This window comes from Priestia sp. USM5 (assembly GCF_058323215.1).
Genome location: NZ_JBSGKN010000001.1, coordinates 1370044 through 1425747 on the forward strand (window position 1 = coordinate 1370044; position 55704 = coordinate 1425747).

General features: G+C 38.4%; 67 protein-coding genes and 1 other RNA gene (2 of these 68 cut by a window edge). 47 read left to right on the top strand and 21 right to left on the bottom strand.

From position 1 onward, the window contains the following. The 8 genes from ACWATA_RS07375 to ACWATA_RS07410 form a co-directional block, all read left to right on the top strand. A protein-coding gene (locus tag ACWATA_RS07375; RefSeq protein ID WP_098113521.1) for an SDR family NAD(P)-dependent oxidoreductase crosses the window boundary here: on the top strand, positions 1–64 show its final stretch. The gene continues 713 nt to the left of window position 1, outside the view; only the last 64 of its 777 coding nucleotides appear in the window; the start codon falls outside the window, past its left edge; its stop codon occupies positions 62–64. Between the two features lie 198 nt (positions 65–262). Continuing rightward, entirely contained in the window at positions 263–943 is a 681-nt protein-coding gene (locus ACWATA_RS07380; RefSeq protein ID WP_473049719.1) for a FadR/GntR family transcriptional regulator, read from the top strand. Between the two features lie 63 nt (positions 944–1006). Next, positions 1007–2194, top strand: a complete 1188-nt coding sequence (locus ACWATA_RS07385; RefSeq protein WP_430077826.1) for an MFS transporter — start codon at positions 1007–1009, stop codon at positions 2192–2194. A gap of 20 nt (positions 2195–2214) precedes the next feature. Continuing rightward, the gene (locus ACWATA_RS07390) at positions 2215–2862 is read left to right on the top strand and encodes an MOSC domain-containing protein (protein ID WP_430077824.1); all 648 of its coding nucleotides are present in this window, start codon (positions 2215–2217) and stop codon (positions 2860–2862) included. A 363-nt stretch (positions 2863–3225) separates the two neighbouring features. Beyond that, positions 3226–4440, top strand: coding sequence for a threonine synthase (locus tag ACWATA_RS07395; RefSeq protein ID WP_430077822.1), 1215 nt, complete (start codon positions 3226–3228; stop codon positions 4438–4440). 811 nt (positions 4441–5251) lie between these two features. Beyond that, entirely contained in the window at positions 5252–6655 is a 1404-nt protein-coding gene (locus ACWATA_RS07400) for an MFS transporter (RefSeq protein ID WP_165636421.1), read from the top strand. Positions 6656–6950: 295 nt separating this feature from the next. Further along, positions 6951–7154 (top strand): cold-shock protein, encoded by a 204-nt coding sequence (locus tag ACWATA_RS07405; protein WP_014459099.1) that lies wholly within the window; start codon positions 6951–6953, stop codon positions 7152–7154. A 207-nt stretch (positions 7155–7361) separates the two neighbouring features. Beyond that, positions 7362–7535, top strand: coding sequence for a hypothetical protein (locus ACWATA_RS07410; protein ID WP_165636422.1), 174 nt, complete (start codon positions 7362–7364; stop codon positions 7533–7535). Between the two features lie 197 nt (positions 7536–7732). Here the strand turns inward: ACWATA_RS07410 and ACWATA_RS07415 are convergent, their stop codons facing one another. After that, the gene (locus ACWATA_RS07415; protein WP_029714163.1) at positions 7733–7933 is read right to left on the bottom strand and encodes a cold-shock protein; all 201 of its coding nucleotides are present in this window, start codon (positions 7931–7933) and stop codon (positions 7733–7735) included. 289 nt (positions 7934–8222) lie between these two features. Between ACWATA_RS07415 and ACWATA_RS07420 the strand changes: the two genes are divergently transcribed. Together ACWATA_RS07420 and fbp are read left to right on the top strand one after the other, a co-directional pair. Beyond that, positions 8223–9098: a YitT family protein gene (locus tag ACWATA_RS07420; protein ID WP_013058095.1), complete on the top strand. Its 876-nt coding sequence runs from the start codon at positions 8223–8225 to the stop codon at positions 9096–9098. 866 nt (positions 9099–9964) lie between these two features. Beyond that, a complete protein-coding gene (gene fbp, locus ACWATA_RS07425; RefSeq protein ID WP_028414618.1) occupies positions 9965–11893 on the top strand; it encodes a fructose-1,6-bisphosphatase in 1929 nt (642 codons plus the stop codon). A 53-nt stretch (positions 11894–11946) separates the two neighbouring features. Here the strand turns inward: fbp and ACWATA_RS07430 are convergent, their stop codons facing one another. Both ACWATA_RS07430 and ACWATA_RS07435 read right to left on the bottom strand, forming a co-directional pair. Beyond that, positions 11947–12654: a M48 family metallopeptidase gene (locus ACWATA_RS07430; protein ID WP_098112422.1), complete on the bottom strand. Its 708-nt coding sequence runs from the start codon at positions 12652–12654 to the stop codon at positions 11947–11949. A gap of 1 nt (position 12655) precedes the next feature. Continuing rightward, positions 12656–13159, bottom strand: coding sequence for a YehS family protein (locus ACWATA_RS07435; protein WP_028414616.1), 504 nt, complete (start codon positions 13157–13159; stop codon positions 12656–12658). Between the two features lie 421 nt (positions 13160–13580). Here ACWATA_RS07435 and ACWATA_RS07440 point away from each other — a divergent pair, with 421 nt between their 5' ends. The 3 genes from ACWATA_RS07440 to phaZ all read left to right on the top strand — a co-directional run bounded on the left by ACWATA_RS07440 (position 13581) and on the right by phaZ (position 15496). Then, positions 13581–14111: an ECF transporter S component gene (locus tag ACWATA_RS07440; RefSeq protein ID WP_328172515.1), complete on the top strand. Its 531-nt coding sequence runs from the start codon at positions 13581–13583 to the stop codon at positions 14109–14111. An 89-nt stretch (positions 14112–14200) separates the two neighbouring features. Beyond that, complete coding sequence (locus tag ACWATA_RS07445; protein WP_013058089.1) at positions 14201–14392, top strand: hypothetical protein; 192 nt, start codon at positions 14201–14203, stop codon at positions 14390–14392. Between the two features lie 207 nt (positions 14393–14599). Then, the gene (gene phaZ, locus ACWATA_RS07450; protein WP_473049720.1) at positions 14600–15496 is read left to right on the top strand and encodes an intracellular short-chain-length polyhydroxyalkanoate depolymerase; all 897 of its coding nucleotides are present in this window, start codon (positions 14600–14602) and stop codon (positions 15494–15496) included. Between the two features lie 220 nt (positions 15497–15716). Here phaZ and ACWATA_RS07455 read toward each other — a convergent pair whose 3' ends face one another. Then, the gene (locus ACWATA_RS07455) at positions 15717–16283 is read right to left on the bottom strand and encodes a CBO0543 family protein (RefSeq protein ID WP_049165673.1); all 567 of its coding nucleotides are present in this window, start codon (positions 16281–16283) and stop codon (positions 15717–15719) included. Positions 16284–16449: 166 nt separating this feature from the next. Between ACWATA_RS07455 and ACWATA_RS07460 the strand changes: the two genes are divergently transcribed. The 5 genes from ACWATA_RS07460 to ACWATA_RS07480 all read left to right on the top strand — a co-directional run bounded on the left by ACWATA_RS07460 (position 16450) and on the right by ACWATA_RS07480 (position 19482). Continuing rightward, on the top strand, positions 16450–16719 hold the full coding sequence (locus ACWATA_RS07460; protein ID WP_115654454.1) for a hypothetical protein: 270 nt from the start codon (positions 16450–16452) through the stop codon (positions 16717–16719). A 103-nt stretch (positions 16720–16822) separates the two neighbouring features. After that, positions 16823–16996: a glycine zipper domain-containing protein gene (locus ACWATA_RS07465; RefSeq protein WP_430155476.1), complete on the top strand. Its 174-nt coding sequence runs from the start codon at positions 16823–16825 to the stop codon at positions 16994–16996. Between the two features lie 23 nt (positions 16997–17019). Beyond that, on the top strand, positions 17020–17397 hold the full coding sequence (locus ACWATA_RS07470) for a hypothetical protein (protein ID WP_473049721.1): 378 nt from the start codon (positions 17020–17022) through the stop codon (positions 17395–17397). Between the two features lie 273 nt (positions 17398–17670). Continuing rightward, positions 17671–18294, top strand: coding sequence for an FMN-binding negative transcriptional regulator (locus tag ACWATA_RS07475; protein ID WP_473049722.1), 624 nt, complete (start codon positions 17671–17673; stop codon positions 18292–18294). A gap of 210 nt (positions 18295–18504) precedes the next feature. Beyond that, entirely contained in the window at positions 18505–19482 is a 978-nt protein-coding gene (locus tag ACWATA_RS07480) for a ring-cleaving dioxygenase (RefSeq protein ID WP_473049723.1), read from the top strand. A 57-nt stretch (positions 19483–19539) separates the two neighbouring features. Here the strand turns inward: ACWATA_RS07480 and ACWATA_RS07485 are convergent, their stop codons facing one another. The 4 genes from ACWATA_RS07485 to ACWATA_RS07500 all read right to left on the bottom strand — a co-directional run bounded on the left by ACWATA_RS07485 (position 19540) and on the right by ACWATA_RS07500 (position 21906). Then, on the bottom strand, positions 19540–19743 hold the full coding sequence (locus ACWATA_RS07485; RefSeq protein ID WP_375164330.1) for a YjcZ family sporulation protein: 204 nt from the start codon (positions 19741–19743) through the stop codon (positions 19540–19542). Positions 19744–20035: 292 nt separating this feature from the next. Then, on the bottom strand, positions 20036–20929 hold the full coding sequence (locus ACWATA_RS07490; RefSeq protein WP_028414608.1) for a tyrosinase family protein: 894 nt from the start codon (positions 20927–20929) through the stop codon (positions 20036–20038). A 238-nt stretch (positions 20930–21167) separates the two neighbouring features. Then, positions 21168–21692, bottom strand: coding sequence for a hypothetical protein (locus ACWATA_RS07495; RefSeq protein WP_325077616.1), 525 nt, complete (start codon positions 21690–21692; stop codon positions 21168–21170). A 4-nt stretch (positions 21693–21696) separates the two neighbouring features. Then, positions 21697–21906, bottom strand: coding sequence for a hypothetical protein (locus ACWATA_RS07500; RefSeq protein WP_028414606.1), 210 nt, complete (start codon positions 21904–21906; stop codon positions 21697–21699). Positions 21907–22104: 198 nt separating this feature from the next. Between ACWATA_RS07500 and ACWATA_RS07505 the strand changes: the two genes are divergently transcribed. Then, on the top strand, positions 22105–22644 hold the full coding sequence (locus tag ACWATA_RS07505) for a GNAT family N-acetyltransferase (RefSeq protein ID WP_473049724.1): 540 nt from the start codon (positions 22105–22107) through the stop codon (positions 22642–22644). Between the two features lie 60 nt (positions 22645–22704). Here ACWATA_RS07505 and ACWATA_RS07510 read toward each other — a convergent pair whose 3' ends face one another. The 3 genes from ACWATA_RS07510 to ACWATA_RS07520 form a co-directional block, all read right to left on the bottom strand. Continuing rightward, the gene (locus tag ACWATA_RS07510) at positions 22705–23340 is read right to left on the bottom strand and encodes an FMN-dependent NADH-azoreductase (RefSeq protein WP_473049725.1); all 636 of its coding nucleotides are present in this window, start codon (positions 23338–23340) and stop codon (positions 22705–22707) included. A gap of 492 nt (positions 23341–23832) precedes the next feature. After that, complete coding sequence (locus ACWATA_RS07515) at positions 23833–24468, bottom strand: FMN-dependent NADH-azoreductase (RefSeq protein ID WP_028414603.1); 636 nt, start codon at positions 24466–24468, stop codon at positions 23833–23835. Positions 24469–24498: 30 nt separating this feature from the next. Then, positions 24499–24816: a winged helix-turn-helix transcriptional regulator gene (locus tag ACWATA_RS07520; protein WP_013058076.1), complete on the bottom strand. Its 318-nt coding sequence runs from the start codon at positions 24814–24816 to the stop codon at positions 24499–24501. A 220-nt stretch (positions 24817–25036) separates the two neighbouring features. Between ACWATA_RS07520 and ACWATA_RS07525 the strand changes: the two genes are divergently transcribed. The 6 genes from ACWATA_RS07525 to ACWATA_RS07550 all read left to right on the top strand — a co-directional run bounded on the left by ACWATA_RS07525 (position 25037) and on the right by ACWATA_RS07550 (position 30984). Beyond that, the gene (locus ACWATA_RS07525) at positions 25037–25279 is read left to right on the top strand and encodes a spore germination protein (protein WP_013084095.1); all 243 of its coding nucleotides are present in this window, start codon (positions 25037–25039) and stop codon (positions 25277–25279) included. Positions 25280–25678: 399 nt separating this feature from the next. Next, entirely contained in the window at positions 25679–26842 is a 1164-nt protein-coding gene (locus tag ACWATA_RS07530; RefSeq protein ID WP_430077811.1) for a glycosyltransferase family 2 protein, read from the top strand. Positions 26843–26969: 127 nt separating this feature from the next. Next, complete coding sequence (locus ACWATA_RS07535; protein ID WP_473049726.1) at positions 26970–27590, top strand: polysaccharide deacetylase family protein; 621 nt, start codon at positions 26970–26972, stop codon at positions 27588–27590. A 282-nt stretch (positions 27591–27872) separates the two neighbouring features. Then, a complete protein-coding gene (locus ACWATA_RS07540) occupies positions 27873–28442 on the top strand; it encodes a LemA family protein (protein WP_080754488.1) in 570 nt (189 codons plus the stop codon). Next, a complete protein-coding gene (locus ACWATA_RS07545; RefSeq protein ID WP_033580251.1) occupies positions 28442–29215 on the top strand; it encodes a TPM domain-containing protein in 774 nt (257 codons plus the stop codon). Before ACWATA_RS07540 ends, ACWATA_RS07545 begins: the two co-directional genes overlap by 1 nt. A 398-nt stretch (positions 29216–29613) precedes the next feature. After that, entirely contained in the window at positions 29614–30984 is a 1371-nt protein-coding gene (locus ACWATA_RS07550) for a DUF2254 domain-containing protein (protein WP_034268530.1), read from the top strand. Between the two features lie 37 nt (positions 30985–31021). On the opposite strand, the gene ACWATA_RS07555 is transcribed toward ACWATA_RS07550, so the two are convergent. Together ACWATA_RS07555 and ACWATA_RS07560 are read right to left on the bottom strand one after the other, a co-directional pair. Then, complete coding sequence (locus tag ACWATA_RS07555) at positions 31022–32326, bottom strand: aldehyde dehydrogenase (protein WP_155007863.1); 1305 nt, start codon at positions 32324–32326, stop codon at positions 31022–31024. Between the two features lie 60 nt (positions 32327–32386). Continuing rightward, positions 32387–33013: a nitroreductase family protein gene (locus ACWATA_RS07560; RefSeq protein ID WP_473049727.1), complete on the bottom strand. Its 627-nt coding sequence runs from the start codon at positions 33011–33013 to the stop codon at positions 32387–32389. A 450-nt stretch (positions 33014–33463) separates the two neighbouring features. Between ACWATA_RS07560 and gdh the strand changes: the two genes are divergently transcribed. Both gdh and ACWATA_RS07570 read left to right on the top strand, forming a co-directional pair. Continuing rightward, a complete protein-coding gene (gene gdh, locus ACWATA_RS07565) occupies positions 33464–34249 on the top strand; it encodes a glucose 1-dehydrogenase (protein ID WP_034650269.1) in 786 nt (261 codons plus the stop codon). 144 nt (positions 34250–34393) lie between these two features. Further along, the gene (locus tag ACWATA_RS07570; protein ID WP_473049728.1) at positions 34394–35383 is read left to right on the top strand and encodes a DUF4003 family protein; all 990 of its coding nucleotides are present in this window, start codon (positions 34394–34396) and stop codon (positions 35381–35383) included. A 297-nt stretch (positions 35384–35680) separates the two neighbouring features. On the opposite strand, the gene ACWATA_RS07575 is transcribed toward ACWATA_RS07570, so the two are convergent. The 3 genes from ACWATA_RS07575 to ACWATA_RS07585 form a co-directional block, all read right to left on the bottom strand. Then, entirely contained in the window at positions 35681–36442 is a 762-nt protein-coding gene (locus ACWATA_RS07575; RefSeq protein WP_460113033.1) for an MBL fold metallo-hydrolase, read from the bottom strand. Positions 36443–36586: 144 nt separating this feature from the next. Next, a complete protein-coding gene (locus ACWATA_RS07580; RefSeq protein WP_473049729.1) occupies positions 36587–38167 on the bottom strand; it encodes a sensor domain-containing diguanylate cyclase in 1581 nt (526 codons plus the stop codon). Positions 38168–38468: 301 nt separating this feature from the next. Next, positions 38469–39287, bottom strand: coding sequence for a histidinol-phosphatase (locus tag ACWATA_RS07585; RefSeq protein WP_165636437.1), 819 nt, complete (start codon positions 39285–39287; stop codon positions 38469–38471). A 248-nt stretch (positions 39288–39535) separates the two neighbouring features. Between ACWATA_RS07585 and rnpB the strand changes: the two genes are divergently transcribed. From rnpB to ACWATA_RS07600, 3 genes are all read left to right on the top strand, one after another. Then, positions 39536–39924, top strand: an RNA gene (rnpB, locus tag ACWATA_RS07590) — RNase P RNA component class B. Between the two features lie 180 nt (positions 39925–40104). Then, positions 40105–40494: a VOC family protein gene (locus ACWATA_RS07595; protein ID WP_165636438.1), complete on the top strand. Its 390-nt coding sequence runs from the start codon at positions 40105–40107 to the stop codon at positions 40492–40494. 357 nt (positions 40495–40851) lie between these two features. Then, positions 40852–41736, top strand: a complete 885-nt coding sequence (locus tag ACWATA_RS07600; RefSeq protein ID WP_473049730.1) for a LysR family transcriptional regulator — start codon at positions 40852–40854, stop codon at positions 41734–41736. Between the two features lie 32 nt (positions 41737–41768). Here the strand turns inward: ACWATA_RS07600 and ACWATA_RS07605 are convergent, their stop codons facing one another. Beyond that, positions 41769–42311 carry a MerR family transcriptional regulator gene (locus ACWATA_RS07605; protein ID WP_325077631.1) on the bottom strand — a complete coding sequence of 181 codons (543 nt, stop codon included), beginning with the start codon at positions 42309–42311 and terminating at the stop codon, positions 41769–41771. Positions 42312–42656: 345 nt separating this feature from the next. On the opposite strand from ACWATA_RS07605, the gene ACWATA_RS07610 reads away from it, so the two are divergent. Beyond that, entirely contained in the window at positions 42657–42971 is a 315-nt protein-coding gene (locus ACWATA_RS07610) for an MGMT family protein (RefSeq protein ID WP_033580267.1), read from the top strand. Between the two features lie 34 nt (positions 42972–43005). Here the strand turns inward: ACWATA_RS07610 and ACWATA_RS07615 are convergent, their stop codons facing one another. Both ACWATA_RS07615 and ACWATA_RS07620 read right to left on the bottom strand, forming a co-directional pair. Beyond that, on the bottom strand, positions 43006–43140 hold the full coding sequence (locus ACWATA_RS07615) for a hypothetical protein (protein ID WP_268990040.1): 135 nt from the start codon (positions 43138–43140) through the stop codon (positions 43006–43008). A 108-nt stretch (positions 43141–43248) separates the two neighbouring features. After that, positions 43249–43866, bottom strand: coding sequence for a LysE family translocator (locus ACWATA_RS07620; protein WP_473049731.1), 618 nt, complete (start codon positions 43864–43866; stop codon positions 43249–43251). 137 nt (positions 43867–44003) lie between these two features. Here ACWATA_RS07620 and ACWATA_RS07625 point away from each other — a divergent pair, with 137 nt between their 5' ends. The 5 genes from ACWATA_RS07625 to ACWATA_RS07645 all read left to right on the top strand — a co-directional run bounded on the left by ACWATA_RS07625 (position 44004) and on the right by ACWATA_RS07645 (position 48005). Then, a complete protein-coding gene (locus ACWATA_RS07625) occupies positions 44004–44549 on the top strand; it encodes a cupin domain-containing protein (protein WP_473049732.1) in 546 nt (181 codons plus the stop codon). 171 nt (positions 44550–44720) lie between these two features. Then, positions 44721–45653, top strand: coding sequence for a class A beta-lactamase (gene bla / locus ACWATA_RS07630; RefSeq protein WP_473049733.1), 933 nt, complete (start codon positions 44721–44723; stop codon positions 45651–45653). Positions 45654–45754: 101 nt separating this feature from the next. After that, the gene (locus ACWATA_RS07635) at positions 45755–46018 is read left to right on the top strand and encodes an excalibur calcium-binding domain-containing protein (RefSeq protein WP_033580271.1); all 264 of its coding nucleotides are present in this window, start codon (positions 45755–45757) and stop codon (positions 46016–46018) included. Between the two features lie 239 nt (positions 46019–46257). Next, complete coding sequence (locus ACWATA_RS07640) at positions 46258–47655, top strand: NCS1 family transporter (protein ID WP_034263876.1); 1398 nt, start codon at positions 46258–46260, stop codon at positions 47653–47655. A 200-nt stretch (positions 47656–47855) separates the two neighbouring features. After that, positions 47856–48005 carry a hypothetical protein gene (locus ACWATA_RS07645; protein WP_013058052.1) on the top strand — a complete coding sequence of 50 codons (150 nt, stop codon included), beginning with the start codon at positions 47856–47858 and terminating at the stop codon, positions 48003–48005. A gap of 80 nt (positions 48006–48085) precedes the next feature. On the opposite strand, the gene bglA is transcribed toward ACWATA_RS07645, so the two are convergent. Further along, positions 48086–49525 (bottom strand): 6-phospho-beta-glucosidase BglA, encoded by a 1440-nt coding sequence (gene bglA, locus ACWATA_RS07650; RefSeq protein WP_289578093.1) that lies wholly within the window; start codon positions 49523–49525, stop codon positions 48086–48088. Between the two features lie 285 nt (positions 49526–49810). On the opposite strand from bglA, the gene ACWATA_RS07655 reads away from it, so the two are divergent. The 3 genes from ACWATA_RS07655 to ACWATA_RS07665 all read left to right on the top strand — a co-directional run bounded on the left by ACWATA_RS07655 (position 49811) and on the right by ACWATA_RS07665 (position 52309). Further along, positions 49811–50521, top strand: a complete 711-nt coding sequence (locus ACWATA_RS07655) for a GntR family transcriptional regulator (RefSeq protein ID WP_033580274.1) — start codon at positions 49811–49813, stop codon at positions 50519–50521. A 322-nt stretch (positions 50522–50843) separates the two neighbouring features. Next, the gene (fabI, locus tag ACWATA_RS07660; protein ID WP_013084067.1) at positions 50844–51623 is read left to right on the top strand and encodes an enoyl-ACP reductase FabI; all 780 of its coding nucleotides are present in this window, start codon (positions 50844–50846) and stop codon (positions 51621–51623) included. A gap of 149 nt (positions 51624–51772) precedes the next feature. Continuing rightward, positions 51773–52309: a complement C1q domain-containing protein gene (locus ACWATA_RS07665; RefSeq protein ID WP_473049734.1), complete on the top strand. Its 537-nt coding sequence runs from the start codon at positions 51773–51775 to the stop codon at positions 52307–52309. Positions 52310–52416: 107 nt separating this feature from the next. On the opposite strand, the gene ACWATA_RS07670 is transcribed toward ACWATA_RS07665, so the two are convergent. Next, positions 52417–52635, bottom strand: coding sequence for a hypothetical protein (locus ACWATA_RS07670; protein ID WP_028414570.1), 219 nt, complete (start codon positions 52633–52635; stop codon positions 52417–52419). 156 nt (positions 52636–52791) lie between these two features. Between ACWATA_RS07670 and ACWATA_RS07675 the strand changes: the two genes are divergently transcribed. The 8 genes from ACWATA_RS07675 to ACWATA_RS07710 all read left to right on the top strand — a co-directional run. Next, positions 52792–53109, top strand: coding sequence for a hypothetical protein (locus ACWATA_RS07675; protein WP_045290693.1), 318 nt, complete (start codon positions 52792–52794; stop codon positions 53107–53109). A gap of 344 nt (positions 53110–53453) precedes the next feature. Beyond that, a complete protein-coding gene (locus ACWATA_RS07680; protein WP_224980320.1) occupies positions 53454–53813 on the top strand; it encodes a sulfurtransferase in 360 nt (119 codons plus the stop codon). Next, positions 53803–54063 carry a metal-sensitive transcriptional regulator gene (locus ACWATA_RS07685; protein ID WP_028414567.1) on the top strand — a complete coding sequence of 87 codons (261 nt, stop codon included), beginning with the start codon at positions 53803–53805 and terminating at the stop codon, positions 54061–54063. The genes ACWATA_RS07680 and ACWATA_RS07685 overlap by 11 nt, the downstream gene beginning before the upstream one ends. 91 nt (positions 54064–54154) lie before the next feature. Beyond that, positions 54155–54382 (top strand): sulfurtransferase TusA family protein, encoded by a 228-nt coding sequence (locus ACWATA_RS07690; protein WP_028414566.1) that lies wholly within the window; start codon positions 54155–54157, stop codon positions 54380–54382. Positions 54383–54428: 46 nt separating this feature from the next. After that, positions 54429–54911, top strand: coding sequence for a DsrE/DsrF/DrsH-like family protein (locus tag ACWATA_RS07695; protein ID WP_013058040.1), 483 nt, complete (start codon positions 54429–54431; stop codon positions 54909–54911). A 27-nt stretch (positions 54912–54938) separates the two neighbouring features. Further along, positions 54939–55295 carry a rhodanese-like domain-containing protein gene (locus ACWATA_RS07700; RefSeq protein WP_033580280.1) on the top strand — a complete coding sequence of 119 codons (357 nt, stop codon included), beginning with the start codon at positions 54939–54941 and terminating at the stop codon, positions 55293–55295. Positions 55296–55317: 22 nt separating this feature from the next. Beyond that, positions 55318–55614: a rhodanese-like domain-containing protein gene (locus tag ACWATA_RS07705; protein ID WP_098627577.1), complete on the top strand. Its 297-nt coding sequence runs from the start codon at positions 55318–55320 to the stop codon at positions 55612–55614. Positions 55615–55669: 55 nt separating this feature from the next. Continuing rightward, positions 55670–55704 carry the beginning of a sulfurtransferase TusA family protein gene (locus ACWATA_RS07710; protein WP_275036047.1) on the top strand. Its footprint extends 517 nt past the window's final position, so only the first 35 of its 552 coding nucleotides appear in the window; its start codon is at positions 55670–55672; its stop codon lies beyond the right edge, outside the window.

Below are 55704 nucleotides of genomic sequence, written 5' to 3' on the forward strand. Positions count from 1 at the left end.
CGCATCGTTTGTTACGGGTCAAAACATTATTGTAGACGGCGGGATTGGGTTTAGGTTTGAGTAGGCAGGCTTTTAAGTTTAACGGAGCCTTTTTTTACTACTGATAAAGACTTATTAAAATCTAGAAGTAAGGGGCGGTGATTCTCCTTGTTTAATTATTAGTGTAACGAGCACTCCACGCGCTGCTCCTTAATCTATAGCACTCTTGCCAAACAACATAAAATTGTTTATCATAAAGGTGATATAAACAGGAGATGAGCAGATGAATATACATAATAAACAATCGTTTTCAAAAGTACCGCGTCGAAAGCTAGTGGATGAGGTGCTAGAGCAGCTTCAAACGAAAATTTTTTCAGGTCAATATCAGGTAGGAGATCAGCTTCCAACGGAGCCTCAGCTAATGGAAGAGCTGGGGGTAGGGCGATCTACCTTGCGAGAAGCGGTTAAAATTCTTGTTCATACAAATGTACTGGAAGTGAAACAAGGAAAAGGAACGAGAATTAAGTCTCTTAGCTTCACACAGGATTCGTTTGAAACAAGACTTCAAACGGCAGATATCAATCATATTTATGAAGCGCGTGAAATGCTTGATTTGCAAGTGGCGATGTTAGCGGCGCAGCGTCGAACGGATGAAGACTTGTTAAAGATGAAAGGGCATTTAGATAAACGAAAAAAAGAGCTTGAAAAAGGCAATTATGCTGAATATATAGAGGCTGACATTCAGTTTCATCTTTCGATTGCAGAAGCTAGTAAAAATAATGTTTTAATGGATTTATATCAATCGTTTGTGCCTGTACTGCGACATACGCTGAGTCAGCTCATTTTAAAAACGGTTGATTATAAAGATAATTCCACCATTCATGAAAACTTATTTACCGCTATTTTGAATGGAGATACAGAACAAGCAAAAAAATATGCCGGTCAAAATTTGGAGCTTACCTAAGTTCCTTTTTTAAAAAACTAAACATCAGATGATATACTGAATCAACGAGGGAGGAATAACAACATGAAGTCAAAAGAGAGAATATATGTGTATGTGATTGCTTTATTTTTAGTTTCAATTAATTTACGAATCGGTATTACATCCGTATCGCCTGTGCTTGAAACCATACGTAATCAGCTGGGATTGAGCAATGTTACAGTTAGTTTTCTAACAGCTATTCCTGTGTTATGTATGGGGTTGTTTGCATTGTTTACAGGAAAACTTGAAGGGCTGTGGGAAGCTGAAAAAGTGATTTCTTTTTGCTTAGTGGTGATTGGAATCGCGACGTGTATGAGAGTGGCCGCACACTCAATATCTGTTCTTTTAAGCAGTGCTTTTCTTTTAGGTGTAGGTATTGCCATCGCTGGACCGCTGTTATCGGGATTTATCAAAAAGAAATTTCCGAATAGAATAGGCCTCATGATCGGAATTTACTCCGTGGGCATGGGAACGGGCGCTTCGTTAAGCGCGGGGCTGACGGTACCTTTGCAGCATGTACTGCACGATTCGTGGAATGTAGCTCTTGCTAGCTGGAGCGTGCTGGCCGTGATTGCTCTCATTGTTTGGTCTCCGATTGCGCGTAAATCTCAGCAAGCGTTTGGCTCCAGAAAAAACAAGCTGCCGTTAAAAAATAAAAAAGCCTGGGTATTTACGCTTTTCTTTGGGCTGCAAGCCGGCATTTTTTACTCTGTGACCACATGGCTAGCGCCAGCCGCACACGATTTGGGCATGAGCAATCAAGAAGCGGGTACGCTTATTACCGTTTTTACGTTCGTTCAAATGGCGTTTAGCTTTTTAATTCCAACGCTAGCCGATTATTATAAAAACCAAACCTTTTGGCTTGTAAGCAGTACATTATTTGCATCAGCGGGTTTAGTTTTCATTCTCTATCCTTTAACCAGTCTTTGGTTTTCTTCGATACTATTAGGAATAGGGCTTGGAGGACTTTTTCCTTTAGCTCTTATGCTGCCGTTAAACGAGACAAGTTCGTCTCAAGAAGCAAGCTCATGGACAGCTATGATGCAATCAGGGGGATATATTGTAGGAGGATGCGCTCCGGTTTTATCTGGTTTTGTGCGCGATCTCTTTCATACAAATACGCCGTTATTTCTTATCTTACTTGTGTTAACAGCTTGTTTGCTAGTGCTTACTGCATTCATGCACAAGCGCTCAGAGGTGAAAGAATTATCACATGATGAAAAAATCTATTGATTTAAAAAAGGAGAGAGCATATGGCAAATCACTATCAAGTTCAGTCGCTTAACTACGGAAAAATTGAAACACTTACGTATGGAAAACGAACGTTTCAATCAGCTATTAGAAAAACAGCAGCAGATGAACCCGTCTTTTTAAGTAAGTTGGGGCTAGAAGGTGACGAGCAGGCGTACAAAGATCATGGAGGAGTGGACAAAGCGCTATGTCTGTATCCTTATGATTATTATGAATACTGGAATAACATCATCCAAAACCCTGTTAAAATCGCGTTGTTTGGAGAAAACATCACAACCGTTGGATTAACAGAAAGAAACGCGCACGTCGGGGATATATTTGCATTTGGTGAGGCTATTATTCAAATATCTGAACCTAGAAATCCTTGTTACAAGCTTGCTGCAAAATACGAAGTGCCGGATATCGTCGTGAAAATGAGAGACACGGGCTATACAGGGTTTTTATTTCGCGTTTTGAAAGAAGGCATCGTCTCCGTGAGAGATGAGTTGATCCTGCTTGAAAAAGATCCGAACAAAGTGTCTATAGCAGCAGTTAATGATGTAAAATTCAAAGACCGGTTTAATAAAGAGAAGCTGGATAGAGTTCTGCAAGCAGACGCATTGTCAAATAGTTTAAGACAGGTCTTTTTGAAACAGTTTCGTTCTGAATAATAGTGAAGGTGGAGTTTTATATAAGTGTACATTCTATTATTACGTTTGTTCAGCATCGAAAGTGCACTCACTGCCCTTCGTTACCTCCTTCAAGTCGCTTTTTAACACACTAAAATAATTATTCCTATATTTAAAGTGTGAAGTGCGTTTCTTTTTCGCGTTTTTATTTAAATTTACTGAGGTTAATTCTAAAAAAGTAATATAAACAACGTAGGAAAAAGCATAAAATCTTAATTTAATAGGGTTTTATGCTTTTTAAAATATTCAAAAAATGATGGGTAAATCATACCTTACAATTCTGATAAAAATAATATAAATTATAATGTATATAGTACGTTTACAGAATTTAAAGGAGTGTGTATGATGCCGTTTAGTTATGTTTCTCACTTATATTGTCCTAAATGCAAAAAAGAATATAGTCCAAAAGAAAAACATCAATTATGTGAATGTGGCTCACCGCTATTGGTAGCGTATGATTTAGAGAGATTGAAAGCTAACTTGACTCCAGAAGCTGTTCAAAGCAGGGAACCAAATTTATGGAGATATCATGAGCTCCTTCCAGTAGAAGATCCTAAAAACGTTGTTTCCTTAGGTGAAGGGATGACGCCGCTTATAAAAATGCCTAAGCTAGGTAAAGAAATGAACATTCCAAACTTATATATGAAAGATGAAGGCATTATTCCAACGGGATCATTTAAAGCTAGAGGTGCCGCTGTAGGTGTGTCAAAAGCAAAAGAACTTGGCGTTGAACAGTTAGCGATGCCTACAAATGGAAATGCCGGAGCTGCTTGGTCGCTGTATTCGTCACGCGCTGACATAAAAGCAACCGTTGTGATGCCAAAAGATGCGCCTCTTATTACACGAAATGAGTGTGCTGTCGCTGGAGCTGACCTTTACTTAGTCGATGGACTCATCAGCGATGCGGGTAAAATTGTCGGTGAGGCTATTAAAGCCTGGGATCTTTATGATGCTTCTACGCTTAAAGAGCCGTACCGAATCGAAGGTAAAAAAACAATGGGCCTAGAAATTGCTGAACAGTTTTCTTGGAATCTTCCTGATGTGATTTTATATCCAACAGGAGGAGGCGTTGGCTTAATTGGAATCTATAAAGCGTTAAATGAGTTAAAAGAGCTCGGCTGGATTAAAGGTGATCTTCCTCGTTTAGTTGCGGTACAAGCTGAAAACTGCGCACCTATTGTAAAAGCATGGAATGAACGAAAACAAGAATCTGAATTTTGGCCGGATTCTTCAACCATTGCCTTTGGTATCAACGTACCAAAAGCAATCGGGGACTTTCTTGTTTTAGAAGCCGTATACAATACAAATGGATGTGCAATTGCGGTCGATGAAGATAAGATTGTGGAAGAACAAAAAAAGGTTGCGCAGCTTGAAGGATCGTTTATTTGTCCGGAAGGTGCGGCTACATTTTTAGCTGCACGCCGTTTGCGAGAAGAAGGCTGGATTAAAGAAAACGAAACGGTTGTTGCTTTAAATACAGGGCTTGGAGTTAAATATCCAAATACGGTAGATATTGAAGTACCAATTTTAGAGCGAAATGGCAGCCTTACTAAAAAATAAAGCAAGTGAAAAAATAGATCTCCGTCTAAGTGGAGGTCTATTTTTTATGTCATCGCACACTCACGCTTATTTAATGTAAATAATTGTAATTATCGTGAATCTTTATGTTCAAAACTATATGAGTGAATGTAGGTTTAAAGTTTGTCTTAGAGGGTATTTAAGAGAAGAAAGAGGATACCTTTCAATTTGGAAAAACAGCTTGGTGAGGAGGTTGAGCGAGCATATTACAAAGCTTGAAGAATATGACAAAAGCAGGGCTGTAAACCAGTTTGCTTTTACGGTAGAAAACTTCCATGAAGCCACGAACCACGATAGGGAGAAAGGAGTTGAATTTTTATCCCCCGAACCCAGCCAACTCCAACTCTTGAAATTTTGTTCTAAGGGCAGAATCATACACTGTTACAATTATTAGAACGAGTATTAGAACGAGCTTTATAATTTATTACTAAGTTTACATAATTTTTGTAATGAAAACCGTGTATTCATTGCAAAAATGAAGCTTGTATCTAATGGGTTGTGACAATAATTGTCAGGTGATCTGAGTGGAAATTATGATCCGTGAATTGTACGTTGAAATGAAAAATTATTTTATTTTTAATTAATTTCTTTATCAACGATTATTCTTTAGCATTTTTTTCTCTAACCCCTTTAGCAGCAACCTTTTTTATATTTACCGCCAGATGAATATTTTTTGTTTTTTACTTAAAAATAAGTAGTGTTCCAAGACAGTTACGTATGAATTACAGTAAGTCAAATTTGACTTTACTACTCAGTCTTGTATAATCGTATACCGCGGAGGTGACGTGATGAAATGAAGTTTAACAAGAAAAAAATTAACGTCGTAGATATTGACAAAGCTAAAAAAAGCGTCTTTGCTACAGGAGTAGGAAACGCGATGGAATGGTTTGATTTTGGCTTGTATTCATATTTAGCCGTGATTATTAGTCAAAACTTTTTTAGTGCAGTTGAAAATGATCAGCTCAAATTAGTATTCACATTTGCCACATTTGCGATTGCCTTTTTAATGCGTCCATTGGGCGGTGTTATATTCGGTAAAATTGGAGACAAGTTAGGAAGAAAAGTCGTTTTAACCACCACCATTATTTTAATGGCCTTCTCCACATTGCTCATTGGTTTATTACCTACATATGACCAAATCGGTATATGGGCACCCATTCTTTTATTAATTGCACGAATCATTCAAGGTTTTTCAACTGGTGGTGAATATGCTGGTGCGATGGTGTATATTGCAGAGTCGTCTCCAGATAATAAGCGTAATATGCTTGGAAGTGGACTAGAAATCGGTACACTTGTTGGTTATATTCTTGCTTCACTGCTAGCTAGCTTGCTGTTTATTCTTCTGTCGGATAAACAGATGGCCTCATGGGGCTGGAGAATTCCCTTCTTATTAGGATTGCCTTTAGGACTTATTGGTTTTTATTTACGAAGAAGTTTAGGGGAAACACCTATTTTTGAAAATGAACTTTCTAACGAAGACGAAGTGGAAGAAGAAGGCTTCCTCTCTATTTTAAAAAATCACAAAAAAGACGTGTTTGTTTGTTTCGTAGCCGTGGCTTTCTTTAACATTACAAACTACATGCTATTATCTTATATGCCTTCTTATTTAAATGAAATTATTGGTTTATCAAACACAGTTGGTACGGTATTAATTACGGCAGTTATGATTTTAATGGTGCCGCTTGCCCTTATGTTTGGAAAACTGAGCGATAAAATCGGAAACAAGAAAGTTTTCTTAATCGGTTTAGGCGGATTGAGCTTACTGTCAGCCTTTTCGTTCTATTTAATCAACTTAAATGGTTTAGTCTTTGTTTCAATCGGTATTCTTATTCTAGGTATCTTCCTTGCCACGTATGAAGGAACAATGCCTGGAACGCTGCCAACGATGTTCTACACAGATATTCGCTACCGAACATTAGCGATTACGTTTAATGTTTCAGTTTCTATCTTTGGTGGAACGACGCCATTAGTTGCGACATGGTTAGTTCACGCAACGGGCAATCACTTAGCTCCAGCGTTCTATTTAACCATCGTGAGCATCATCGGATTTTTCGTAATCTTGTTCCTGTTCGCGAACACGGCAGGAAAATCACTGAAAGGTTCATACCCTACAGTTGCTTCTAAGTCTGAGTACAATGAAGCGGTTGAAAATCCAAAAGATTCATTATGGTGGCACACAGAGCAAACAGAAAAATAAAGTAAATAATAAGCAGCTGCTACATTCACTGCTGCGTAAAATAGGAACACTCAAAAAGAGCCTTCTCTTTGTATAGAGCTACAAAGAGAAGGCTCTTTTTATCGTTCGATGATTTATTCCATTTCCTGTATTTGCTATCTGCGGTTCCGTATGTTACGATTAAATTAATTATTTTTGTTCGGTATAGGATTGAGAGAAGAGAAATCTCTTCAATAGAATTTTTTATCTTAAGATAGTATGGTTGGACAAGGGTAGTAATACAAGTGTGGAGTATTCCACACCAGGAGGCACTATTATGGAACAAGGTACAGTGAAATGGTTTAATGCAGACAAAGGCTTCGGCTTTATTGAAGTTGAAGGCGGAGACGATGTATTCGTACATTTCAGCTCTATTCAAGGTGAAGGCTTTAAATCGTTAGAAGAAGGTCAAAAAGTAACGTTTGACATTGAACAAGGTCAACGCGGAGCACAAGCTGCTAACGTTCATAAAGTAGCATAATTCATCCAACGTAAAAAGACTCCACATAGGGGTCTTTTTGCTTTGGATTCTAATAATTAAAAAAGAAATCTTCATTGGACTAGCCGTTGGAAAAGGTTGCTGACTATCAGAATGCTGCTAACGTCTCAAATATAAGCTGCACATTATATTTCCCGATAAATAAAGTTAAAAATTTAATTGTTTTTGATATAAGAGAGGATGAAGGATATGACTATAAGCTTATTTGCTAATGGAGAAACAGTAAGTATAAAAGCATCTAATGAAATAGTGATCATTGTAAAAAGTCAGTATGTGAAAAATATGAAAAGATATTCTTATACAGTTGATAAATATCCAAGTACATTTTTCTTTGAAGAAGAGTTAATGAAACACGAATCATAATTATTTATGAAGAAATATTGATTTATAGTTTGGATTACGCCAATACTATGCTATACTGAGTTTACCATTTGTATTACCGATTACTATTTTTGTATTAATAAGCCCTATTCCTCAGTGGATAGGGTTTTATTATTACATTTTCAAAGTAATGAAAAAGACAGACTCCATGGAGTCTGTCTTTTTCTATTTATGATGGATTACGCTTTTTGAACGTTAGTAGCTTGAGGGCCGCGTTGACCTTGTTCTACTTCAAATGTAACTTCTTGACCTTCGTCTAAAGATTTGAAGCCTTCGCTTTGGATTGCTGAGAAATGTACAAATACATCGTCTCCGTTTTCGCGTTCGATGAATCCAAAACCTTTTTCTGCGTTAAACCATTTTACTTTACCTTGTTCCATAATTGTTGCCTCCTAGTGTGACACGCACACATTGTGTTACTATCCTTGCTCAAATCTATAGACGAAAGTTATGTAACTTATCAATCTTTGCCGAACAAAAATAATTCTTCTTAAACTTAACAGAAATGATGACGTATTGCAAGGATAGAGTCTGTATAACTAGAAGTTCGCCTTTGTCTATTTTGCACTATGTGAGCTAAAAACCGATACGTAAGCCTCCTCAGTTCAAATAAAGAGAATGTTTGTGGTACACTTAAATAGTAAAAAACATTTAAAAGCGAGGAATTATATGAACACAACTAAAAAACACCACAGGCCTAAGCGGCTAAAAATTGCTTTCCGAGCACTAATGGTCATTATCGGAGGGATTATTGCAGCTTACGGCTTAGAAACTGTCCTAATTCCAAACCACGTCTCAGATGGAGGAGTAACAGGCATTAGTATCGTTGCGTCAAACCTATTTGGCTTACCACTAGGAGTTCTCATTGCCGTTATTAATATTCCTTTTGTATGGTTAGGATATCAACAAATCGGGAAAAGTTTTGCTATATTTTCCATCCTCGGAATCGTCTCACTAGCTGTCGGTACAAGCCTCATGCATCATACTCCAGCGATTATTGAAGGAGATACACTACTCGTAACCGTTGTCGGCGGTATTATCCTTGGTTTTGGAATGGGAATTGCACTGCGTAATGGCGGCGCGCTAGATGGCATCGATATGCTAGCTGTACTGCTTTCTCGAAAATTGCCGTTTGGAACAAGTGATCTTATTTTGTTCTTAAATGCGTTTGTCTTTATTTTTGTTTCATTAGTATTTGGTCTGCAAGGCGCGATTCTTTCTGCAATTGCATACTTTATTGCATCCAAAGTTATTCACATCGTAGAAGTAGGTCTAAGCGGATCGAAAACCTTCCAGATTATCACTTCTCAGCCTGCGTTAATGGTAGAGACAATACGTGATCGTTTAGGTCGAAGCGCTACATATAAAGAAGCTTACGGCGGATACTCCCATGAGAAATTCAAGGAAATCACATGTGTAATCAACCGCTTGGAAGAAAGCAAAATGAAAGAAATTATCAATGAAATTGACCCGACGGCTTTTGTTACGGTATATGACGTAGCCGAAGTTAAAGGCGGTAATTTCCGAAAGAATAATATTCACTAACATCATCAATACATTGTAAGAACACTCTACCACATCCTTTTTTACTTAGGCGTGTAGAGATAAGAAAAAGCAGCGTGATGTTTTACATCCGCTGCTTTTTTATATCGTAAAATCCACTTGCTGAGCGGAGGGTTTTAAAATCGGATATGCTGAAAAAATGAGACGGTCAGAGTTAAAGTAGATAGGATACCTGTATACATTCACGTAATGATTTTTCCTTTGTATTTCTTCCTTGGAAATTTGACAACAGCGTTCCATATTATAATAGAAGCAATTGTTACTCGGAAAAGCCACATGCAACTTCTTCCGCCGTCAAACAGCAGACTCAGATAGCCTACGTGTACTATATGTATTTGTATTCACTTTCCTCTCGTGCTGTATTTAACAAAGCCAACAGAAAAAATCTCTGAACGTAGAAGAACAGAGATTCAACAGAATGATGATTCTTATATCATACAAAGGATGACTTTTCCTGTCTCAGAAAGGTCATCTTTATCGTACCACCACCAAGGACTTGGCGATGTGCGTTTTCTCACAGCGAGGGAAGAAAAACTCTGCTATTGTATAGAGGTCGGAGTAAACTTTCTTAATTATGTGCGCTTCTTTCATATGTATCGAACCTGCTGACTAAGATCAGCAGGTTTTTTTGTTACCAGCTAGCTATCATCTTCAAGGGGGCAAGACCGCTTAATCTTTATAGACAAATAGACTTTATACCATTTTACCCATACGTAAAATAGGTTAAAATAAAGGGGTGAGGCGTGGAGAGAAAAGAGAAGAGTTAAATAAAAGGTATTTAACATCATAATCACAAGCTTGATGAGTGATTGTACTAAATGGTGAACGTTGAAAGGGGATACATAGTTTTGAACACAAAATATCTAGATTTACTTGCACAAAAGTATGATACGGAAGAAAAAGTGGTAACCGAAATTATTAACCTTGAAGCTATTCTTCATCTGCCAAAGGGGACTGAACATTTTGTCAGTGATTTACACGGCGAGTATCAAGCTTTTCAGCACGTGCTGCGAAATGGTTCAGGAAATGTAAAAGAGAAAATCAAAGACCTTTTTAAAAATGTATTATCTGACAAAGAAATCAATGAATTTGCGACATTAGTGTATTATCCTGAAGAAAAATTACCGTTGATTAAAGCGCAGTTTCGAAACAAACGAGAACTATATGAATGGTATAAAGAAATCATCGATCGTATGCTTAATCTCATCTCGTACGCTTCTTCTAAATACACGCGCTCTAAACTGCGTAAAGCGTTGCCGGATCAATTTGTGTACATTATTGAAGAGCTGCTATATAAAACGGATGAATTTACAAATAAAGAACAGTACTATACAAAGATTGTTCAGCAGATTATTTCTTTAGGGCAAGCCGATAAGCTTATTATAGGGCTAGCTTATACGACGCAAAGATTGGTTGTGGACCATCTGCACGTAGTAGGGGATATTTATGATCGTGGACCTGAACCGGATAAAATTATGGATACGCTGATTAACTATCACTCCGTTGATATTCAGTGGGGAAACCACGATGTGCTATGGCTAGGCGCTTTTGCGGGCTCGAAAGTGTGTCTTGCCAATATTATTCGGATCTGCGCGAGATACGACAATCTAGATATTATTGAAGACGTATATGGCATTAACCTGAGACCGCTGCTTAACTTGGCGGAGAAATACTATGATGATAATCCTGCTTTTAGACCAAAAGTAAGCTCGAGTGACAAGCTATCCGATCACGAGCGACTACAAATCACGAAAATTCATCAGGCCATTGCGATGATTCAGTTCAAGCTTGAAAGTCCGATTATAAAAAGACGTCCTTTCTTTAATATGTCAGAAAGGCTGCTGCTTGAAAAAATTGATTATGATAAAAATGAAATTACGATATACGGAAACACATATCCGCTAGAAAACAGCTGCTTTGCAACGGTGGATCCGGCGCAGCCTGATCAGCTATTAGAAGAAGAAGAGCAGGTAATGGAAAGACTGCTGCTTTCCGTGCAGCATTCGGAAAAGCTGGCGAGACATATGAAGTTTCTGATGAAAAAAGGCAGCCTTTATTTGAAATACAACGGAAACTTATTAATACACGGCTGCATTCCTTTAGATGAAGAAGGAAACATGGAAAAAATGACGATAGAAGATAAAACGTATGCAGGCCGTAACTTGCTTGATGTGTTTGAACATTATTTACAGGAGGCTTTTGCGCACCCTGAAGAAACGGATGATTTGGCAACAGATATGGTCTGGTACCTATGGACAGGAGAATATTCATCACTCTTTGGGAAACGCGCCATGACGACGTTTGAACGATATTTTATCAGTGATAAAGCAACGCATAAAGAGAAGAAAAATCCATACTACTATTTACGGGAAAATGAGGAAGTCTGCCAAAACATCCTCGCAGAATTTAATCTGAATCCTGATCACGGTCATATTATTAATGGTCATACGCCTGTCAAAGAAATCGAAGGAGAAAACCCGGTCAAAGCAAATGGAAAGATGATTGTTATTGACGGCGGTTTTTCAAAAGCGTATCAATCCACAACAGGTATCGCTGGATATACATTATTATATAATTCTTACGGCATGCAGCTAGTTGCTCACAAACACTTTAATTCAAAAGAAGATATTTTATTAGAAGGAACGGACGTCTTATCCGTAAAGCGATTGGTCGATAAAGAACTAGAAAGAAAAATGGTTTTAGAAACAAATGTCGGAGAAGAATTGTTAAAAGAAATTTCGATTTTAAAAGATTTAAGAAAATATCGCTATAGTTAAAGATAAAAAAAGAGCAGTATGCCCCGGGGCTTCTGCTCTTTTTTATGTAGCCACTACACCGTCATTTCCCAGCTCGACATTTCCAGCCAGTGCTCTTGTTCACGATAATCGGGCATAATTTTCCCGACAAGACGCCAAAAGGACCGATCATGATTCATGTGAACCATGTGGCACATTTCATGAACGACTACGTAATCAATGACGTGCTGCGGTGCCATTGCCAGCCGCCAGTTGAAGGTTAGCTGACGCTTAGAATCACACGTGCCCCACGCTTTTTTGCTATCGGAAATCGAGATGGATCGCGGCTTTGTTTTAAAATGTTTTTGATAGGAGGAGATACTTTTGGTTACGAGCGCTTTACATTGTTGATAGTAAAAACGTTTGAGCGCTTGTTTTATCGCTTCATCGTCGTGCTGATTGACATAAATCTGAAGCGTGTTCGCTTCAAACACTACAGAATCCTTTGTAATAGTCGAATCGTGATGAATCTGTATCGGATAGTTTTTTCCTACATACAAAAAGCTTTCTCCGTGTTCATAGACTTTTTTCTTTGGTCCATGCGTTCTATCTTTCATTTCATTTATTTTTTGCTGAATCAATGCCCAGTTGTTCTCTAGTACCGAAAGTACTTGTTCAGTAGACGTCCCTCTAGGAGCAAGGACTTCGACCGTTCCGTATCCGTCTACTTTAATTGCAAAAGAACTTCGGTTTTTATATCGTATTTCATAATGGATACTCTGATTTGAAAAAGTGTGTATCATGTTATCCTCTATATTGTACGGTTAAGCCTCTTAGGAATTTTCGAGCAAAATTCTCTTTGCACGGTTTGTAATTTTTATGGCCTTTTTTTCGTAATAAAGCACCTAATTCTGCTTTAGATACACGTATTCCACCGTCATCAAATACTTCTAACATCTCTTCACTTGTTAGGGATAAAGCGATTTTCACTTTCTTTAATAAGACGTTATACATATTTTGATTGCTCTGAACCGGCGCTGGAGGTGCTTGCCCTGATTTAGGATCTTGTTTTCCTCTTTTAAAGGTAATAAAACCGTTTAAAAAAGAATCTAACATACTGTTCGTGCACGGTATATGATCGTCCGCATGAACTGCATCCTCGTCTTCTTCATCCGGTGTTCTCGTAAGGATTTTTAATACGTCTTCTTTTGTTACGTCTACTCCGCCAAGAGTAAAGATCTCTACCATTTCTGTATTTTTTAAATCTAAGGCATATCGTAATCTAATTAAAATATCGTTATTATCCATTCTTGCTCCTCCTATAACTTGCTTGCTGTATGTAAAAATTATGACTGCCACAATCTGAACGGACTTGGTCAATATCAGTACAATGATAGTAACAGGTTCCGCTGGAATTCTAAGTTATTCCATTCATTTCTACAAACATATAACTTCTCATATTTATCAGCCTTCGTCAACTCTTGAAAAAGAACGATTTGCTCATATTATGTCCGAACAGACACTTTGCCATAACAAAAATTAGGAGGTGCAGTCTGCTAAAGGAAGGAGAGGCAGCTTTATTTTTTAAGAAGAGATAGGACAATTTTTGAAGTTAGCGGATCTCTGTGTGCTGCTAGAATGATATACCCTACTAAATAAATAGTTTTACATATTTATTTAGTATCCAAATAGGAGTATGATAGTAGTAAAAAAAGAAAGAGGTCAACAGATGAATTCAACATACTCACCAAGAGAATCAACCAAAATCAAAGCTTTATCCATGCATGCGCTTTTTATCGCACTGACGTTTGTAGCGACAATGTTTATCAACATAAAGCTTCCAATCATGAGTAACGGAGGTCTCATCCATTTAGGCAACGTTCCTCTTTTTATAGCGGCCTTTATTTACGGTAAAAAAACAGGAGCCATCGCCGGCGCTTTTGGAATGGGGTTATTCGATCTGATCTCGGGCTGGACAGCATGGGCACCGTTTACGTTTATTATTGTAGGGGCTATGGGCTTTTTAGCAGGTCTTATCTCTGAAAAAGCACCTGGTAAAAGAGCACTTGTCAACACACTGGCAGTTGTTGCTGCGCTGATTGTGAAAATCGTGGGCTACTATTTTGCCGAAGTGATTCTTTACGGTAACTGGATCCTTCCGCTTGGCTCTATACCAGGCAATGTGATGCAAGTTGTTATCGCCGGTATCATTGTCGTTCCGCTTGTAGGGCGCTTAAAGAACAGAGCGGTACAAATTTAATCCGTCAATCGTAAGTCGTTTTACCATTATCCTATCCTTAAGTGATATACTTGATAGATATTCATCAAGTGAAAGGAGCGGAAAACACCATGAAATATCTAAAATCACAGATGAAGCAGCTCATTAAAGACAATCAGGAACTGCAAGGTAAGCTGAATGGACTGATGAAAGAGCACAGCCTTGAAAAAAACTTTGCTCTTAAAGCTCTCTACCATGCAGAAGTGGCTGAAGGCGGGAAATATCAGCTTGCTTATCAAGCATTAGACGCACCGAAAAAGTAATGGCCTTGTTGCTCATTCGTATATTTCTTCATAATAAAAAGGCAGCCGAATCGCGTATTTGGCTGCTTTTTTTAGCAAATAGAATGACGCACAATCATCTTGGTGTTTGTACAACTTCTTTTGAACTGCTTAACTCTAGATAAATAGGGTATGTAAAAATTAAAGATAGCTATCGTTCTAATCATATAAGAAAAGAGGAAAATAGCGATGACCGTATCTGCTTTAGAACAAGCAAAAGTAGAATTACCGAATGGAGAAACAGTAAATTACCGAATGAAAAAAGGCGGAAAAGAGGTGCTTTTGTTAATTCACGGAAACATGAATTCTTCCCTTAACTGGGATGTGTTAATGAACGAACTGCCAGAACATATCACAGCTTATGCCATCGACCTAAGAGGGTTTGGAGACTCCACTTATCATACACCTATCCACACAATCAAAGACTTATCAGATGATGTCAAACTGTTTGCAGATGCTTTAAAGTTGTCTGCTTTTACAATAAGCGGGTGGTCATTAGGAGGAGCAGTTGCTATGCAATATGTGATTGATCATCCGAATGATGCCAAAAATTTAATCCTATTAAGCTCCGTCAACATCAAAGGCTATCCCATTCCAAGAAGAACGTTTCTAGAACTGCCTATTCCTAACAATTTTATACAAACCAAAGAAGAAGTAAAAGAAGCATTTAGAATGGTAGAAAACGCGAAAGAAACAAAAAACACATGGTTTTTAAAAATGATGCTGCGTCAATTTTTATATACAAAAAATAAGCCGTCTGCTGATCAATTTGAAAAGTATTTAGAAGGAACGATCAAGCAGCGCAACTTAATTGATATCAATTACGCACTCATGAGATTTAACATTTCAAACGATTTTAACGGGGTTGTTCAAGGAACAGGAGAGGTGGAAAAAATCACGATTCCTACTATGGTTATTCAAGGAGATGAAGATAAGATGGTTTCAACAAGAGATGCATCTGACATCGCAAAAGGCATAGGGGGAAATGCAACGTTAAAAATCATGAAAGGTGTAGGCCACTGCCCGTTGTTAGATGATTTAAGCAGTTTAATGGACTTATACAACGCTAAGTTAAGCAGGGCTTAGGAAAAGCGCGATTTTCTTTCCTAACAAAAGTTTTATAGTTGCTAGATGCAGCATGTTCTAAATCCACACAAGAAAAATGGGCTGCCTGAAAAAGAGATACTGTGTGATGAAAAAAGCGTGCTATCTTTTGAGGAAGCTGACAGGGAGTAAATAAAGCCACTACAAAAAACGTAAGGTCTTTGCAAAGAGGCTTACGTTTTTTTACATGCACTCAACATATTCAATTCTGCTTTTCAAAATAAAGAAACAGATTGGTAATCCATTTTGATAGCAGTATTACACCGAGATAAAATACAAATAAATAACCGTAAGTAGCCCATTCATGCAGCTGGAAAAAGCCGATTCCTGTTAATAATGGTTTAAAAATAAAAGCAAAAAATAAACAAAGAGCCGTTGCGTATAAATAATAATTTTTATGACGGTTGGTCGTCCATTGGTAAAGCAACATAAAAGAGACAGGAATAAGCGAAGCATCTAGGCTAAAGCTTACGGGTATGATTGTGTTGATTTGGTAAGGATACGTCCACAGCCCGTTATAAACGCCAGCGGTATCACTATAGTGAAACCAAACGTGCACGTTAAATCCATAAAACCCTAAGTGAAAGGCTTTTTTTCGATCAATAAAAAAATAGAGAATGACTAAAGGCAAAATAAAAGCGCCCAAGGTCACCCAAAACTGCCAAGAGCTTGGACTCGAGTAGTGATGCCAATATTCAGCCCACGTTTTGGAGAGATCTTCCTGTATGCTATGTATTTTTTCAAGATATTCCTTTTGATTGGTTGTCAACGTGATCCATCCTTTTTAAGTAAGAAAAGTTTTTTATTTTTAAACTGCCCTTTTCTTAAGGTTTGGATACCTTTCCCTGTTGAGTTGTTTGTATTTTTCTGCACGTACATTTTAACTGGCCTTTATGCTAAAATAGGAGGTATAAAAAGGAAAAAGAAGGGAACGTATGGATAGTTCTATTTTAAACATAGTGATAGCGGTTTTTTCTATGATGGCCGGGTTAATCATCCTTTCTTTATCTCGATCATTATCCGATGAATCAATGAAGCGGGTTCGAATTAGAGGGCTTCTTATCCCCATGTACTGGATAGCTAAAGGATGCTTTGGCGTATCGTTTGAGCGATTTGCACGTAAAACGATGTATGTATTCGGTTTTATCTGCATGCTTACGTCGATTTTGTTGCTCGGAGAGGCCGTTTATCAGCTAATTATCTAAAAAGCAGTTAAAGTAACTGCTTTTTTCCATTTTTATGAAACTTTTAGCGCGTTTTTTACGTATAAAAGGTATCAATAAAATAGTAGCAACAAGGAGTGATTTTTTGTCTGAAGAAAAGAAAAAGACAGATTATCTAGGAATGGGATTAGGTCTGGGCATTGCGATGGGGGCTTCTCTTGGAATGTTGATGGATAATATCGGGTTTGGTATTGCGATTGGGACATCATTAGGCGTTGTTTTTGGAACGACGATGAATCAAAGAAACAAAAAAGAATAAAGTTCTCAAGAAAGGAGTAGAGAATGAAATATTTTGACGAAGCAAAAGAACTATGGGTAAACTATGTTCCGAGAAATGGGCAGTCAGATATCGTAGAAGGCGAGGTCATCCGAGCCATTGAAAAGCTTCGCTGTGAAGCTCAAGGCAACGGAAATGCCAATTGGGACGGCGGATTTGAGATGCTAGTGCTATATATACTAGACGTATTAAATGACCCGGACGTATTCAGCGCAGCTATGCTAGCCGAAATAAAAGCCGATGTTCACATCTTGTTCACTTCGGCAGAAGATCCGTACTTAGAAGACGACGTATACGATCGTTTAACCGACCGCGTCATTGAGTGGCATATAGCCAAAGGCGGACCTATCAAACGAGAAAGAAATCCTCAATTGTATAGATAAACGTGAGAAATGAGCTGTTTTAAACAAGCTCTTCTTTTTTGAGTTCCGGGAGCTTTATTTAGCCAACAGCTATCTAATTGCATCATGTGCTAAATAAATACATATTAAAAATCAGCGGTTTACATCACAGCAGTGTAGCATAAGCTTCTTAAAAAATCGATTCATAAACGATTAAATGTTTGCTGACCTCCATAAAAAGTTTATAACTGACGCTGTTGCAAACACCTGTATTATTATATTCTTTACTAAATAAAAGATAAAGGAGAAGTCCCGATGTATATTCCAAAGTATTTTAAAGTAAATGATGAACAAATCATGTATGATTTTATTGAAGACAATGGATTCGCCACTTTGTTTTCATATCATAATGAAAAGCCTTATGCTACTCATTTGCCTCTGATGTTAGATCGGAAAGAAAAAGCTTTATACGGGCATTTTGCTCGTTCGAATCAGCAGTGGAAAGATGCTGAAAATCAAGAAATTTTGGTTGTGTTTCAAGGGCCTCACTGCTATATTTCACCGTCTTGGTATGAAACGAATCAAGCTGTACCAACATGGAATTATGAAGCTGTTCACGTGTATGGAACCATGAAAATGATTGAAGAACCAACAGAACTGCTTGGGCTGCTGAGTAAGATGGTAGAAAAATATGAAAGCCCGAGTAGTACATATACACTAAATGACGTTGACCCTGCTTATATGAATGGTTTAAGCAAAGGAATCGTTGGATTTAAAATTGATATCAGCAAAATGGAAGGCAAACAAAAGATAAGTCAAAATCATTCAGCAGAGAGACAGCAGCTAGTTATAGAAAAATTAGAGCAGACGTCGCGTGAAAATGAAAAGAAAATTGCAGCCCTGATGAAACAAAATGTGCAGCGCGCGCTTAAAAAGTAAGGGCTAGTTGAAAGAATGATTTATTCGTTAGCTTAAATCCAAAAAGAAACTGAATATGTTTTTAGTTTCTTTTTTATGTTCACAACATTTTCTTGTTATTGACAAACAGGCTGTATATCCTTTAAAATTATCTTTAATTAAAGATAATTAAATTAAAGATAATTTTAGCGTAAGTTAAAAATTTATACATTATGAAAAGAGGCGGAGCAGATGGAATTGTTAGGGTTGCATCATGTATCTATTCTGACGGGGAAAGCTGAGAAAAACTATCAGTTTTTCACTAAAGTTTTAGGCATGCGATTAGTAAAAAAAACGGTGAATCAAGATAACACTCAGTCTTACCACTTATTTTATGCAGATGGAGAAGGGACCCCAGGAACGGAAGTAACGTTTTTTGATATTCCAGGGCTTGCAAGAACACATGAAGGTGCATCTGACATTTCGACTGTGTCGCTTCGCGTTAAAAGTACGGATTCTCTACACTTTTGGAAAGAACGCTTCGAGCAGCACGGAGTGGAATATGAAGAAATAGCTAAACGAGCTAATCGTGATACATTAGCATTTAAAGATTACGAAGGTACACGTTTGCTTCTTGTCGCGGACAACGGTGAAAAAGGTGTAAGAGCAGGCGTGCCGTGGAAGCGCGAAGACATTCCGTTAGAACATGCGATCATCGGCTTAGGACCGGTCATGCTAACGGTGGGCACGGCAGAACCAACAGTCGATGTACTAACAAACATTATGGGATTTCGCTACGTGGGTTCTTATCCATCTCGTGCAGGAGATCATAGAGATATTTTGGTTTATGCAACAGGTGAAGGCGGAAGCGGAGCCGAAGTTCATATTGAAACGAGACCCGATTTGCCGAAAGTTCGCTTAGGGCGCGGTGGCGTTCATCACGTTGCCTTCCGTGTTCCAAATGAAGAAGAATACAATAAGTGGGCAAGTCGATTAGATGAAAACAGTCTGCCGAATTCTGGTAAAGTAGAACGATACTATTTCAAAGCACTTTACTTCAGAGAACCAAACGGCATTTTATTTGAATTATCAACGGACACACCTGGATTTGCGACCGATGAACCGCTTGAAACGATGGGCCAAACATTAGCGCTGCCGCCATTTTTAGAGCCAAAGCGCAAAGAAATCGAAGAGAAGCTGAGACCTCTAGATTTGGACGAAACGCTATAGGGTTTGCAGCGATTAAGACATGAAAAAACTCCAGTATTTATACTGGAGTTTTTTAGGTTAACAATCATCGTGATGGAAACCGAAACCACATGCACCAATAATAATGAGTAAAATAAACAGTACGATGATAATGGCAAAACCATTACCTCTGTGGCAAGGAACGCTATATCCACATTCCATATATCCATAGTCCGGCATTGTATATCCGCAGTGTGGAATCATATGGTCATAAGCAGGAGCAGCATAGCCGTGGTGAGCCATAGCAGGTGAGAACGGCATATTTTCATTAGAACTAAAAGGTGCGTTTACGTTATTATGCATTTTAATATCTTCCCTTCATTTATAAAACTTTTATAAAGCTTTGATAACTTATTCATATGTTCGAAGGTCCTCATATGAAGCTTATTCACAGCCCAATTATGGTTGATTAACTATATTTTATGGTGAATGGAAATGTTGAACTTAGTTTTACAATGCTTGTGGCCTTATAAGTTATGTCAGAAGGGAAGGGGGTTACCTGTTCTAAATTTTATACCGCTGTTTCTAGAACGGGTTATGAGGAACGTTTTGATTTTCTTAATTCTATATCGTATACGTACCCAAGCTTTCGATGGTTGATAACATCTTCAGGGGTTGTATTCCAAGGATACATCGGATCTCTAAAGTTTTGACCAAACGGCCCGTTTTTCATCGGCAGATAGTTTTGATTGCGGTGAACAATTTGCCATACAGCCCAAATACGATCCACATTTGCGTGGTGTAAAAAGAAGACAGGATCATTCGGAGCAGTAGGGACAACGCCCATCTGTCCGCCAACCCAACGGTGTACACGATTGTGAAGCTGCGGCCCGTTAATAAATCCTTCAAGCTGATTACGAAAGCTGTTTTGGCTGGTCATATCCCAAGGCGGCGTATCATATTGAGTTATTTTTAAAGCTTTGAGAACATCATCTCGAGTAGGGAGTGTAGGTGCCTCTTTCGTTGCGCCCAAATTACGTTTTAACCCTCCGGAAGGATTTCCTTGTTCATCGATTGTCGTCCAGCGCCCAGCTGCAAATGGCCCGGTATCGACGATAAAATCCTTTTTGGGATTTCCGTTTCCGCCCATAAAATCTGCGTTCCAAATTGCTGATTGTGATGGATCCTGCAGCTGTGCATCCGTTTCCCATTCCCAATAAGGAAGGGTTACTTCTGGATTGATCGACTGGAGGTCACGTTCGAATCGCAAAAGGTATTCACGATGCCACGGCAAAAAAGCAGAACTCATATGTGCTGCATTTCGATCGCTGCCCGGAGGAGTATGAAATTTACCTGCTGCACCATGCCAGGCTACATAGCGGTCATATATTCCTTTTTCCTTTAGTATTAGCACGGCACGAATAAAATCTCTTTTTTCGGTGTCTGTAAGATGTAATACGTTTTTTCTGACTTTATATTTGTTACTCATTTTTAAACCTCTTTCTTAAAAAAGAAGCAAAGGGCTGTTTCTTTTTTATATTTAGAATATGTCCAAGAGGTAAAAGTGCTACTGTCATATCTCCAAAATTTAACAGTCTAAAGTTGGGTTTTTTACATATCAAATAGACTTTAAATCAATTATTAACTTTCTAGAGCTGTAGATAATGAGAAGAGGTATAATGAAAAAAAGCAGGCGTGGGCCTGCTTTTTCATTGTATATATTAGGGTTAATGACCTATTGGATACATGGTCGTTACACTGTAGTCGTAGTCTTTGCCTCTGTAGTCGGTATACACAACTCTAACTTCTTGGTTTAAAGAACTAATATATTTTTCTTTAACGTAATTGCCAGATTTATTATTGGTGCCGTCTTCACCTTCGTTAATGACTTTTTCGGCAATAGACATGGCTTGTTTTTCATTTAAATACTTGCTGAATTGGCTTTTACCATGGTAATTGTCCGCTCCTGGTTTTTGCATATGCGCGACAATGTGGCAATATCCGTATTTATCATTTCCTTCTTGTAAGACAAGCTCTTTGCCGGTAAATAACCTGTCGCTTTGAGTCTCTGCAGAGCATTCGTTGCTTGATGTAGTGTCCGATGTACTCCCCGATGTACTGCTGGATGTGCTGCTTGAATTTTCATGCTGCTGAATGAGGGAAATAGGCGAATTGTTGGTAAATACAGCGATGAGAGCAATCACAAGTGCTACAATGGTGTATAGTATTTTGCTGTTTTTAAAAAAATCCATTCCTTTATGCGTCTCCTTTTTGAATCAACGTTAAAATCAAATCAACTTTCTTTTCTAGCTGATCGATTAAGTTTTGTTTTACTTGTTCTGATTGTAATAAAGCGCTTCTTAGTTCGTCCATATCTTTTTGCATATACGCACGGTTTTCTTTTTCTTGCTGCAGCTCTTTTTGAAGAGCGTGTATCGTGGACAGCAATTCTTTATCTTGGCTCATTTCTGCGTTCACCGCCTCTGTATTGATAAAAAGCAACGTATGCCCACTATATAAAATACCACTATCTCTGCTGTAAATCGACTATTTGGATAGGAAATGAACCCTCCCGGGTGAGGTTTTAGCAGGATATTGCTAGTTGAGAGGAGAATAGTATGGTTTACCGTAGATAGATAAGCTGCGCAGAAAAGAGGGAAGAAAATGTTTCCGGAATTAGAGACAAAACGGCTGATATTAAGAAAAATTGTAGAAAATGATGCGGGTGAGATTTTAGAATGCTTTTCTGATGAAGACGTGCTGCGCTATTACGGGCAAAAATCTTTAGAATCGATTGACCAAGTGAAAGGGATCATTGAGAATTTTTCCAAAGGCTACGAAGAAAAGCAGTTGATTAAATGGGGGATTCAGCTAAAAGGAAACGAAAAGCTGCTTGGCACAATAGGGTTTCAAGAGTGGTCTTCAGAGCATAAAAAAGCAAATATAAGCTATGCTCTTTTTCCAGAGCACTGGAACAAAGGATACGCAACGGAAGCCGTTCATGAAGCGATTTCTTATGGCTTCCACGAACTTCAATACAATCGCATAGGAGCGATTGTATTTACGCAAAATAGCGGATCTATCGCTTTGTTAAGCAAAGTAGGATTTAAAAAAGAAGGGACGTTAAGAGAGTACCTATATCAAAACAATATCCCGTTTGATACATATGTTTATTCGCTGCTGCGCGGGGAAGCAAAGATATAATTGTAAGCACAAAAAAAGGAACATGGGGAGATGTTCCTTTTTTTGTGCTTATATTTGTTATTAGAACGTACGTGCAGCTTCTTTAGCGCGAGCAATACCGTCTTCTTTAATTTCTTGTGCTTTATCTGGCATTGCAGCCTGTCCTTCTACAAATAGGCTTCCGATAGAAGGAACCCCAAAGAAGTTCATCATAATGCGCATATAGCGGTGACCCATTTCTAGTTCACCAGCAGGGCCGCGAGAGTAGATACCGCCGTTTGCTTGAATATGATACGCTTTTTTATCTGTTAATAGACCTACAGAACCTTCTGCTGTATATTTAAATGATTTTCCAGCTACTGCTACAGCATCTAAGTATGCTTTCATCACTGGAGGGAATGAGAAGTTCCACATTGGTGTAACAAATACATATTTGTCCGCTTGAGCAAATTGGTCACTTAACTCGTTTAGGCGAGCAACTTTGCGCTGTTCTTCAGAAGTAAGTGTATCAAATTCTGCGTCGCTTCCAAGTTTGCCCCATCCGCTGAATACATCGCCGTCGATGTGAGGGATATGCTCTTGATATAAGTTAACGTGAACAATCTCATCCGCTGGGTTTACTTCTTTATACTCATTAATAAATGCATCTCCCGCAGCCATACTGAATGATTGCGTAGCATCGTTAGGGTTTGCTGTAATATATAATACTTTTGCCATAATTCTTTTCACCTTTCTGTTTTCAATATATAAATGTTGTTTTATGAATTAAAGATAATATGTTCGAAAACATCTACTACGTTATTAATAGTAACTTACGTAACAAATTTAGTCAAAGGTTTTTTATTAGGTTTTATCATGCTCAAAAACATTTTTAAGAGTATTACGCTTTTGGGTTTTATGGATGAATCCTTTAAAAATAAGGGTTTTTTCAGTTTGGAGTGTGATTTTAAACGTTATTTATCTAGAGGAACTATCTTTTTTTGAAGATGGATAATTAAAAAAAAGAAAAAGAAAAATTATATATTTTTGTTTCATGCGTTATTAATAGTAACAAAAAATAACAGCGTTTAACCGTTTGTTTAACATATATTTTTAGCGCAAAACGAGACAGAAAGAGAGGAATATTTCAAGGGAAATATAATGTAGCGAAGAGGAAAGAAAAGAAAAAGACCCCGGTCAGCTTCGAGGTCTTTTTGATTCTTATTGAATTTAAAACGTTTTGGCCATTGAATGTGCTTTTTGGAGTGCTTTTTCTTTAATTTGCGGAATTTGATCCGGGAATTTTACTTGCCCTTCAATAATAATGCTTTCAAACGCTTCAATACCAAAGAAGTCCATCATGATTTCTAAATAGCGGTGGCCCATTTCTCTTGCCATTTCTGGGCCTTCTGAATACACGTCTCCGCGGGACTGAATGTGAATTGCTTTTTTTCCTTTAAGCAATCCCTGAGCGCCTTCTTTTGTATATGTAAAGGTTTTACCTGACACGGTAATCGCATCGATGTACGTTTTCATGATCGCAGGAACGGAAAAATTCCACATTGGCGTGACAAAAATATATTTGTCAGCAAGTACGAACTGTCCGCCTAGTTCGGCTAACCGTCCCACTTTTAATCGTTCATCCGTTGATAAATCCTGGATGGAGGAGTGAGAACGAAGCTTTTTCCATCCGTTAAATACGTCTGCATCTAAGTATGGAATATCTGCTTGATATAAATCTAAATGAACCACATCATCTTCTGGATGTGTTTGCTTATACACGTCAATAAATTCTTTCCCTACAGCCATGCTAAGCGATTCGTCTTCAGCTAAAGGGTGTGCAGTAATATAGAGAACATTTGCCATGATGCTCATCCTTTCTATGGAGTAGTTTTATTAATCTTGGACCCAGCTTTCTGCCCACTGGCTAATCGGTCCTAGTATTTTACCTAACTCTGTTCCTTTTTGAGTCAGCGAATATTCAGAACGAATAGGGCGGTCGGGAATGACATTTCGGACAACGATTCCGTGGTCTTCAAGCTCTTTAATCCGTTCTGTCAACAGCCTTCTGCTTAAAGCTGGTATACTTTCATTTAATTCACTAAAGCGTTTAGGACCGCTCATAAGCACATAGATGATTAATCCTGTCCACTTCTTGCCAATCAGTTCGAAACTTTTTTCTACTTTAGGTTGAATATCTTTTGGTTCGTCCATATTACGTATCCTCCTTCAAACAATATGGATGAAAAATAACTTATGCATTTATTGTAACAGAAAAAGCATAAAAACATGTGGAAACTTTGGGTGAAGCAGGGTGAAATGAATAAATTCACTAATGTTTGTACCTTGCCTTTTGTTTTATAAAAACTTTTCACACATAGGCTTGTCACAACATACGATGTACGAATTCATTTTAAGAAAAGGTGGTATGGTCATGGCAGGAGTTATTAACATCTGTAACACGAGAATTAATGGTATGGCAAGAAACGGATCGATGAATTTTGGAGAAGTTCTTCACAACGGACACACAGCGGATGTTAAATCTGTTGGAATCAACTCAACCTATGGAGACATTTCAGCTGCTTGTGCGCGAATGAAAAATACAAATATGGATGCAGATATATTTGATCAAACGGCTGTTGCGAATATTGATGGGGTATATGGAAATCAGCTATAAAAGAGAGCTGCTTATAACACATGAAGTTGTAAGCAGCTTTTTTATACTGAGAAGTAGAACACTTATTTATGATAAGAGAATGTGTTTCTAATTCAATAGAACGATCTACCAAAGTTCCCCAATCTATTATATACGCCTTTTCTAAAAAAATTATATATTGTACAAGCACCCGGTCATTTATTGAATAGTATATAGAGAAAAAACAAAGAAAGGATGATTAAAATAGAATTATATGATTCCTATTACAACCGTTCCGATGGAAAATACTATATTAAAAAGAAAAAAAAGAGTCCGAATCCCTTAAAAGAGACCAAAAATAAAATAAATAAAGCAGACCATTCATTATATAGTATGAGTATAAAAAATAATCATAAACAACCTATTAAAGTGAGTATTATTATGCCTACTTATAATAAATACCACCAAACCTCTCTTTCGCTTTACGGTTTATCTAAACAAACGTTTCCCCACGCTCAGTATGAAGTCATTCTAGTGGATGACGCTTCTTCTGACAACACACCTAACATTTTAAAAGAAGCTGATGTCCCGTTTAAATTTAAATATATTCGCATGAAAAAAAATAAAGGGCGTTCCTCAGTACGTAATATAGGAATTAATCATGCTGAAGGAGATCTTTTAATCTTTTTAGATGGAGAAATGCTGGCTCCTCCTGCTTTTATTGAAAATCACTATAAACATCATGTGCATGAATCCAACCTTGTGGTTACCGGAGCTATGCATTATGAAGGAGTCTACACGTTTATTATGCCAGACTATAATGAAGATCAAATGGCCCACTTAAAAGAACTAGTCGGTAGGGATCCTGAGTATAGAAGATCGTATGAAAACTATGAACAGACGAAGTGGCATTCAAACGTTCCTTATCCTCTTGTAACAAAAGAAGACATTGATACAAACCGTTTTCAACGTTTATCATTTCCTAATCGCTATTTCCTTAACAGCGGGCTAAAACATTTCGGTGAGCGACTTGAAGGGTTTACACTACCTTATATTGCATTTTTAAGTGGAAATGTATCAGTAAGAAAAGAGAACTTAAAAAAATCCGGTCTTTTTGATGAAACGTTTGTTGGCTATGGGGCAGAAGACTGGGAGCTTGGATATCGTTTGTATAAAAATGGTGCACAATTTGTTTTAGATCCCTCAACAGTTGCTTATCATCAGGAACATGGGATATCGAAGCGAAAAGTGAAAGAACAGTGGGGAAATCACTATCGCTTCGTTAAAAAACATCCCAATATAGACGTTCTTATCCTCTCTCTTGAATGGAAAGAGCTTCCGTTTATGCATATGCATAGAACATTAGTTGAATATAAAGCGCTGGAGCAGCGTTTTCCTGATGAATATAAGGAATTTAAACATGCTTTTCGCGTCATGCTGTATAGAATCATTGAATATTTAAATAGTGGACAGCCCGTGACGAAACTTTACGATCTCCCAGGAGGATCAGAGGAAAGAATAAAAATTATTCAGCAGTTCGAAACACTGCGTCCTCGCGGATTTGACTACTTGGCAAGTTCTTTTGAACAAATCTATTACCTATAGCGCTATTACATGCAGAAAAAGATATAACATCATCTCTTAAAAATTGTCTCGTCGTAAAAGCCCCTCAGCTTACACCCACAAATTGAGGGGTTTATTTCTATATCTATTTTATATAAGGGGAGAAAACATGAATCAAAATTCACCAAAGTACGTTGCGTTAACGTTTGATGATGGCCCCTCAGCTTACACGGCTGCTATTTTAAAAATTTTAAAAAGATATAATGTACGTGCGACCTTTTTTGTCGTAGGTTCAGAAGCAGAAAAATTCCCAAAGCTGATTCGGCGTATTCATAGAGCAAATCACGTAATTGGAAACCATACGTGGAATCATCCTGATATCACAACGCTTTCTAAGCGTGAACTGTGGAAAGAAATTACTTCGACGAATGCTCAAATAGAAAAAATTATCGGCTATTCTCCAAAGCTATTTCGTCCACCTTACAGTTCGATAAATGATACAGCTCTTGCTGCCATTAAGGAATTGGGAATGACGTCTGTTCTATGGAATATAGATAGCCAGGATTGGCGTGAAGAAGATCCACTGGCCATATGCAAACATACGATTAAAAATCTACAAGAAAAGAATCTTATCGTCATGCACGACGGGGATCGGTACGGCAGCGGAGCGCGGGACCAAATTGTTGCTTCATTGCCGAAACTCATTAAGTATTTAATAAAGAACGACTATCAACTTGTAACGGTTCCTGAATTTCACCGAGTCGCATACAAGATTGAAGGTTGGTCTTAAGTAGAAAAAGGAATGGTTCTTAGTCATTCCTTTTTTAGATGTATGAAATAAGATAAAATGGATAAGGATTACATGTACTAGGTTATAGAAAGACTAGATAGAGAAACGTGTTTGAGAAATGAGGAGTTTGCGGTGAGAGTAGTATAAAAGTATTTTATAGAGAGAGTGATCGTTAAAGCATGTGGTCATCATAAATAAAATTGGAAAAAAATGAATCTTTTTAGGGTATGATTCGTACTAGTAAATAGATACATAATTTTGATGAAGAAAAGAGGTAATACATTGAGAAACAAAGGTTTGATCGCTACGATTGTTGTGTTAGTGCTTATTGTAATTTACGGAATAAGCTCTTACAATGGCCTCGTTAGCGCAGAGGAAGATGTAGATAATAAATTTTCCCAAGTGGATAACCAACTAAAAAGACGATCTGATTTAATTCCTAACTTAGTGGAAACGGTAAAAGGCTACGCTAAGCATGAACAGGAAGCAATTGATTCAGTCACTCAGGCAAGAGCGCAGCTAGCGGGAGCGAAAACGCCTGAAGATAAAGCTGATGCAGATCAGCAATTAAGCGGCGCGTTAAATCGCCTGCTTGTAGTGGTTGAAAAGTATCCGGATTTAAAAGCAAATGAAAACTTCAGAAGCTTGATGGATAGCTTAGAAGGAACGGAAAATCGACTCGCTGTAGCGCGTAAAGACTATAATGATGAAGTTGCAAAATATAATAAATCCGTTAAGGGATTTCCTAAAAACATGTTTGCGCGCACGTTTGGGTTTGATGAAAAATCATATTTTGAAGTAACAAATGAAGAAAAACAAGCGCCGAAAGTTGATTTTGGGAGCGATAAGTGATGAAATTTCTTGCTTCGTTTGCTTTATTATTATCTCTTTTATGTAATACGGTAAGCGTTGCTTTTGCTGCACCTGATATCCCAAATCCGGTAGGCGATATTTACGTTCAAGATTTTGCTCATCTGTTAAATGACCAGGAAAAAGCGGATATCAATCAAATGGGCAGAAAGTTAGATGATGAAACGAAAGCTCAAGTAGCGATTCTTACGGTGAATTCATTAGGTGATTCGGATGTAGAAGAGTACGCAAATGAAGCGTTTCGAAAGTACAAACTCGGTGATAAAAAGCTGAACAATGGCGTTCTTATTTTGCTCGCTAAAAAAGAACAAAAAATCCGAATCGAAGTAGGGTATGGATTAGAAGGAGCTATCACCGATATCAAATCTGGAGAAATCATTGACTCTTATGCTATTCCTAACTTAAAAAACGGCAAATACGATACGGCGCTAGAAAGCACATATAAAGCTGTTTATAACCAAGTCGTAAAAGAGTATGATTTAGGAACAGATTTTGAACAAAAAGTGCCAAAAGCAGCTCCTCCTTCTGATAGCGGTGTTCATTTCACACCCCTTCAAACGCTGCTGATTGCAGCTGTTATTGTGGGCTTGCTTATCCTTGACTTTGTCTTTTTTAAAGGAGCCATCACTCAATTTCTGCTAAACTTCCTTGTGATGTTTGGAGGAAGAGGCGGCGGAGGTGGCGGCAGTGGAAGCGGTCCTCGCGGAGGGGGAGGCGGCAGCTCCGGAGGCGGCGGAGCGAGCCGAGGCTGGTAAAAAGATAAGAGTTAAAAGAGGCTGAGATAAAATGAGGTTAGTTGAAAGAAAATCCGAACGTGATGGATTCTTGATTGAGAATCCAACGCGTTCGGATTTTTTGTTTGGATGGTGAACCTAGCTTTCATATCTTCATTCAGTTCCTTCTAGCAGTTGATTGGAGGGCGAGGCGAAGACTCCTGGGGGGAAAGGCTCACCGGCCGCGTCATGAGGGGTTCAGCTCATGTATTCTATTTGTCCTCATTTAGATGAAATAATTAGGGGTATCTCAACCTCTTTTTTGCTTTGTGTGCCTATATCTTAAAAAATAGATTTTTTCCATTGTATAAGCATAATCAAAAAAAATTAGGGAACTAAGAAAAAAGTTAGAGATTTACAAATAAAAAGGAAGGTTTTATATGAATACATTTAGATGGATAGCGGCAAGGAAACAGCTTTCTCCTCGCGCGTTTAAAGATGAGTTAACTAGTCAAATCTGGTTTAGTCCCTTAATTTATGCTTTCTTTTCTGTTCTTTTAGCTGCACTGACGCTGTTTCTTGACTATTATTGCAAAGTAGGAGAGAAGGTCCCTTCATTTTTTTCAATCAACATGGATTTAACGAATACGTTAGTGAGTACGATTATGCCCGGGATTTTATCGATTACCACATTTACCTTTAACTTAATGCTCGTTGTGTTTACATCATTTGCAGCTCAGTTTTCTCCTCGCGTGTTAAAAAACTTTGCTTCTTCTAAGTCTACTCAGCGAATTTTAGGTATTTTTATAGGGAGTTTTTTGTATACACTTTTTGTCTTTCTTTTTTTAAACAGCTCTCAAGTAGACGGATATTTTGCGATTCCGTTTGTGACGACAGCCCTTTCTGTTTTTAGTGCGGGCACGTTTGTCTACTTCATTAATCATTCTGTTAAGTGGCTGCAAGTAAATCATATGACTCAATCGATGAAAACAGCGTCCATAAAAGCGATTAAGACAACGATTCGCGAGGAACTGGAGATTCATCGAACGCAGTCTAGTCATAGCGAACAATTTTCCTTTCCAGAAGGAGAGAAAAAGCCGGTATGTATTCAAACATCTGGCTATATTCAAACGTTGAACTACAGCCAATTGATTCACTGTGCCAAAGAGCATAATTTAGTGATAAAAATGGAGCGTGAAGTAGGGGATTATGTGCTCAGCGGAACCGTATTGTTTTATTATTGGCATAGAGATTCGACGGAGCAAGATGAAATGGATTGCACCGTCTTTCACCAATATATCCATGTAGGGAAATCTCAGACTGATATTCAAGACACGACGTATATTATTACCAAGTTTGTGGAGATGGCGATTAAATCACTAGGAAATGATGACTTCAAAACGGCGGTTAACTCCATTCACCAAATTAGCGATATTCTTCGGGAAATTTGTGCTGCGAGTCAATTTTCTTCTTACTTAGTTGATGATAAAGGCGTGATACGAATGGTGATCCCTGACAAAAAGTTTGAGGACTTTTTATATGATGGATTTGCTAATATCCGGCACTATGCGAGACGGAATATTATCATTACGATGGAGCTGCTCAAAACGCTTGGAAATCTCGCTGAGGCCATTGGGCCAGCTTATTATGACGACATCTGGGAGTTTGCCGTATACATTTCTAAAGGCTTTGAAGAAGAGTATTTATTTGTTCAAGATAAAAAATATTTTTTACATATTCTTTGCGATTTAGCGGTTTCCACAAAAAAAGAAGAGCAGTATGAACAAATCGCCAAACAAATGAAAGAATAAAAAAAGCCGAAGTCAGACGCTGACTTCGGCTTTTTCTTTATTTATTCGAACGTTTTAAGATGCTTTTAGCATGTGAAAATGTATCAAAGCTTGCTTTTCCGTGATACGCACCCATTCCGCTGTCACCAACGCCGCCAAAAGGAAGGTAGTGAGATGTCATGTGGTTAATTGTATCGTTAATAGAACCCCCGCCGAATGACACGCTGTTTAAGATGTGATCTTGGACTGCTTCATCTTCAGAGAAAAGATAAAGTGCTAATGGTTTTGGACGTTTTACGATTGCTTGGATTACTTCTGAGATTTCATCGTATACGATGACTGGAAGAATTGGTCCAAAGATTTCATCTTGCATCACATTGTCTTCCCATGAGATGTTGTCAAGAACAGTTGGTTCAATAAACAGACGAGAACGGTCCGTTTTGCCTCCAAAAACGATATCTCCGTTTGTTAAGAAGCTGTTAAGACGATCAAAATGCTTTTCGCTCACTACGTGAGGGAAGTCTAGATTTTGTGAAACATCTTCGCCGTACGTGTTTGTTACGACTTGTTTTAGGTTAGCTAGCAGCTCGTCTTTTACATTTCGCTGAACAAGAATGTAGTCTGGCGCTACGCACGTTTGGCCAGCATTTGCAAATTTACCGCGCGCAATACGTTTAGCTGCTTCTTCAATATTAGCATCTTCGTGTACAATTGTAGGACTTTTTCCGCCTAGTTCTAGCGTAACAGGCGTTAAATGTTTAGCTGCAGCTTCTGCTACAATTTTGCCGACCATTGTACTTCCTGTAAAGAAGATGTAATCAAAGTTTTCTTTTAGTAAAGCCGTGCTTGTTTCCACTTCACCTTCGACTACAGTCAAGTATTCTTCAGGGAAGTTTTCATTAAACATCTTAGCAAGAAGGCTTGACGTATGAGGTGTTAATTCAGAAGGCTTTAACACCACGCAGTTACCTGCAGCAATCGCGCCTACTACTGGTGATACAGCAAGTTGGAACGGATAGTTCCAAGGTGCAATCACTAGAGCTAAACCGTATGGATCTTGATAAATGTAGCTTTTTGCTCCAGCGTGAGTAGATGGTGTTTCTACTTCTTTTGGCGCTGCCCATTCTGCAAGATTCTCAACTGCAAAGTCGATTTCGCTTAGTACAAGACCAACTTCTGCACGTTTTGCTTCCATTTCTGGTTTGTTAAGATCAGCTTTTACTGCTTTTAAAATGTCGTCTTCATGACCCACAACAAGTTCTCTTAATTTTTTTAGCGTTTCGATACGGAACGCAACGTCTTTTGTTTTACCGCTGTTGAAGAATGAAAGCTGTTTTTTTGTAAGTTCTTGATAGTTATTCATCAGAAAGTCTCCTTTTACTTCACATTTTTAGCTCTTTACTTATTGAATAGAACTAGCTGCTTATTTCCAAGTCGTAACCGTATTGACCGGTAGACGGTAAGAAGCATGACCTTCGCTTGCTGCTTTTCCGATTGAGATAAGCATAATTGGAAGATAACGTTCTTTATCTAGACCGAATGCTTCTGCGATTAAGTGTTTTTCGTATCCGCCGATTGGATTTGTATCATACCCGTGAGCACGAGCCACAAGCATAAGCTGCATAGACACAAGACCTGAATCGATCAGCACGATGTCTTTCATATCTGCTTTTGGCATGTTTTCGTAAATTGGCTTAAAGAAATTTAGCTGCTGTTCTTTAATGTCTTGAGGCATATAGCCCAGCTCTACGGCCTTGCCGAAAATCTCATCTGCATATTCAACGTTATTCATATCACCAAACACGGCAATAACAGCTGAAGATGTATAAACTTGTTCACTGTTAAATTTCGCAAGTTCAGCTAGCTTTTCTTTTCCTTCCGGCGTTTCAATTACAACAAAGCGCCACGGCTGCATATTAACAGAAGAAGGAGCGCGCATAGCTTCTGTAAGAATTTCCTCCATTTCCTCACGGCTAATTTTTACTGAAGGATCATATTTTTTAATTGAACGACGTTTTAAAGCAATTTCGTTAAAGTCTTTTGTAGTCATAGTCATTATTCCTTTCTTTTTAGGCGTTAAACATATTTATTGTCATTTCCATATTTTTGATTGTGGACAATTGTTTGACATATCAATAATTGATACATCAACAATATAATACATTGATTTAAGAATTGCAAGGGAAAAAGTTTAAACTTTTGAAGTGGTGTGAATTGGAAGTGTGAAGACTCATTCTCCAGGGAACAAACAACTATAAAGAGAGTAAGGAAAAAAGAAATGATAAAAATGATCAAACAAAAAGTTTGACTACTTTATCTCTCTTGGTTACGATAAGTAACGAAAAGGGAGCAGAATTGAATTTACTGCTCTTTAAATGAATGACAGTTTGACAAAGAAGAGATAGAAAAATGTTTATTCTCTTTTTAAAACCTAAACTGTATTTGTAATTAGTACAGTATAACAAGACATATTAAACAGGAAAAGTAGGAGGACTTCAAGATGTATACAGATTTAAAAGATAAAGTAGTAGTTGTAACAGGCGGATCAAAAGGATTGGGTCGCGCAATGGCCGTTCGTTTTGGTCAAGAGCAGTCAAAAGTGGTTGTAAACTACCGCAGCAACGAAGACGAAGCGCTAGAAGTAAAAAAAGAAATTGAACAAGCTGGCGGTCAAGCAATTATTGTTCGAGGCGACGTAACAAAAGAAGAAGACGTTGTGAACCTTGTAGAGACAGCTGTTAAAGAATTTGGCACATTAGACGTTATGATTAATAATGCTGGTGTTGAAAACCCGGTTCCTTCTCATGAATTATCATTAGAAAACTGGAATCAAGTAATCGACACAAACTTAACGGGCGCGTTTTTAGGCAGCCGCGAAGCGATTAAATATTTTGTTGAAAATGATATCAAAGGAAACGTTATTAACATGTCTAGCGTTCACGAAATGATTCCTTGGCCATTATTTGTTCACTATGCAGCAAGTAAAGGCGGCATGAAGCTAATGACGGAAACATTGGCTCTTGAATATGCACCAAAAGGAATCCGCGTGAATAACATTGGACCTGGGGCAATTGATACACCAATTAACGCTGAAAAATTCGCTGATCCAGAACAGCGTGCAGACGTAGAAAGTATGATTCCAATGGGCTACATCGGTAACCCGGAAGAAATCGCGTCAGTTGCAGCATTCTTAGCATCATCACAAGCAAGCTATGTAACAGGTATTACATTATTTGCGGATGGCGGTATGACAAAATATCCTTCTTTCCAAGCGGGAAGAGGTTAATAAATAGAACTGAACAAAAAAAGACCTCGGAATATTCCGGGGTCTTTTTTGTATGTAATAAATGTATAGGATATTTACCAAATATTGAAACTTTTGTTGAAGTGCTACGTATATAAGCTAACGACGAACAAAGGACGTGTTGATATGCTCCCGGAAACGATTCAACAAAAAGTAAATCAGTATAGAGATTTTTATATAAGCTTAAAAAATGAGCTCAAATGGAAAGCTGCAGATCACAAGCAGTTTATGGCTATCGCTTCTATTTATGCAGTGAAAGGTAAATCGCTCGAGCTTCAGGATTATCTCGAGTTAAGCGACTATATTAAAAATCAAGTAGGGATGTTTTCTACGTTAAAATCATCACAGCGTTTTACAATAGCAGCTATGCTTGATACTCGCTATGAGAATCCAAAAGAAACGTTTCATGAGTTTCTTGACGTATACGATCAATTGATACAAGGCGGATTTACGAGAGGCGCTTTTACGTACATTGCGGCTTCGGCTATGCTGTCGAATGAGTCAAGCCGAAGTCATAAAGAAATGATCCGAAGATCCGCAGAAATTTATCAAGGCATGAAAAGAAAGCACCTTTTCCTTACTTCAAGCGGCGATGTACCTCTTGCCGTTTTATTAGCTGAAACGAGCGAGTCTACTGATGATCTCATGCATGAAATTGAACACTTCTATACAACATTGGCGCAGCATGGATTTAAAAAAGGAAATGACCTTCAATTTTTAAGTCATATTCTTTCAATCGATAAAAATTTAGATGCAGATACCCTTATTGAAAGATGCGTATCAGTAAAAGAAGCCTGTGAATCGGCAGGCATGAAAGTAAAGGCAATGCATTACCCGGTCATTGGCTTATTAGCACTGTTTGAAAAACCAGAAACTGAAATTGAACTTATCCATGAAGTGGTGAAGCAGTTAAATGCAGATAAACTTTTTAAATGGCAGAAAGACATCAACGTTATGCTGGGGGTTAATTTGGTTATCAGTGAAAAACTGAAGGATTCTAGAGTGGTCGAAACGGGCATCTATACAACGATTGAAACGATTATTCAAGCTCAGCAAGCAGCTATGCTAGCGGTTATTGCGAGCACTTCAGCAGTTGCTACTACGACTACTACTTGATAAATTAAAGAGCTATAAAAGAGAGAGGGAGACATAACTACATCAATCTAACCTAAAGATGAATCAGTGGGATAAATAGCTCGTAGATCGCTTATGACACAGCGGTTGATTTCCATGCAAGGCTTCGCTTTCCGCGGGCGGGCGCTGAGCCTCCAATCAACCGCTGGAAGCAACTGCACATATGAAAGCTACGTTTACTATATCAATGAAAAGATCCGAACGTATTTGATTCTCAACTAAGAACCAAACTCGTTCGGACCTTTCTTCAACTTAAATACTTTTGTCTCATCTTCTCTCTTAAAAAGTATAGACCTCGCCATCATCTGGAACTAAGACACGGGACGCCATATCTTTTTCGTTGATAAAGCTTTTTAACTCTTCTCTTGATAGGGTCCAGTGATTGACAGCTTCCATATGGACAGAAAGAATCGTAGCATGAGGGGCCGCTTTGTGTACTTCGTAAATATCTTCTTTCCCCATCACAAGAGAACCGCCTTCTAAAAATTGATTATCGCCGCCGTTTACGACAATGACATCCGGTTGATGGGTGTTGATTTCTTCTTCAACAGCGGAATACCATACCGTATCTCCAGCTACATAAAGCGTTTTTTCGCTCTTGTGTTTAAAAACAACGCCGCATACTAAACCGGTACGCTTTAAAATTTCTCCTCTTCCGTGTTCACCTTTTGTTTTAGATAATTGGATGCCTTCAAAGACCGTGTTCTTTGTTAGTACGTCTACATTTTTAAAACCATCAGCTCTTACTACTGCGGCATCTTCTTCATTTTGAACGAACATTTTGATATCGTTTGGCAACGCCTGCTTAGCGGCATCGTCAAAATGGTCCAAATGAAGGTGAGTGAGAATGACGGCATCAATACCCTCAATAATCTCTTCAACGGATAACGGCAGGCTCACTAAAGGGTTGTTTTGATCTTGTCTGATCGAATTTGGAAAGGGAGGGTACGTGCCTTTTTCCGCTAACATAGGATCAATTAAAAACGTTTTTCCCCCGTATTCAACAAGTAAAGTAGCATTTCGAATGTGTGTAATCTTCATCTCTATCTCTCCTTTTTTTGATCTACCTCTAGTTTATAGGATGAGCTGTTTTCAAATACATAAACAAAATCAAGTCTTTTAGCACTTTTACTTGATAAATGAAAGAATAGTACTCAAAAGAAAAAAGAACCGAAACAGTGCTGTTTAGGTTCTTTCTAGGATTTCTTTTATTTCTTTATATACACGTACTTGGTTGCGTCCATGTTGTTTGGCAGCGTACAGGGCGATATCTGCTTTATTCAACAGCTCATCTAACGTTTCATTTTCTTGTTTTTCGGCTTGTGCTACTCCAAGACTTAGCGTAACAGAAATGGTTTTTTCATTAATCAGTAAGGGCTGAGTCTCGACGTGACGGCGAATTTGGTCAGCAAGCGTTTCGCCTTCAGATAAAGTATGGCCCTTTAGCGCGAGTACAAATTCTTCACCGCCGTACCGAGCAAAAAGGGCTCCTTGCGGCAATGCGGACTCGCAGGCTTTTACGACATGTACAAGCACCTGATCGCCGGCATAATGACCATACGTGTCGTTCACTTTTTTAAAATAATCAATATCAAGTAAAAGAAGTGTAAAAGAAGATGCGGACTTTTTTGCTTCATCGAACGCTTGCTTGCTTTGCTGAAAAAATGCCCGACGATTATAGATTTGCGTCAGCTCATCGTAATAAGCTTGATTTTCAAGCTTTAGCTGAAGTCTTTTTAGCTCCGTGATATCTGTAAAAATAAGCAGCAAGCCGTGACTGTTGTTAGCATACTGCAAAGGAGAAGTGCGAACTTGATACGTATACGAAGATTGATCTTCAGAAAAAAGCTCCAGTTCATGACTGCTTTTTGCATTTTCTAATGCAAAAGGAAACGAACGGCCGGACAGCGTCACCCAAATATCAGCAAAATGTTTTCCAAGCATCGACTTTTTTAGCTGCGGAAACATGTTTTTAGACGCTAGATTAAATTCAATTAATCTATAGCTTTCATCGAGCACGACAACGCCGTCATTGATGCTGTTAAATATCGCGTCTTTCGCAACGGGCATGACTGTAAACATACGCGATGAGTTAATGGACCATAAATATAAAAATGAAGAAACCCATAAAACCATCGGAACTGGATCAATTCCCTGCGGCGTAAAGCCCATTAAATAGATAAAAGCTGTGACGATAGGGACTAATTGACCGACCATTAATGAAATTAACTGCAGGCGGTAAGCTTTGGCTGTTTCTTTCCAGCGGTAAACGGCGAGCAAAAAAGCAACGAACATAGACGAAAAGATGAACATGCCGTGAATTGTGTACCATGGTCCAATTTCTTGATGAACGTAAGGAGCACCTAGAACGGAATCAATTTCAAACACTCGGTAATGAAGGTGATGCCAGTCATTTGTTGCGACCATAATCAAACTAATAAACGGAATGATAAAAAGGGCGAAAATATGTTTTTTTCTTACCTTTATGCCGACATACTGCATAACAAACAGCAGTCCTGCAGGAGGCGAAAAAGGCATGCCCACGTATTGAATAGCGGTCCAAAATTTCATTTCTCCGAGGTTAACGGATAGTAAGCTAAACGCCGCACCCATACAATAAATAGAGGTGAAGCCTGTATGAAGAATAAATAAATGGGCAATGTTAGCGTAGTGGTGACGCTTAATAAATACGTAAAAACATAAGTATAGATTAAGAACACCGGACGTACAGATAAGCGTTATATAAGCTGTTAAATCTAAATTCACAATTGTATCCCTCATTAAGAAAGCATTTTTAGTTAAATGTAGCACAGTTGAAATGAAATGTGGATATTTTATGTAGGAATTTAGTAGTGTTCGAGATGGTAGAGGGACTATAAGGGTAGGTCAAGACGAGGGAAAAATGGTGCCTAAACAACAAGTAATTGAAACGAACGGAGAAAATTTATCTTCAGCTACAAAAGTCAAAGTTTCTCAGTAAAAAAACACATGCCTGAAAATACGCGATGTCCTTCATCTGCGTGTCTTCAGGCATATTTGTATTTACAGTCTATTTAAGTTCACCGTTTTACAAAGATGCCACCTGCATTTTTTTCTGTCTAAAGAAGACCCAATCTGTAAATCCGATTTCTTTAAGACGCTTTTTTACCAATTCAAAGTCGTCGCCAATACGCTCCGGATCATGAGCATCGGAACCAAATGTAATGTGTACCCCGTAGTGCAGGGCTCTTTCTAAAATATCGTCTGCAGGATACCAGCCTCCGCAGTCTTTGGTTTTGCCTGATGTATTCACTTCTATAGCAATGTCATGTGCCGAAATCACTTTTAGCGTCTGATCGATTACAGCTGTCTCGATAGAAGAAAAGGAGGGATAGAATCCTTTCATGGCATCAATATGGCCAAGAATCTGAAACATTCTGCTTCGGGCGGACTCTTGGATCAATTGATAATACGTTTCTTTCGTGCGCTGTTTTTCTTTTTGAGAAAGTCCTTCCCAGCGCGTTTTATGAAAGATACTGATTTCATCAACTTGATGGACAGAGCCGATTATGTAGTCAAACGGATATTTTTCATAGTGGCTTTGATATATTCCCGCATGCTCAGGAAAGAAATCAGACTCCACGCCTAACAGCACTTCAATTTTCTCTTTATATTCTTCTTTTAGTTTCAAAATCTCAGCTACATATCCGGAGAATGCGCTTTTTCCCATCGCAATGTGAGGATACGGCTGCTCTTCTTCGCTCGCAAAATAAGGAGAATGATCCGAAATCCCAATAATATCAAGGCCTTTATCAATAGACGCCTCTATATAATCTCGAATCGTTCCGCGAGCATGTCCGCATCGGTCGTGATGGGTATGAAAATCAAATTTTAACTCAGCGTTCATGTTTCATCACCTCTGTCATCTTTTTGTGTGGTGTATAGAATATTCTACAAAGAAACAAAGTATCCCTCGTAGAAATGGATGAAGAGAATATTTCTTGAATTTGCGGGTGATTCATCTACTAAAAAGAGTGTACAGAAACAAGTTATTTTATTTAATTTGCTGTAAAAATTGAATTGGAATCCGTTCCAAAAGTTACATTTGATTTGGCTTATTAAAACGCATATACTACTCATACACGATCTGAAATAACGTTCAGGTAATCGCTGCATCATTTGATGTAGAGGAAAGTCCATGCTCGCACGGTGCTGAGATGCCCGTAGTGTTCGTGCCTAGTGAAAAAATAAGCTAGGGCAGCTTGGCTTATAGCTTAGCTGACGGCGGGAAAAACCACCTAAGTCCTCGGATATGGTCGAGTATCCCTGAAAGTGCCACAGTGACGAAGCTTTGCTGGAAACAGCAAAGGTGGAACGCGGTAAACCCCACGAGCGAGAAACCCAAACAATGGTAGGGGAACTGTCTCGAAGGAATTTAACGGAGAGACGGACGGTTACATGCGTAATCGTAGATAGATGATTACCACCAGAGTACGAGAGTAAAATCGTTTGCAGTACAAAGGTACAAAACATGGCTTATCGAACGTTGTTGAAACAGAGACTGACTATATAAGATGTAACCAAAACAAACCACTGGGGTTTGTTTTTTTGTTTGTTATTTTTTAACCATAGTATGAGGACTCGAGGTATATGGAAATACATATTGCCTAAATTGCTGTATAGTTTACTTGTACCTACTAAATATGGGGAAAGGGAGAATATCGATGATTAAGAAAATGGAACATACGGCAATTATTGTTGGAAATATGGATGAAACGATTCACTACTACGGGGATATGTTTGGCTTTAAAGTTCGCCTTCAAGGCTCTACCGAAAAAAGAGAGATGGCTTTTTTGTATCTTGAAGAACAGCCGGGTATTGAAATTGAGCTCATTCGAGATATTGATCCGATTGGCGAGTATACCAATAGCGGGATTGTTAACCATCTTGCCTTTACGGTAGAGGATATAAATAAGGCGATTCAACATTATAAGAGCAAAGGAATTGAATTTTTATCATCTGAGCCTCAGCCAACGCTTGAAGGCGGACGAATGATTTTATTTCACGGACCTAATGATGAATTGCTGCAGTTAGTAGAACGAGTTAAATTCTAAAAAAGTCTACTTTAAGGGGTACATACAAGAAAAAATGTGTTTTAGATTCTCAAAAAAGACCTTTCTTTTAGTGTGATAGAAGGGTCTTTTTGCTGTGTAGTTACTATGATATCTTAGTTAGCTTTTTAATAATCCCCTTACGTTTCATAACAAATCCTTCTTTCTGCTAGAAAATGATGATCATAAAATTTTAATAAGAGCCGTATACAGCAGTCATCAAGATGAACTAAAAACATCCTCGAGTATGTTTCCATTTTTTATCGTAACACCTGCTATTTATAATGTATAATTCATTATAATCATATTTTTCATACATCTATGTAATGGATAGAATGGTTGATAAGGAGATGGTACAAAGTGGAATGGCAGCAGTTTAAATATTTTCAAACGCTAGCACGTACGCAGCATATGACGCGCGCCGCAGAAGAGCTGTTAATTACGCAGCCTGCGCTCAGTCGTTCAATCGCTCGTTTTGAAGAGGAAGTAGGAGCATCGCTATTTGACCGGCAAGGACGTTCCATTATATTAAATCAATATGGTAAGGTTTTTTTAAAGCGTGTAGATAACATAATGAAAGAATTTGATAAAGGACAAGAGGAAATTCAAGCGCTGCTAGATCCTGAAAAAGGGCAGGTGTCACTTGGATTTTTACATACGCTCAGCACGGATTTGATTCCAGATTTAATCGCTTCGTTTCGCAGTTTATATCCTAAGGTGAATTTTCAGCTGAGGCAAAGTCCTTCGCACGTGCTTCTTGAACAGCTGGAGCTCGGCGAACTGGATCTTTGTTTGATTGCGCCGATGGAAGAGAAATCGTTCATTAAAAGGCAGCATCTTTGGAGTGAAGAGCTGTTTGTAATCGTACCGAAAAATCACCGGTATGCTGATCGTGAATGTATTGCACTAGAAGAAATTGCTGAGGAATCATTTATTCACTTAAAAGAAGGCTTTTCTCTTCGTCTTACGTTTGAGCAGTTATTTGAAGAGTCAGGAAGAATGCCTCACATCATGTTTGAAGGAGAGGAAGCTGATACCGTAGCGGGACTAGTAGGAGCCGGCTTAGGAATTTCTATCCTTCCAGATTTACACGGAATCGATCAAAGCAAAATAGTGAAAATCCCATTAGCTAAGGCCAACTGCCACCGAGTCATTGGACTAGCATGGATTGAAGGAAGATATCTATCGCCGGCTGTTAAACAGTTTAGAAACTTTGTTTTACATAAATTTAATGATCAGAAATAAAGATGCTTCATGGCCTAGGCTTGTTTACAAACTTAGTCCTTTTTTCGTTGGAATAACCGTTTTAAAATCGATCTCTTTTTACCTACTACGCTGCTTTCTTTTGAAGCTTCTACTAATTCTGAAATGGCCTGCTGTTCACGCAGACTTTTACGCAAAGATTGAATAAGCTGCTTATCTTTTTCCTGAAGAATTTGTTTTGTATCAGGCTCTTGTTGGGGTGGAGGCTGTACCGGCTGTTCGGGAGGTGTCGGCTGCTGGTCATCCGCCTCGGGCTGGTCAGCTGCTTCTGCTGTGTTCTCTTTGTCTTCGTCTAGAGACACGGCAGCTTGATCCTTGCTTGTAGTCAAAGAGAATTCTTTTTGCAGTGCTTCATTGATTTCTTCTGCTTGACAGCCTTCATCATAAAGCTGCTTAATTTTCAGTAAAACGGTCGCAGCTGCAGCTTCATATTGTTTTGGTCGATGATCTTCTTTTTGTATAAAGAAATCTTCGAATTTATCTATGTATCTTCTGATAGTTGAAGTAGGAATACTCGTTTCTTCAGATAACTCTTTTACACTAAGCCATTTTGTCATTTTCTCACCACTTTTTAAATGATTACTTATTCGTCAGCATCAATTTGAAATTGTACTAGTATCTACTGTTTATCTTATCATGTAACGCTTCTACGTACTTTGCTGTGTTGATTTCTGTAACGTTTTTATAATCACAGTGTCATAAATAAGGGATAAGCTGCCACTCGCGCAAAGATTTGCTAGTTGAAGAATAGGAAATACAAGCATTTACCTGAAGAATGTTGCACAATGATGAGCGTACTTCTTATGTATTATCTTATAATGTTGCTGAAGAAAAATCGAGTGATTACTTCACGGTTTATTAATTATGGTAATGTTGTACTAAACAATAAAAGGAGGGACAGCATGAGTTTTACAGAGCGAGCAGTAGCCCTTATTAAACAAATTCCTCGCGGAAAAGTCATGACATACGGACAAATTGCCCGCCTAGCTGGGAGTCCTCGAGGTGCAAGGCAAGTGGTAAGAGTTTTGCATTCGATGAGCAAAAAACACAAACTGCCTTGGCACCGAGTGATCAATTCTAAAGGAGAAATTGGATTTAAAGACGAAGAAATGCATGTTGTTCAAAAGCTTTCACTCGAAGCGGAAGGAATACTCGTTTCTTCAGAGGGAAGACTTGATCTTAAACTCTATCTCTATGAACCTGACGTGCATAAATAACAATTGAGATAAATGATCGAGTATGAATTGCTTGTTACACGCCTGTTGATTTCCGTGCAAGACTTCGCTTTCCGCAGGCGGCCGCTGAGCCTCCTCGTCGCTTGCGCTCCTGCGGGGTCTCATCTATTCCGCTTTTCCTGCATGAGTCTTCGCCTTGCCTTTCAATCACCGGCTAGAAGCACCTGCATTTACCCTACTAATAAAAAAATCCGAATGAGTTTGATTCTCCATCAAAAATCAAACTCATTCGGAACTTTCTTCAACTAACATACTTTTGTTATTTATGTTTTTCAAAAGCGAGCTTTAATCCAAATCCGATTAACACGACGCCCGTTGCTTTATCCATAAAGCGCTGCACGCTAGGTGTTGTAAGCCATTTTCTTAAATAGTTAATAAAAAAGACGAATACGAAAAACCACGTGATCGCAAGGATCGTATACGTTATTCCCATAAGAAGCAATTGAAGCGTTACGTTTTGATCAGTTTGAACAAATTGAGGTAAAAAAGTTAAGAAAAACACCGCTACTTTTGGATTAAGAACATTTGAGACAAGGCCTTGACGAAAAACGGATGTTTCTTTTGACTGCTCCTCTTTTTCAGAAGAAGATGCATTGCTTTTTTTAGAAAGGAAGGCAGAGATGCCTAAGTACATTAAGTAAAGGGCTCCTGCGTATTTTACGATTTCAAATGTCAGAGCTGACTGAAGGAGAAGAGCCGATAAGCCAAACGTGGCGGCGAGCGTATGAACTAAAGAGCCGCTCGCTAAGCCTAATGCCATTTTATAGCCGCCAGTTTGTCCGTCTGCCATCGTTCGTTTCGTGATAAGGGCGGTATCGATACCAGGGCTCATAATAACAAACAATGTAAGAACCAAAAAGGTCAAGATGTCATTCATTTTTTTCTTCCTCCTCGCTGTGATAAAATTAAAATATACTTTATTTATTAAATATAATTTAACACACTTAACTCAGTTTATTAAGTTTAATTTAATAAAATTAAATATAATTAAACATCTTTTACGGAGGAATCATCATGGAAAACATAGATATTGGAAAAAAAGTAGAGAAATTTCGAAAAGAAAAGGGACTAAGCAGTCGTGAATTAGCAAAATTAGCGGATATCACGCCGTCTATGCTAAGTCAAATTGAACGAGGGTTAGCTAATCCGTCTATTTCAAAGCTTAAGATTTTAGCTAAATGCCTCGACGTGCCTACTTTTAGCTTTTTGCTTGAAGACATAAATACCTCTCATTTAGTCGTACGGTCAAACGAGCGTAAAACGATGAAGGTAAAAGAGTTAACGTATTCGCTAGTATCACCAGATTTTACTGGAAATCTAGCTACGGCGATTATGGAAGTCCCTCCCATGATGTCTTCATCTGAAACTCCTTTAGCACATAAAGGGGAGGAAGTGGCATACGTTTTAGAAGGAAAAATTAAAGTGTATTTGGACGAGGAAGTATACGTGCTAGAAAAAGAAGATAGCGTCAAAATCCCTTCGCATCTTAAGCACAAATGGGACAATCCGTTTGATGAGAAAGCCGTTATTTTATTTTCCGTTACGCCGCCGGTATTTTAAATTTATTAATAGGTGGTATGCTAGTTATTCTTCATTATCGGGTACTTTATTATATAAATGTGATAAAACTATCATGTTTGTGAGAGTAAACAATTGATAAAATAGAATTGTTGGTAATCTCTACCTAAGAGACTACATACTAAATACTTTTTGGAAAGGTGTTGAAAGGTAATGAAGAGATGGAAAGAGATGTTTTACACTTCAAAGCTTAAAAAAATGATGCCTGCACTGGCTCTATCATGCGCGGCGGTTGTAGGCTTTTCAAGCAGCGGAGTACAGGCTGAAACGGTGAAGTTTCAAAAACAAGAAACTAAAAGTGATCGAGAGTTTGCTAAGCTTGAAGAAAAATATGATGCGAATCTTGGCATTTATGCATTAGATACCGGTACAAATAAAACGGTAACGTATCACCCGGACGAGCGTTTTGCTTATACGTCTACTCATAAAGCGCTTGCTGTCGGTGCACTTTTACAGCAGAAATCAATTGAAGATCTCAACGAGCGAATCTTTTATACGCGCGATGACCTTGTGAACTATAACCCTATTACAGAAAAACACGTGGATACAGGCATGACTCTTAAAGAACTCGCGGATGCATCGCTTCGCTACAGCGACAATACGGCAGGGAATTTAATTCTGCAGCAGCTGGGCGGACCGGACGGATTTAAAGAAGCTTTAGAAAACATAGGAGACGATGTAACGCTGCCTGAGCGGTTTGAGCCGGATTTAAATGAAGTGAATCCAGGAGAAACCCACGATACAAGTACAGCAAGAGCACTTGCTTCAAGTCTTCAAACGTATGTACTTGGACAGGCACTTCCTGAAGACAAACGTGCACTTTTAACGGATTGGATGAAACGAAATACGACAGGGGATGCCTTGATACGAGCGGGCGTGCCAAAAAGCTGGGAAGTAGCCGATAAGACAGGCGCAGGCTCCTACGCGACGCGGAATGATATTGCCATTCTTTGGCCGCCAAGTGGAGATCCAATTGTTCTTGCGATCCTTTCCGATCGTACGGAAAAAGATGCGGAGTATCATGATAAACTGATTGCAGAAGCGGCTAAACAAGCGGTCAAGGCTCTTAAAGCTACTTATAAATAAAAAAATTGGATAATAGTAGTTTAAATGTAAAAAAAAGATTGAAAAGATTGATAGAACATTCTATTATTAATGAGACAAAATATAGGAAGGAAGTATCTGTTATGAAAAAGATTTTTCCAATTGTTCTATCTTTCGGTTTATTAACAAGCGTATCTTTTGGCACGGTTTCAAACGTAGATGCGGCAGCTAAATCTTACAAAAACTGTACCGAATTAAACAAAGACTACAAAGGCGGCGTAGCTCGTGCGGCTAATGTAAAGAATAAAGGCGGCAAAACAAAGTACAAACCGTACGTATCAAAAGCACTGTATGATGCCAATACAAAGCTAGATCGAGATAAAGACTACATTGCCTGTGAAAAATAAATACTGAGTGACTCATCCAAGCGCTTATTGTAAGCGCTTGGATTTTTTGTTATCAACTTTTGTTTGTTACGAACTGAGGTCAACAATTAGTCAAATCGTACAAATTAATATCAGAAAATTCACATAAATAATAATGAACTTTCGGTAAAATTCGTATACACTATGTACATGTTAAGTTAACTTACATTAGATGTTAGTTTAGGGCGTGTAAGCACCATAAAAAAGGAGTTGAGTGTATAGTGTCTACAAATGCAACAAGTACCGTCATAGAAGAGGTACATTCTCATCAAGATAGGGGTCTTGATCCGTCGCTAAAGCCAAAAGCGGAAAGTGATCGAAAGCTAACTCCGCTGTCCTATATGTTTATGTGGATTGGAGACGGCGTTAATTTAGGAAATATGACGCTTGGTGCGAGCTTAGTAATTGCGGGTACAGCGGTATTAAATCTTTTTCAAACGTTTGTGGCAGCCATTATTGCCATTGGCATTATTTCTACTTTTTTTGTGTTAAACGATCGAATTGGCTATAAGACGGGTATACCGTATGTGATGCAGCTTCGAATGTCTTTTGGCATAAAAGGCTCCGTTATATCGTCTCTTTTACGAGGTATTCCAGCTATCATTTGGTATGGTTTCCAAAGCTGGACAGGCGGTACAGCTTTAAACGAAATTGGTAAAATTGTGAGCAAAGGGTCTTTTGACAATCTTGTTCTTTGTTTTATTATCATTCAACTGCTGCAAATTGTTCTTTCGCTGTACAGCTTCCACGCGGTTAAATGGGTAGAGATGCTTGCGTCAATCATTATATTGCTTGGTCTTGTGTATGTATTTGGTGTTCTTTTAACGTCTCATAGTGAAGTAGTAGGGGAGAAGTGGGTACATACAAAAGGTTCGTGGGGACTTCCGTTCTTTTCTTTCATTATGATGTTTATGGGTAATTATGCGGCGATTTTTCTAAGCGCAGCCGATTACTCCAGAGAGCTAAAGCCAGGCATTAGCGACAAGAAGCGCGGATTTTTATACTTTACACCGATTCTAGTAGCCTACGGATTCGTTCTGACAATCGGAGCAATGCTTGCTTCTGCTACGGGTATTTCCAATCCAGTTAAAGCGTTCGCGGTTGTAGTCGATAATTCGTATATCACTGTTGCTGTATCAGCATTTATTGTGATTGGCGTGATTGCCGTAAACATGGTGGCAAACATTATTCCGCCTACGTATGTCATTACGCTGCTGACAAAAGCAAACTATAAAGTAGCGGTTACGATTACCGGGCTGCTTGCCTTTTGCTCGTTCCCTTGGGTGCTTGTTCAAGATTCATCAGCTGCAGGTCTTGGTTTGTTCATTTTGATTTACTCTGCTTTTTTAGGGCCGATTGTTTCTATTTTACTAGTCGATTACTATATTTTACGGAAGCAAAAAGTGAATGTAGAGGAATTGTATCAAGAAAAAGGGCCGTTTTCCGGCTACAATCCGTGCGCCATGCTTGCGATGCTCATCGGTGCAGGCGCTGCGTTTATTGAAGTTGATTTAGGCTGGATTATAGGAGTAGTAGTCGCAGGAGTTGCGTATATTCTTTTAACGAAATTCGCTTTTAAACAGTCAAAGTTCAAAAAAGGAACCATCTTTGAACAATAATATTCAATAGATAAAAGTCTTTGCTTACGGCAAAGGCTTTTTATGTGTCTTTTATCGCGTCAGAGCAAATCTCTTTGTCTAGTTTCCTAAAAAGTGGGTAAAGTAAAGAAGAGTAAAAAGTAACCTCTATTAGGAGTTGCTTTGAACAGGAGCGCATCTAATGTATCGCATCAATCACAGCTTAAAGGAGAGGGCAGAGTATGTATGAATTTAGAGTGTATACTCTTCGAGATGGAAGCGAAAAGGTAATTAAAACGCTGAAACATGAATCGTTTGCGGATGAAATTCAACGAGCGGGAATTAAGCAAACAGAAATTGCGCAAACACAGCTAGTAGATAAACCGAGATAACGTATTTGCATTTATTTTTACACGTTTTAAAAAAGCCGGGTTCCTGTGTCTTCACGCAGGTACCCGGCTTTTCTGATTTCTTACAGTTCTTCACCGTTTGTTTCAATCACATGTTTATACCAGTTAAAAGAATCTTTTTTGTAGCGTTTCATCGATCCGTTTCCTTCGTTGTCACGGTCGACATAAATCATCCCGTATCGTTTTTTCATTTCGCCTGTTGTAAAGGAAACAATATCAATAATTCCCCACGGCGTGTAGCCCATTAAATCAACACCATCGTACGTTACAGCTTTTTCTAACGCTTCGATGTGCGATTTTAAATATTCAATTCGCGATGCGTCATGAATGGAACCGTCTGCTTCAACCGTATCGATGGCGCCAAATCCGTTTTCTACAATGAATAGCGGAATTTGATAGCGGTCGTAGAAACGATTTAACGTATAGCGCAAGCCCGTTGGATCGATCGACCAGCCCCAATCGCTTGATTTGATATAAGGGTTTGCTACGCCGTTTGGCAAGCCGCCGTTTACGATATCACCCGTGTTATCAGCTTCAACGTCGCTTTTAACCGTTGTGGACATGTAATAGCTGAAGCCTAAATAATCGACTTTTCCGTTTCGTAAAATTTCTTCGTCGCCTTCTTCAAACGGAATATGATAGCCTTCTCGTTCAAATTCTTTTAACGCGTAGCTCGGGTAATAGCCGCGAACTTGAACGTCAGGGAAGAAGTAGCGCTGTCTCATTGTTTCTTCTGCTAACATCACGTCTTCAGGGTTTGAAGAATACGGATAAATTGGCACATGTGACACCATTGCTCCGATTTGGAAATCTGGATTAATTTCTTTTCCTTTTGATACGGCAAGAGCGCTTGCTAAAAGTTCATGATGTCCCGCTTGATACATCACTTCTTTTGCATTTTCACCAGGCTTTACAGAAACGCCTGAGTTCGTCCATAGAAATAGAGGATTGTTTACGTCCATTTTATTGTTGATTTCATTAAACGTCATCCAGTACGTGACTTTGTCTTTGTAGCGGTCGAAACAAACTTCAGCGAATTTCACAAAGCAATCTACCACTTTTCGGCTTCTAAATCCGCCGTATTCTCGAGCTAAATGCAGAGGCATTTCAAAGTGAGACAGCGTAATAACCGGTTCAATCCCGTGCTTTAACAGTTCATCAAATACATCGTCGTAAAATTTTAGTCCTTCTTTGTTTGGCTCAGCTTCATCGCCTTTAGGGAAAATACGGCTCCAGCCGATAGACGTTCGCAAACATTTTAAGCCCATTTCTGCAAACAGTGCGATATCTTCTTTGTAGCGGTGATAAAAATCAATCGCTTCGTGATTTGGATAAAATTTATCATCTTCCACTGTTTCAGTGATTTGTCGCGGTACACCGTGCGCACCTGCAGTCATAACGTCTACTACGCTCGGTCCTTTTCCACCTTGGTTCCATCCACCTTCAAATTGATGAGCTGCTAATGCGCCGCCCCATAAAAAATCTTTTGGCATTTTTGTCATTGTTAGTTCCTCCTTATTTCACTACGGTAAATAATGTTTGATTTAGTCCGCTATTCTTAATATCTTCAACGATTACTTCTCGATAATCGCTTGAATGTGTGATAATAACCGGTGTGATTGTTAACACCCTTGTTGAGTATACGCTTTCAGTATAATTGTACCGATACAATTTATCAATACCCAAATAAAATAATAATCAATAAATAATTTAAGTTTATGGGTTGGAGTTAGATTATGGTATAATCGTTTTATTGTTGAGACAAATATCAGTAAAGAGGTATAGCTATGATCAAATACCAACAAATTGCAATTGAAATTGAAACCTATATTGAAGAACACAAGCTTCAGCAAGGAGACAAGCTGCCGGTATTAGAAACGCTGATGGCACAGTTTAAGGCGAGCAAAAGCACCGTAACAAAAGCCTTAGATCTGCTGGAGAAAAAAGGCGTTGTTTTTCAAGTAAGAGGAAGCGGCATTTTTGTCCGTCGTCATAAACGAAAAGGATATATTGGCTTGCTTTCCAATCAAGGATTTACAAGTGAACTTGAAGATTTTCAGTTAACGTCGGAAGTAATTGAGCTAGATGTACGGAAACCGACACAAGAAGCGGCGTTAAATTTAAACATAGAAGAAAATAGCGACGTCTATTATGTAAAAAGAGTACGGTATATTAACGGCCAGACGCTTTGTCTGGAAGAATCGTTTTATAATAAATCCATCGTTACGTACTTAAATAACGAAATTGTTTCTCAGTCTATTTTTCATTACATTAAAGAAGGCCTTGGCTTAAAAATCGGGTTTTCTGATCTATATCTTCACGTCGGCAAGCTGAACGAAGAAGAAGCAAAGTACTTAGGATTAAAAGAAGGCGATCCTAAATTATTTATTGAAACACTTTTTCACTTAGCGAATGGCCAGCCGTTTGACTTTTCAAAAGTGACGTATAACTACGAACAGTCGCAGTTCTTTTTACAAGCAACGAGTCATGTTTTATAAAAAAGTGCCCGTCTCTCAATTAGTAAGGAACGAGAGAGAGGCGCTTTTTTACGTTTTTTCGATAAAAAGTTTTATACATATAGGGTATAAGCAAACGGTTATGGTCAGGAATGAACTCGTTATCATCTTTCACCTGCAGCCACAAAATATGCTGAAACAACGCAAGCATGGCTACAAAATTCGGACAAGTAAGAGGTCATTTATAGACCAAAAATGGATAATTCATAAGACTCTTAGGAACTAAGCGCATCTTTGTGCTATAATAAAGCTATACAATTACCTATTAGTCATCATTGATGACTAATTTTTTTTGGAGGATAATATGGAAGATTTATTACAATTAAAGAACAAGAACATTGTGATTATGGGAGTTGCCAACGACAGAAGTATTGCTTGGGGTGTTGCAAAAGCCCTTCATCAAGTAGGAGCAAACTTAATTTTTACATACCGTAAAGAACGTTCACTAGGAAAATTGAACAAGCTTTTAGAAAAAAATGAAATTCAAGCATCATTAATTGCTGAATGTGACGTAAACAGCGACGAAAGTATTGAAGCAGCTTTCAAAAAAATCGGAGAAGAAGCAGGCACAGTTCACGGAGTGATTCACTCTGTTGCGTTTGCTCACTCAGAAGATTTAAACGGTGAGTTCATCAATACATCAAGAAGCGGATATGCATTTGCTCAAGATACAAGCGCTTATTCATTTATCGCCGTAGCGAAAGCAGCGAAACCTCTTATGACAGAAGGCGGTTCTCTTGTAGCGATGAGCTATCTTGGTGCAGAGCGCGCAGTTGAAGGCTATAACGTAATGGGCGTAGCAAAAGCAGCGCTTGAGTCTTCAGTAAAATACCTAGCATTAGACTTAGGGAAAGACAATATCCGCGTAAATGCGATTTCAGCAGGCCCAATTCGTACACTTGCAGCGAAAGGCATTTCTGACTTTAACCAAATTCTTCACCATGTTGAAGAAAAAGCACCTCTTAAGCGTAACGTAACGCAAGCAGAAGTTGGCGACATGACGGTTGTATTACTGAGCCACCTTTCACGCGGCGTAACGGGAGAAATCGTACACGTGGACGCTGGTTATAATATTGTAGGTTAATTGCAAAACACCTTCTCAAATGAGAAGGTGTTTTTTTGTGGGAAATTCAGAAATCTATCGTTTCCTCTATTAAAAATTATGAGTCAAAGAACAAGCATCCAAGCATTTTTCCTGCGAATGAATAAAATAGATAGACACACAAAGAAAGGATGATTACGATTGAAAAAGATGATAAATATCATGTAGAAAGATCTTATTCTTCTAAGAAACATCACCATAGTTCTTGTCCACAAGACAAGCAAGGAAATACAAGAGACTCAGCGTTTCGTGCTCTTAACCTTACAAATCAGCCAGTATCAGCAAACACGTCTGTAAAAGTTTCCTATCAGTTTAAACAGTTTGATTTAGCAAATGAATACAATCCCGTTACGTCTGTTTTTCGCCCCAAAAAAGATGGCGTATATTCCCTTGTTGCTACAATTGGATTTCTTCCTAATGATACGACTGTCGATTATCGAGCGCGCGTAGAAATTCGTGTCAACGGCACGGCGGTTATCGCAATTGATAACGATTTCTTTGCTGGAAACACTATATTTGTTAACGTAGTATCGGTCTCTACTATTTACAATTTAGAAAAAGGAGATCGAGTTGAAGTCTTCGCGGAAAGTAATGTTGACGGCACAATTGTCACAACAGAAAATGTGTCGCATTTCGAAGCAGCAAGATTTCCATCTCCTTCCGAATAAAGAGCTATATGCATCTTTTGGTGTAAAGAAGTCGAAAAAAACAAGTTTAATACAAGCTGACAAAGGAAGCAGACTTCTCATAAGAAATCTGCTTCTTTTGCTTATATTCATTTAAACGTTTCTTTTAGATTTTTCTCAGCTTTTTTCATAGGAAGGTAAAGGAATACGTGTAAAGAAAGACCAATCACGGCAGTAATATTAGCAATAAGGCTAATAATAAAAAATATCCATTCTATACTTCCAGATAAGTTTATGCTTCCGCTTATAAGAGAAGAGCTTACTCCTATAAGTAAGATAGCCATTAATAAAGGTAAGTTTTTAACCAACTGAAATCCTCCTGGATGTTTTATATTGATATTACCATATAAAAACAAAAGTGTTATGTAATTCATAATTAATCAAACGCCTATATTTTAAAATAGATAAGCTCTAAATTCTAAAAAGAACATATGATGTGGCAAAGGAAAAGGAGTTGACGAAATATGCATCAAGGACAGCAACATTATATTCCATGGGAACAATGGCATCATCAGCATCCTCAAGGCACGTGGAATCAATGGCATCAGCAACATCCTCATGTCCCTTGGGAGCAGTGGCACAAACAGTATCCGCACGGCACATGGAATCAATGGCATCAACAACATCCATACACACCTTGGAATCAGTGGCATCAGCAGTATCCGCACGGTTCGTGGAATCAGTGGCATCAGCAAAATCCATATGTGCCATGGAATCAGTGGCACCAGCAGCATCCACACAGTTCATGGAATCAATGGCATAATATTTATCATCAAAGCTAATCAGCTTTTTAACACAAAAGGTCCAGTTCCTAAGGAGAACTGGACCTTTTGTGCGCAGATGATGAATGGGGCAATAAGCTTATTTTTTAGTCATTTATATGAGCACAGGTGATGCATGAAAACGGAAAAGTATGTTTGATCTATAGGGGAGGGGGTACACACAATAAAGCAGGTTAAAGAAAACATTCATAATTCCTAAACTGTATAAAGTGGATCGGCTCGTATGAGAGGATCCATGTAAATCAGCAAAATTAATTATAATTTTCTCGCTTGACAATATACCCGCAGGGGTATAATATAGAGCGTGTAAACAACATCAATTCAATAGCAAGGCGGTGATTGTTATGCTTTATATAGCAGTATTGTTGCTTGCTATTTTATTTATTGCATACAGACGTTATTATCCTGTTAAAGGAATACAGTGCATACGGGAATCTGAAGCAAAAGAACTTGGGCGAACGGTTGTAGATATTCGTCATTATCATGAAGTTCATGATTCTAAGGGGTTAGTTATGCCGTATGCGTATCTCAAACGCTTTTATTCAGAAATTCCACAGGGCAGCGTTCATCTGATTGCCGGAGATAGAGTGGAGTTAAATTTAGGCGTACGGTTCTTACGAAAAAAAGGTTTTGAAGTACGCAGCTATGAGTTAGCAGCGTGTAAAAGTAAAGGAAAGAAAGGGGTATTCGATTATGGAGTATAACCAACAAGTGAAAAATCGGCTGCGCCGAATTGAAGGGCAGTTAAAAGGCGTGCTTAGCATGATGGAACAAGGAAAAGACTGCCGAGACGTCGTGACTCAATTATCTGCTGCAAGAAGTGCCATTGATCGCACAATGGGAGTTATTGTGAGCAGAAATCTTGAACAGTGCGTCAGAGAAAGCCTTCAGCAAGGAGAGCCAACGGAAGGGTTAGTGAAAGAAGCTGTACAGCTGTTAGTGAAAAGTCGTTAATCGTTGTCACCTTATTTAAGGTTGACGAATATCATTATTTAGTATAATATACCCTTACAGGTATATGTATATAAAAGGAGAGATAAACACTATGAAAATTGATCAAGTTTTAGATGCAAAAGGATTAGCGTGTCCAATGCCAATCGTAAAAACAAAAAAAGCAATGGATACTTTAACAACAGGCCAAGTATTAGAAGTGCAAACGACAGATAAAGGTGCTAAAAGTGATCTAACAGCTTGGGCAAAATCAACAGGACACGAGCTTATTGATTTTAAAGAAGAAGGAAGCACATTTATCTTTTACATTCAAAAGAGCTAATTTTTTTAAATTCAAATATACCCCATAGGGTAATAGGAGGAGCAACATGACTGAGCAAAAGAAACGAACAACAATTGTATTATTTAGCGGTGATTATGACAAAGCGATGGCAGCTTATATTATTGCTAACGGAGCGGCTGCTTATGACCATGAAGTGACGATATTCCATACGTTTTGGGGATTGAATGCGCTTCGTAAAGAAGAAATGGTGCCGGTGAAAAAAGGATTTTTAGAAAAGATGTTTGGCAAAATGATGCCGCGCGGTGCGGATAAAATGGGCTTATCTAAAATGAACTTTGCAGGTATGGGACCTAAAATGATTAAAAATGTCATGAAAAAGCATAATGCTTTAACGCTGCCGCAGCTTATCGAAATGGCGCAGGAACAAGACGTTAAGCTAGTAGCTTGTACAATGACGATGGATCTTCTAGGGTTACAGGAAAAAGAGCTGCTAGATAATATTGAATATGCAGGCGTAGCGGCGTATTTAGCCGATGCAGAAGACGGAAACGTAAACTTATTCATCTAAAAGATAGCTCATGAAGCGAGGGTTAATATGATTATCAATGCGCTTATTATCGTTTTTCTGCTGTGGTTTCTGTATCAGCGTTTTGCAACAGTAAAAGGTATTCAGCAAATAGCCACAACGGAGTTAAAAGCAAAGTTAAAAAATAAAGATAACCAGTTTATCGATGTGCGAACACCACATGAATTTCGTACCAAACATATTAAAGGGTTTCGAAACATTCCTTTATCAGAATTGCCCGCGCAAACAGGTCAGCTTTCAAAAGACAGAGAAGTAGTCGTTATTTGTCAAAGCGGAATGAGAAGTATGAAAGCAAGTAAGCTGTTGAAAAAGCAAGGTTTTATATCCATCACCAACGTTAAAGGCGGCATGAATACGTGGAGATAAATCAAGAAGGAGGAGACGCAGAGTGAAGACAATAGCAGCACAAGAAGTAGAACACTTAGTAAAAAAACAAGAACAAATTCACATTTTAGACGTGCGTGAAGTAGAGGAAGTAAAAATAGGTAAAATACCAAATGCGTTAAATATTCCGCTTCCTTTATTGGAATTCCGTATGCATGAGTTAGATAAAGCAAAGAATTATATTGTTGTCTGTCGTTCTGGTGGCAGAAGCGGAATGGCAGCTCGTTTTCTTGAGCAGAAAGGCTATAGTGTAACGAATATGACCGGCGGCATGATGGAGTGGAAAGGGGAAACGGTCTAATTTTTTTAGATAAAAATATACCCCTGTTAGTATTTAAACCAAGGAGGAAAAAGAAATGATGCAAGCAAACTTCGTATTAGATGCAAAAGG

Excerpts from the sequence above, each read along its gene's own strand:
- ACWATA_RS07380 (WP_473049719.1), top strand. The coding sequence starts at position 263 with ATGAATATACATAATAAACAATCGTTTTCAAAAGTACCGCGTCGAAAG.
- ACWATA_RS07385 (WP_430077826.1), top strand. The coding sequence starts at position 1,007 with ATGAAGTCAAAAGAGAGAATATATGTGTATGTGATTGCTTTATTTTTA.
- ACWATA_RS07390 (WP_430077824.1), top strand. The coding sequence starts at position 2,215 with ATGGCAAATCACTATCAAGTTCAGTCGCTTAACTACGGAAAAATTGAA.
- ACWATA_RS07395 (WP_430077822.1), top strand. The coding sequence starts at position 3,226 with ATGCCGTTTAGTTATGTTTCTCACTTATATTGTCCTAAATGCAAAAAA.
- ACWATA_RS07400 (WP_165636421.1), top strand. The coding sequence starts at position 5,252 with ATGAAGTTTAACAAGAAAAAAATTAACGTCGTAGATATTGACAAAGCT.
- ACWATA_RS07405 (WP_014459099.1), top strand. The coding sequence starts at position 6,951 with ATGGAACAAGGTACAGTGAAATGGTTTAATGCAGACAAAGGCTTCGGC.
- ACWATA_RS07410 (WP_165636422.1), top strand. The coding sequence starts at position 7,362 with ATGACTATAAGCTTATTTGCTAATGGAGAAACAGTAAGTATAAAAGCA.
- ACWATA_RS07415 (WP_029714163.1), bottom strand. The coding sequence starts at position 7,933 with ATGGAACAAGGTAAAGTAAAATGGTTTAACGCAGAAAAAGGTTTTGGA.
- ACWATA_RS07420 (WP_013058095.1), top strand. The coding sequence starts at position 8,223 with ATGAACACAACTAAAAAACACCACAGGCCTAAGCGGCTAAAAATTGCT.
- ACWATA_RS07430 (WP_098112422.1), bottom strand. The coding sequence starts at position 12,654 with ATGATACACACTTTTTCAAATCAGAGTATCCATTATGAAATACGATAT.
- ACWATA_RS07435 (WP_028414616.1), bottom strand. The coding sequence starts at position 13,159 with ATGGATAATAACGATATTTTAATTAGATTACGATATGCCTTAGATTTA.
- ACWATA_RS07440 (WP_328172515.1), top strand. The coding sequence starts at position 13,581 with ATGAATTCAACATACTCACCAAGAGAATCAACCAAAATCAAAGCTTTA.
- ACWATA_RS07445 (WP_013058089.1), top strand. The coding sequence starts at position 14,201 with ATGAAATATCTAAAATCACAGATGAAGCAGCTCATTAAAGACAATCAG.
- phaZ (WP_473049720.1), top strand. The coding sequence starts at position 14,600 with ATGACCGTATCTGCTTTAGAACAAGCAAAAGTAGAATTACCGAATGGA.
- ACWATA_RS07460 (WP_115654454.1), top strand. The coding sequence starts at position 16,450 with ATGGATAGTTCTATTTTAAACATAGTGATAGCGGTTTTTTCTATGATG.
- ACWATA_RS07470 (WP_473049721.1), top strand. The coding sequence starts at position 17,020 with ATGAAATATTTTGACGAAGCAAAAGAACTATGGGTAAACTATGTTCCG.
- ACWATA_RS07475 (WP_473049722.1), top strand. The coding sequence starts at position 17,671 with ATGTATATTCCAAAGTATTTTAAAGTAAATGATGAACAAATCATGTAT.
- ACWATA_RS07480 (WP_473049723.1), top strand. The coding sequence starts at position 18,505 with ATGGAATTGTTAGGGTTGCATCATGTATCTATTCTGACGGGGAAAGCT.
- ACWATA_RS07485 (WP_375164330.1), bottom strand. The coding sequence starts at position 19,743 with ATGGCTCACCACGGCTATGCTGCTCCTGCTTATGACCATATGATTCCA.
- ACWATA_RS07490 (WP_028414608.1), bottom strand. The coding sequence starts at position 20,929 with ATGAGTAACAAATATAAAGTCAGAAAAAACGTATTACATCTTACAGAC.
- ACWATA_RS07495 (WP_325077616.1), bottom strand. The coding sequence starts at position 21,692 with ATGGATTTTTTTAAAAACAGCAAAATACTATACACCATTGTAGCACTT.
- ACWATA_RS07500 (WP_028414606.1), bottom strand. The coding sequence starts at position 21,906 with ATGAGCCAAGATAAAGAATTGCTGTCCACGATACACGCTCTTCAAAAA.
- ACWATA_RS07505 (WP_473049724.1), top strand. The coding sequence starts at position 22,105 with ATGTTTCCGGAATTAGAGACAAAACGGCTGATATTAAGAAAAATTGTA.
- ACWATA_RS07510 (WP_473049725.1), bottom strand. The coding sequence starts at position 23,340 with ATGGCAAAAGTATTATATATTACAGCAAACCCTAACGATGCTACGCAA.
- ACWATA_RS07515 (WP_028414603.1), bottom strand. The coding sequence starts at position 24,468 with ATGGCAAATGTTCTCTATATTACTGCACACCCTTTAGCTGAAGACGAA.
- ACWATA_RS07520 (WP_013058076.1), bottom strand. The coding sequence starts at position 24,816 with ATGGACGAACCAAAAGATATTCAACCTAAAGTAGAAAAAAGTTTCGAA.
- ACWATA_RS07525 (WP_013084095.1), top strand. The coding sequence starts at position 25,037 with ATGGCAGGAGTTATTAACATCTGTAACACGAGAATTAATGGTATGGCA.
- ACWATA_RS07530 (WP_430077811.1), top strand. The coding sequence starts at position 25,679 with ATGCCTACTTATAATAAATACCACCAAACCTCTCTTTCGCTTTACGGT.
- ACWATA_RS07535 (WP_473049726.1), top strand. The coding sequence starts at position 26,970 with ATGAATCAAAATTCACCAAAGTACGTTGCGTTAACGTTTGATGATGGC.
- ACWATA_RS07545 (WP_033580251.1), top strand. The coding sequence starts at position 28,442 with ATGAAATTTCTTGCTTCGTTTGCTTTATTATTATCTCTTTTATGTAAT.
- ACWATA_RS07550 (WP_034268530.1), top strand. The coding sequence starts at position 29,614 with ATGAATACATTTAGATGGATAGCGGCAAGGAAACAGCTTTCTCCTCGC.
- ACWATA_RS07555 (WP_155007863.1), bottom strand. The coding sequence starts at position 32,326 with ATGAATAACTATCAAGAACTTACAAAAAAACAGCTTTCATTCTTCAAC.
- ACWATA_RS07560 (WP_473049727.1), bottom strand. The coding sequence starts at position 33,013 with ATGACTACAAAAGACTTTAACGAAATTGCTTTAAAACGTCGTTCAATT.
- gdh (WP_034650269.1), top strand. The coding sequence starts at position 33,464 with ATGTATACAGATTTAAAAGATAAAGTAGTAGTTGTAACAGGCGGATCA.
- ACWATA_RS07570 (WP_473049728.1), top strand. The coding sequence starts at position 34,394 with ATGCTCCCGGAAACGATTCAACAAAAAGTAAATCAGTATAGAGATTTT.
- ACWATA_RS07575 (WP_460113033.1), bottom strand. The coding sequence starts at position 36,442 with ATGAAGATTACACACATTCGAAATGCTACTTTACTTGTTGAATACGGG.
- ACWATA_RS07585 (WP_165636437.1), bottom strand. The coding sequence starts at position 39,287 with ATGAACGCTGAGTTAAAATTTGATTTTCATACCCATCACGACCGATGC.
- ACWATA_RS07595 (WP_165636438.1), top strand. The coding sequence starts at position 40,105 with ATGATTAAGAAAATGGAACATACGGCAATTATTGTTGGAAATATGGAT.
- ACWATA_RS07605 (WP_325077631.1), bottom strand. The coding sequence starts at position 42,311 with ATGACAAAATGGCTTAGTGTAAAAGAGTTATCTGAAGAAACGAGTATT.
- ACWATA_RS07610 (WP_033580267.1), top strand. The coding sequence starts at position 42,657 with ATGAGTTTTACAGAGCGAGCAGTAGCCCTTATTAAACAAATTCCTCGC.
- ACWATA_RS07620 (WP_473049731.1), bottom strand. The coding sequence starts at position 43,866 with ATGAATGACATCTTGACCTTTTTGGTTCTTACATTGTTTGTTATTATG.
- ACWATA_RS07625 (WP_473049732.1), top strand. The coding sequence starts at position 44,004 with ATGGAAAACATAGATATTGGAAAAAAAGTAGAGAAATTTCGAAAAGAA.
- bla (WP_473049733.1), top strand. The coding sequence starts at position 44,721 with ATGAAGAGATGGAAAGAGATGTTTTACACTTCAAAGCTTAAAAAAATG.
- ACWATA_RS07635 (WP_033580271.1), top strand. The coding sequence starts at position 45,755 with ATGAAAAAGATTTTTCCAATTGTTCTATCTTTCGGTTTATTAACAAGC.
- ACWATA_RS07645 (WP_013058052.1), top strand. The coding sequence starts at position 47,856 with ATGTATGAATTTAGAGTGTATACTCTTCGAGATGGAAGCGAAAAGGTA.
- bglA (WP_289578093.1), bottom strand. The coding sequence starts at position 49,525 with ATGACAAAAATGCCAAAAGATTTTTTATGGGGCGGCGCATTAGCAGCT.
- ACWATA_RS07655 (WP_033580274.1), top strand. The coding sequence starts at position 49,811 with ATGATCAAATACCAACAAATTGCAATTGAAATTGAAACCTATATTGAA.
- fabI (WP_013084067.1), top strand. The coding sequence starts at position 50,844 with ATGGAAGATTTATTACAATTAAAGAACAAGAACATTGTGATTATGGGA.
- ACWATA_RS07665 (WP_473049734.1), top strand. The coding sequence starts at position 51,773 with ATGATTACGATTGAAAAAGATGATAAATATCATGTAGAAAGATCTTAT.
- ACWATA_RS07675 (WP_045290693.1), top strand. The coding sequence starts at position 52,792 with ATGCATCAAGGACAGCAACATTATATTCCATGGGAACAATGGCATCAT.
- ACWATA_RS07680 (WP_224980320.1), top strand. The coding sequence starts at position 53,454 with ATGCTTTATATAGCAGTATTGTTGCTTGCTATTTTATTTATTGCATAC.
- ACWATA_RS07685 (WP_028414567.1), top strand. The coding sequence starts at position 53,803 with ATGGAGTATAACCAACAAGTGAAAAATCGGCTGCGCCGAATTGAAGGG.
- ACWATA_RS07690 (WP_028414566.1), top strand. The coding sequence starts at position 54,155 with ATGAAAATTGATCAAGTTTTAGATGCAAAAGGATTAGCGTGTCCAATG.
- ACWATA_RS07695 (WP_013058040.1), top strand. The coding sequence starts at position 54,429 with ATGACTGAGCAAAAGAAACGAACAACAATTGTATTATTTAGCGGTGAT.
- ACWATA_RS07700 (WP_033580280.1), top strand. The coding sequence starts at position 54,939 with ATGATTATCAATGCGCTTATTATCGTTTTTCTGCTGTGGTTTCTGTAT.